The following is a 57,069-nucleotide window of genomic DNA, read 5'->3' as shown; positions in this document are numbered from 1 at the left end:
GAAAAGCACGCTCAGCATGTGACAAGCTCTTGTAGGCGCGCACCACAGTTGTTGTCCCCATCGCCTCGGCCGGCACACTGGTACGGATCATATAGACCCCGTCAAGAGCCTGTTCGCGGGCGATCTTCTCTTCGTCTCTTCGATAGGAGAACGAGTCTTCTTCGATCTCCAAAAGGAAGTGCTTGGCCATCTTGTAGCGGCCCAGCACGCGTCCGACCCGAAGCCCAATCTCGCTCTGACCCCTCAGGGGTTTTCGTGCGCGTCGTGTCGCGACCACAATCTTGTCCAGGTCGGATTCGGTGGCCTGCAACAGCTCTTCACGCTTGCGTTCACGCTCGTCGGCCAGCAAGGGATTGCGGCAGGCAATCAATCGCTCGCCTGGGTACTCTGGGCTTGTGACCTCGCCCAGATCGAATTCATCAAAGAGCGAGAGTTGCAGGCTTCCCTGCTGGACAAGGCGCTGAATCTGCTTGGCTCGCAAGGCAGTGATCCATGAAACGTCCTGTTGGTTTTCAAGATCCTCGCGGATGCGAGCGCTCGTGATCATTCCGCGATCTCCGACAAAGACAACACGCTTCAAACCAAAGCGCTCACGAACCTTGATCACTTGAGCGGAGAAGGTCGTCGGATCTGCTGTGTTGCCCTCAAACACCTCGACCGCCACAGGGCATCCGCGCGCATCGCAGATCAGGCCAATGGTGATCTGGGCCTTGCCCTTTTTCTTGTCGCGCGAATGCCCCAATTTCGCCAACGGACACGTGCGGCCTTCAAAGCAGGATGAGGTGAGATCGTACAAAGCCAGAGATCCCTCGCGGAGGTGGCGCCGAGCAAGCCGGGTCTCGATCGCGTCTTGACGGGGCAAGAGCCAGTCCATCGCCTTGTACAGGTCGTCCTCATTGACATCCTCGAGTTCCAGCTCATCGGCCAAGGTGCCGAAAGTGGCATGCTCGAGTCCATTCGCCGTCGCCAGTTTCGAAGCGGGTGCGACGATCCGGGCAACGATCAGCGCTACGATGAGGTCGCGCTGCCGTGACCGCCGAGAGTGGAGAATACGATCCAGGCCCAGGCGGCGGAGGGAGCCGAGCACAGCTCTCACGTGGCCATGAGGGAGGCTGCGCTCGATCTCGCATGCCTCCGAGAGATTCTCCACGGCCGTGGCTCCCCGCAAGACGGCGCGGAGCGCTTCCACGCGGTCGTAGGGCCAGGAACTCAGGTTTGCCAGCGCTCACGGCCCCTCGGGCGAGCTGGTTTCCGGGGTGGCGTCGGCCTCGGCGGAGGCGTTGTTTTCGGCCAGGGCCGCGATCACGTGGAGCGGCACGACCAGGCGGAAGTCCAGCCGCCCATGGTCGATCAGGACGCCGCCGAGGATGCGGCCGCTCGGTAGAGGGGGGAGTTTTACGGCCATCGCCGGCGGTGGTCCCTTCGACTCCGCCCGTTGGAGGTCGTCACTCAGGGCCCGCAGATCGACCCGGGCGAAGGAGCCGGGCCCTGTTTCGAGGGGGGCGAAGTCTGCCGGGACCACACCGGGGCCCTTCTGGGACTCGATGCGATCGGCCAGGGCTTTCAGGGCCTGGGCAGCGTCGTCGCCCAGGACGGTCAGCAACAGGTCGTCCAGCAGGCCCGCGGCCATGGGGACTTCCCCGCTGGGGGCCGTCCCCCCTTGCCGATCCGGCGCTCCCGGCCCCGCCAGGCTCAGGGGGAAGCTGTTTTGCCAGGCCTCGAGATGGCCGTGGGTGAAGCTTTCGGCGCTCGGGCCGAAGGCCCTGGCCAGGGCGGCGGGAAGATCCCGGCACTTTTCGCTGTCGAGCAGACCCTGGACCCCGGCGACTCGGGGCACGCGCGACCCATCGAGGTGTATGGAAGCCGCCCCGTCACCCCGGCTGCACTGGGTACCAAGCCTGGAGAAGGACTGGAAAAGCGCCATCGGTGAGGGTGCCGGGTTGTCGCCGTCAGCTTGTTGGGTCGGGCGCATCCGGCCCCGGGTCTGGGTTGCGGTCCACCGGATGAAGGCCGCCCGCGCCGCGTCGGTGAGGGTGACGCTGCTGACGATCACCACGGGTGCCGAGGGGTCCGCGAAACGGGCGATCTTGGGCCAGGTCGCCCGCTGGGCGGAGATGAAGGCCTCGAGGCTGCTGCCGGTTTTCGGTACGACCCAATGATGGAAAAGAACATCGTCGCCGTTCAGTTCGAGAGAAAGCTTGATCGTCGCCACGTTGGCCAGGGCGTCGCTGATCAGGCCGCCGTAAGTCGCAAGGGAGGGGATCGTCGCCTGGGTTCCGGCCGCGTCGTCACCCTGCGTTTCACGCCTGGACGGCTCCTCGGCCATCGCCTGAACCTGCATCAGCCCCATCTGGACCATGGGAGCGATGGGGGCGATCTGGATCGTCGCGGAGATGTTTCCCGGCGGCGACAGGCCGTCGTCGAGCAGATCCTCGACCCTGGCGTCTTCGGCGATCCGGCGGTTGAACGCAGCCATCAGGTAACCCTTGGCGGGCTGGACGTAGACGGTCTTCTCTTCGGTGACGGGCAATGCCGTGATCGCCCCCTGGGTCGTGGCGCCTTCGACCCCCTCGATCAGCTTCGCCAGGGCGAGATCCGCGTTTCGGACCGGCACCACGGCCACCACGCCCTGGTCTTGCAGCAGCATCCCCTCGATGGGCATCACGAAGACCAGGGGACGATCGAAGTCCACCTGGTCGAGGAGCACCGCGGGGGAGAGCTTGGCGAGGCTGTCCAGGACCTCGTCGCGGTCGAAGGGCCGGCCGAGGGCGCGGGCCGCCACTTCCAGGTCGTCGAGCATGGCTCCGAGGCCGGCGATCCGCACCGTGAGCAGGGCCTGGCCGGCCAGGGAGGGGCCGACAGCCAGGGTGAGGATCAGCAGGACCAGGAGCGGCATCGACAAGCGGCAGGAATCGGGGCGCATGGGACCTCCGGCAGGGCACGGCGCGGGTGGGAGCCCGGCCCACCTTCACCGAGCGTCAGACGGCTTCCTTCATCTTCCATGGAGGGGTCCATCTTCCATGGAGGGGTCCATCCTAACGCAGGGACCAGGCCGCGGAGGGCCCGTGACCGGTGGCCGCGCGGCGCGCCGTGGGGGTCGGGAAGACTTTTGTCCGCAGGTCGCTAGAGACCCCGAGGCCCCTGGATCAGGGGGCGGGTCAGGTCGCGGGCGCCCTCCGGGGTGCACAGCACGTCGTCTTCGATGCGCACGCCGCCATGGCCGGAGAGGCGCTCGACCAGCTTCCACTCGACTCTCTTGCCCTCGGGCCGCTCCCGCAGCTCGTCGAGGAGAACGTCGCAGAAGTAGATCCCGGGTTCGATGGTCACCACGTGGCCGGGCTCGAGGGTGCGGGTGTTGCGCAGGAAAGGGTGCTCGGCGGGGGGCGGAGCGGTGCCCCCGTCGGGGCCGGCCTGGTGTCCGCCCAGGTCGTGGACCTGCAGACCCAGGTGGTGCCCCACGCCGTGCGGCAGGAAGGCGCGGGTGATGCCCTGCTCCAGGGCCTGCTCGGCGCTGCAGCGAACGATGCCCGTCTCCGCCAGCAGCAAGGCCGTGCGGCGATGGGCTTCGAGGTGGATTTCGGCGTAGGGCCGACCAGGGGTGACCATGGCCACCAGGTCCCGCTGAAGAGCGTCCATGGCGGCGAGCAGAGAGCGGTAGAGATCGTCAGCCTCCGGTCGGGCCCAGGTGCGGGTGATGTCCGAAGCGTAGCCCTCGTGGGAGGCGCCGGCGTCGAGCATGAAGACCTTGCCGGGAGCTGATTCCAGGCCCCGCTTGTTCTGGTAATGGAGGATGGCGATTTTCTCGTCGATCGCGGTGATGGTCGCAAAGGGAAGTTCCGCCTCCAGTTGTCCGGCGGCTTCCAGGTAGGCCCAGTGGATTTCCTTCTCGCTGGCTCCCGACTCGAAGGCCTTGCGGGCGACCCGGTGGCCCTCGGCGGCTTTTTCCGCGGCCCGAAGGATCTGGGCCACCTCGTGGTCGGTCTTGGTTGCGCGGTGCCAGGCCAGGGGGGCCATCAGGGCTTCGGGTTCGACCAGGGTCGTGGGAATACCCAGCTCCTCCGCAGCTTCGGCGGAGTTGCCCACGTAGGCCAGCTTGCCGCTGCCTTGGAGATACTGCCGCGCGTCGGCGAGCCGACATACCTCGACCACTTCCACTGCCGCTTGCCAGTAGGAATCGGCCAGGGGCGTCACCTCGTACCAGAAATCCCGGGGGGCCACCCGGATCACCAGGGGCCGGTGGCCGGGGCGGGCCAGCACGCAGTGCTCGGGGCCGGCCAGGGGAACCCAGCGCAGGAAGTGCGGCGTGCCGCGGAAGGGGACCGGCTGATCGTCAGCGTGGTAGTAGGTCTCGCGGCCCGCGTGGAAGAGCACGCCATCGAGGGCCAGGCCTTTTTGGGAGGCGCGGGTCAGGGCGTCTTCGAGCATGCCTCCGAGCGCCTCGAGGTGGGCCCGGTAGAGTTTGGCGGAAGTCATGAATCGTCTCCGGGGTCCCGGCCCCGACTGGGGGCCGCGGGACCGGCTCGGCCCCGCTTTCGAGGGCCGGCCCCTGAGAATAGCAGGCTCCGGCGGGTGAGCCCCACGGCGATCGTGAGGGCGACCGGGATAACCGACTGGGCCTGCGGAGTTTCGATCGTTCCCGGGTGGGCGGACGACGGGGAGGGGCCGGCGCGGGGTGGCGGCCGCCTGGTGGCCAGGGCTTTTCGTAGGGAGGGGCGAGTCGTGTCATGCTGTTTGACCGGCGGACGTTTCGGTCTTAAGAACCAGTCGCGCCGCAGTCCGCGGCCCGGGAGATGATGGCGATGTACTTCTACTTCGATCCGCTCTACTGGCTGGTGATCGGCGCGGGATTGCTGCTGAGCCTGTGGGCCCAGGCCAAGGTGAAGGGGGCGTACCTGCGGTACAGCCGGCTTCCGGTGCGCAGCGGCATGAGCGGGGCCCAGGTAGCGGCCGCGATCCTGCGGGAAAATGGTATCGACGACGTGCGGATCGTGGCGATCCCCGGTCAGATGACCGACCACTACGATCCACGCAGCCGGACCCTGCGCCTGAGTGAGCCGGTCTACCGGGGCACCAACATGGCGGCCCTGGGCATCGCGGCCCACGAGGTGGGGCACGCGATTCAGCACGCCCACGACTATGCGCCGCTCAAGTTCCGGTCAGCCTGGGTGCCGGTGGCCAACCTGGGTGGCGGGTTGTCGATGGTGGTGCTTTTGCTGGCCTTCTTCATGGGGGGCGTGGCCACGGCCTTCGGCTCCACGATGGCTCTGCTGGGGGTGGGACTGTTCGCCACGACCACCCTGTTCACCCTGATCACCCTGCCGGTGGAGTTCGACGCCAGCCGGCGGGCCCTGCTGGCCCTGGAGAAGGGCGGCTACGTGGCGGCCGACGAGCTTGCCGGTGCGCGCAAGATGCTGTCGGCGGCGGCGATGACCTACGTGGCGGCGGCGGTTTCGTCCATTTTGACCCTGTTGTACTGGGCCATGCGCCTGGGTCTGCTCGGCGGTGGCCGGCGCTGAGGGGGGCGCCTTCCCCACCGTGGAGCGAAGCCTGTTCCTCCAGGCGTGGTGATCGGAGGGCGCATGTCTCCCCGGCGTGCGGCCGGGTTCCGCGAGCGGCGCCCAGATGTCGGCCTGGCGGAAGACGCGATGGGAGGGGGAGTGGGGCGGCGCGACCCCGCTCCGGGTGACCGGTGGTCGCCGGTGGAAAACCGTCGCGGGTCTGAAGATCGGGATGCCTGATGTCAACCGGTCACGGCGCGTCCCCAGTGAGCGCGAGTGGCGGATCCCGGTGAGCTGTCACCATCTCCGGCCCCCGGGCCGGGCAAGTCGGCCTCCATGGCCCCCCGACCCCCGCGGGAGTGGCAACTGGTCTTCTCGTGCTGACTCATCACTCCGAGTCGTGTGCTGGCCGAAACCTGCGCACTGGCGTGCACGGAGGTGGTGCAGGGCAGTCTCCGTTCCCGGACCTGGCGGATGCAATCGAGACGGCGGGGGCTGCCGACGGCGCACAGGCCCCGGCACCCGGCCGGAAGCTGGTCGATCTCATCGGGCCAGGGCACGGGAATGCCGTGCAAACGCAGGCTGCGACGACTGCGATCGAGGCTTTCGATGCAAGCCACGACGTGGTAGCGCGCATCTTCGCCGAAGCTGCTCGTGCCGACAATGGCCAGGGGTTGCCTGCCGGGATGGTTCAGCGTGGGGCCGATCACCTCGCGAGTTTTGGAAGGGAGAAGTGCGAAGGGAGAAGTGCGCTTGTGCTTCTGGCACAACGCCGTCTCCGGCAGGTGTCTGGGCCGTCTCGGGCAGGCGCCTGGCGGATTTATAGAATGTCGCTTTCTTCGGGTTCGAGGGGATGCTCGTGGCTCTCTCCGGCCCGCCGCAGTGAGCGGACGAGGAGTACGGGGCCGACGATCTGGTTGATGGCGATCGCGGCGATCAGGGGCGCGACCACCGTCGCTCCCCATTGCGGGAAGCGGCGCCCCAGCTCGGCGGCCAGGCCGAGGCTGACTCCCGCCTGGCTGATGGCGGTCCAGCCGGCCAGCGAGCGCCAAATCCGCGGATCACCGGCCGCGGCGCTGCCTCCCCAGGCGCCGACGAAGAGCCCCGCCATGCGCAGCAGCACGAGGGAGACGGCCAGCAGCCATGACGTGGTCAGGGCATCGAGATCGAGCCCGGCCCCCGTCAGGGCGAAGAACGCGACATAGATCGGCGGAGCGATGCGCTCGAGATTCTCGGTGAAGACGTGGCCCCGGCGGGAGAGGTTCTGAACGACGATGCCGGCGGTCAGGCCCATCAGCAGGGGTTCGAGGTGGAGGTGGGTATCGAAGTTGTCGGCGAGCCACAGCGAGGCCTCGCGGGAGAGCCGCGTGATCAGGTAGGCGATGCCGGCGAGAAGAATGGGCAGGTCGATGCGGAAGGTCCGCATCACCAGCAGAACCCCGCACCCCACCGCGCCGCCGAGGAGAATGGAAAGCAACAGGTCGGCGCTCAGGCTGGTGAGTACGGAAAGATCGAAACCCGCGCCCGGGGTGGTCAGCTTTTCGGCCACGGCGACGGCCACGGCGAAGATCAGCACCACCAGGGTGTCGAGGGTGATGGTGGTGGCCATCACGGTTTCGGTGAAGGGTCCCTTGGCCTCGGCCTCGTTGATCACCGCCACCGTGGCCGCCGGTGAGCGGGCCAGGCTGATGGCGGACAGCACGATCGCCAGCGCCGCCAGCTCCAGCCCCCCCATCTCGCCGGGGAGCCAGGGGGCGATCAGAAACAGGCCCCCGCCGACCACCAGGGGGGTGAGCAGGAGCTGTCCTCCGATCCAGCCGGCAATCGAGCGCCACAAGCGGCGCACCATCGGAAAGTGAAGTTCGCCACCGGCCACCAGGGCGATGAAGGTCAGGGCCAGGTCGTTGATCGGTTGGAGGGCAACGAGTTTTTCGGCGGATATCAACCCGGTCAGAGCCGGACCCGCCGCGAGGCCGGCGAGGATGTATCCGGTGAGCTTGGGCAGACGCAGCTTTTCCACCAGCAGTCCAGCGCACCATGCGGAGAGCAGGAGGAAGCCGAGGGCCAGGGGGGTCGTCCCCGCCTGGCCCGCGTTCTGGGGCAGCGAGCGAAGGTAGGCCATCAACAGGCCGATCATCAGCAGGACCGCCAGGGCCCAGGCCGTGGGGGCGACCCGGGCCTGTTCGTCACCCGGGGTGTTACCGGGACCCTTCATGGCGAGTTTTCCTGTTTGCCGGCGGCCGGGCCGGTCTCTTCTCCCGCGGCAGCCAGAACGCGGAGGGTAATCCATGGCGCCAGCATTTCCGTCAGGATCAACGAAAGCAGGATCGCCGTCACCACCACGGGGGTCAGGGCGCTCTGGCCCGCGTCCATGTAGTCCAAAGCCAGGGCCGCCGAGATGCCGCCCTGGGCGACGAGTCCGAAACCGAATCCGGCGGGCGGGTTGCGGGGCGCGTGGGTCGTTCGGGCGAGAAGCCAGCCGGCGGCTCCCTTGCCCAGCAGGCGCAGGGCGATCATGCCCAGGGAGAGCGCAACCAGGGCCAGGGACCCGAAGGGTCCGGCCTGGTCCAGCCGCCAACTGGCTCCCGCCAGCAGCAGCAGGAAGAGGGAGAGCGGCTGCTCCGTGTTCGCCACCAGGCGCCTGAGGCGATCGATGGGACCTGGAACGTTGGCCACCAGGATCCCGGCAAAGAGGCTGACCAGCAGCGGTGAGAGCTGGAGATAGCGTGCCGCACCGGCGAAGAAGAGAGTGGCGCCGAGTCCTCCTACGACCAGGCGGCCGGTCCCCCCCTTCCCCACCCTCGGGAGTATTTCGAGAAGGCCGCCGAAGACGACCCCCAGCAGCAGGGCGAGAAAAAACCACTGTAGGGGCACGGCGAGGTCGAGCCCGGGAATCACGCTGGCTTCCGGCCGCAGGCAGACGGCGATGCCGAAGATGGCCAGGGCCGGCAACTCTCCCATCTCCGCAAGATGGCGCAGCATCATCAGCAGGGGTGACGCGGCCCAGCGACGATCTTCGGAGAGCAGGTCGAGGGGAGCGACCGTCGAACAGGCGCCGGCGGCCGCCACGACCAGGGAGGCGACCAGGGACTCTCTTCCGGGACCATAGGCGGCATGGAAGAGAACCCCGGCGGGCACGCCCACTGCCACGGCTCCGCCGAGGGCCTGGACCAGGGGCGCCACGTTGTAGAACAGGGGGACCTGCCGCAGGATCCGCGCCTCGAGCTGGAGTCCGTAGTGCAGGCCGACGAAGCCCATGGCGATGGCCGCCAGGGGGCGGAGGGTGTCGAGAATCTGCTGATCGAGGAAATCGAGGCCCAGGGGCCCGAGAAGTACCCCCACCAGGAGAAACTCCGAGCCTGTCACGAAGAGCAGGCGGAGGCCCGCGGGCAGCCGCAAGCGCTCCGGCCGACGCCGGGCGCCGGCGATGACGATCAGCATCAGGCCTGCAAGAGCGAGGACCTTGGTCACTACGGGGTCGGGGCTAGGGAGCGCTGGGAGAGACCGGGCGCTCGGGAGCAGGGTCGCTGCTGTCCACGGCCTGGTAGACGGCGAAGGCACCGACGGCGACGACGCCGACCTTGGCTGCCAGGGGGAAGCCCTTCCACCACTGGACCAGGTGGCGTCCGGCCCCGCCGGCGGGAGCGGTGCTCGAAGAGGCCGCGCGTCCGGGGGGAGCGCTGGTGCCGGAGATGCGAATTTCGAGGCGCTCGACGGTTCCGGGTTTCAGGGTGATCTCTTCGGAAAGCACGGGGAACTCGGCTCCCTTCTCATCGAAGGCCACCAGGCGATAGCGGCCGGCCGGCAGGTCGCTGATGTTGAAATGGCCGTCGATGGTGGCGGGGGCGGAGAGAAAGAGGTCGCCTTCGGCGCTACGCAGGCCCACCTGGTAGGCCACCGCCGGCAAGCCCTCGGCATCGAGCAGGACGCCCCTGAGGGCGGCCGTCGCGGGCTGGGCGAAGAGGGGGGCGAAGATGCCCGCCACCAGGATGGTGACGAGGATCCAGGCGACGGGTGGGCGGGAAGGCATGGGCTGTCTCCAGAATCGGAGCCTAAGAGTACACGAATCTGTCCCGGATCCACCGGCCCGCTCCCCCGCGACTTTGCCGGCGATCCGTTGCGGGTATCCTGCCACCATGACGGCGAGAGAATCGAGGGGCGCTGAGCCCGGTGCCCGGGGACGCACCATCGTCGCGCGGGCAACCCCGCCGGGTCGCAGCGCCGTGGCCATCGTGCGGGTTTCCGGGCCGGCTACGAGCGCGGTGCTCGAGGCGGTGCTCGGGAGGCGGGCCTTGCGACGCCTGCGCCCTCGGAAGCCCCTGCTCCTGCCGGTGCGGGATCGTCTTGGCCGTGACGTCGATCGGGCCCTGGTCACCCTCTTCCGGGCGCCCGCGAGTTATACCGGCGAGGATCTGGCCGAAATCTCGCTGCATGGCGCGCCGGTGGTGGTGGAGGAGGTGCTGCGGGTTTGCCTCGAGGCGGGGGCCTGTCCCGCGGAGCGGGGGGAATTCACCTTGAAGGCCCTGCGGTCCGGCAAGATCGACCTGGCCCAGGCGGAGGCGGTGGCCGACCTGGTGGAGGCGGTCAGCGTCGAGCAGGCTCACGTAGCCAGCCGACAGCTCCAGGGAGAGGTTTCAGGGGCGCTTCTGCCGCTTGCCGAAGATGTGATGGATCTTGTGGCCGACGTGGAAGCGGGTCTCGATTTCGCCGAGGAGGAGGCTGCGCTCGCCGATCCCGTCGCTGGACTGGCGGGCCGGTGTCGAGGGTTGGCGACTCGACTCGAGCAGGTGGCCCGTCGCTCCGAATCGGCGCGGCGCATCCGGGAGGGTGCGCGGGTGGTCCTGGTGGGGCCGCCCAACGCGGGAAAATCTTCTCTGTTCAACAGGTTGCTGGGCGAGGAAAGAGTGCTCGTCACGTCGGAGCCGGGAACCACAAGGGATCTGATCGAGGAAGTCGTGGTCATCGAAGGGCTGCCGGTGGTGCTGGTGGACGCCGCCGGGATCGGCCCGAGCCACTCCCAGGCGGAGAAGGCCGGGATGGAGCGCGCCCTGGGGGCGGCGCGGGTCGCGGCCCTGGTGCTGCGGGTCTGCAATCCCGCGATTCGTGAGGCCTGCCAGCCGGCCCCGGCGCCGGAAGGCGTGCCCGCGCTGGTGGTCGCGACCCATGCGGACCGTCCCTGGAGCTTTCCGCCTTCCGAGCCCGCGCTGGCGATCAGTTCGCTCACCGGTGAGGGGATCGACGCCCTGCGGCGGGAGCTCGCCCGGCGCCTGCAAGCCCCGGGAGTGGGCAGCCCGGAGAGTGTGGCCCTGGCGACCGAGCGTCATCGTCGCCGCGCCGAAGCGGCCCGGCAGCGCCTGCTGGCGGCCGCGGCACTGCTCGACCCGCCGGCCTCTCCGGAATTGGCCGCCGCCGAACTTCGCGGGGCCCTCGGCGCCTTCGAGGAGATTCTGGGGGCCGTAGGGCCGGAAGAGCTGCTGGGGCGCATCTTTTCGCGCTTTTGCATCGGGAAATAGCGCCCGCAGGCGCCTCCACCCTTTCCCTGACCCCGGGTGGTCCCGCCTGACCCCTGTGCAGGGGCGTTTCGGCTATCCCCAGAAGCAGGGGCCGTTCCGCGGGGTCGCCAAAGTTTGACCGATAGTAAATTAAGCGGTTCCGGGGAGAATTTTCGCCATGTCTGCACGCTGACACTTCGCCTTTTATTCGTCATTCGCCTTGTGGGTGGGAAGTTTCCGGGATGCGAAAAACAGCCTCTCAGGGTGTCGTTGACCGGGAGCTTCCCCGGCCAAGGAGCAGCGCCCCCTCCCGGTGGGAGCGCAGCGGCAGGATGTGAGGGGTCCCTCCCGCGTCCTGGAGGAGAGCGCCGATGCGCCGGGCGTCCTGTGCGGCGAGCCAGGCGAGCAGGGTTGCGGAGGGTCGCGTCCCGAGGATTTCGACGGACCACTGGTCGGGTCGCGGAAAGGCCCGGAAGGAGAAGACGTCGGCGGTCGGGAGTTGCGCTGCCTGTTGGACCCGTTCCTGGCGGACCTCCACCCTGTCGGTCCAGCCGAGGCGCTGAATCGTAGACCGAAGAAAATCTGTTTTTCGGCCGACGGATTCGTAGAGGACTCCGCGCCAGGTGGGAAACCCGGCCAGGATCCCGAGCGCCGGATAGCCGTTTCCGCTGCCCAGATCCACGAGCAGGCCTCCCTCCCCTACCCCTGCCTCCCGCAGGGCCAGAACTCCCTCCCAGGATTCGACCAGGTGTCGTCGCACGCCGACACGGGGATCCCGGATGGCCGTCAGGTTGATCCTGGCGTTCCAGCGGTAAAGTTCGGCCAGGTGGCGTGTCAGGGCTTCGAGGGCGATGGGATCGGGCAGTGCCAGGCCGGTTTCCCGGAAGGCTCGACGAGCGAATGCGGCGATTTCTTCCCGGCTCGGGGGGGGATGTGGGGATCCCATCAGCTGGCGGCCTCCTCGGGTCGGCCCAGGGCCGACGCCAGCAGGGCGAGAGCGGCAGGCGTGACGCCGGGGATGCGGGCTGCCTGCCCCAGGCGGGCGGGACGGACTTCCTCCAGTCGCTGGCGGACCTCGTGGGAAAGACCGGGGACCTGCTGGAAGGCGAAGTCTCCTGGAATCCGCACCTTCTCGAGTCGTTCCAGGCGCTTGGCTTCGCGCCTTTCGATCTCCAGGTAACCCCGGTAACGCATCAGGGCCACCAGGGAGTGACGGTCGGCCCGGGGCCACTCCGCAAGGTGGGGCGCTTCCTGTTCGAGGACCGTGACGGGGTCCTCGCCCCGGCGAATGCGATGGCCGGGAGTGTTCTTCGAGGACGCATCCGGATCCAGGGTTTCGAGGGCCTGCCGGATTCGAGTCCAGCGGGTCGTCATCCGCTGTTGTCCGCTCGCGCTCACCAGACCCAACCGGTGGCCCAGGTCGCCCAAACGGCGATCCGCCGTGTCGGGAGCGAGCGAAAGCCTCATTTCGGCCCGGGAAGTGAACATGCGGTAGGGTTCGAGAACGCCGCGAACCGTCAGGTCGTCCACCATCACGCCGAGGTAGCTTTGCAGGCGGGAGGGGTGCCAGGGTTCGGCGCCTCGCGCGGCGAGCACGGCATTGGCCCCAGCCACCAGGCCCAGGGCGGCGGCCTCTTCGTATCCGGTCGTCCCGCAGATCTGGCCGGCCAGGAACAGTCCCGGCAAAGATCGGACTTCGAGGGAAGCCGAGAGCTGGGTCGGAGGCACGTAGTCGTACTCCACCGCGTAGCCGTAGCGGGCGATCTTCGCTTCTTCGAGTCCGGGAACCGAGTGGACGACCTGCTCCTGCACCTCTTCCGGGAGGCTGGTGGACATCCCGTTGACATAGATCCAGGGATGCCCGAGGCCCATGGGTTCGAGGTGAAGCAAGTGGTGCTCCCGGTCCGAGAACCTGACGACCTTGTCTTCGAAGGAGGGGCAATAGCGGGGGCCCTGGCTGCGGATCTTCCCCGTGTAGAGGGGAGACCGGTCCAGGTTGGCCCGGACCAGATCGTGGGTCCGCGGATTGGAATGGGCGATATGGGTGTGGACCTGTGGCAGGTCGGGGCGGAAGTCACGCCGTGCCAGGTTTTCGAAGGCCAGGGGCACGGGGTTTTCGTCTCCTGGCTGGACCTCGAGGGCGTGGTAGTCGATGGAGTCGGCCAGAATCCTCGGGGGTGTCCCCGTCTTGAAGCGTTCCAGCCGCAGGCCCGCCCGCCGCAAGGCGGCGCTCAGTCCGTTGGAGGCCGCCTCCCCTGCCCTCCCGCCTTCAACGACCTCGTCTCCCCGGAAGAGGCGGCCCCCGAGGAAGGTACCGGAGGTCAGGACCACCGCGGAAGCCGCGATGACCTCCCCCTCGCGGGTCACCACGCCGCAGACACGCCCGCCGCGGAGTTGCAGATCCATGGCCTCAGCCTGACGGATCGTGATGTCCGTCTCTTCGAGCCAGCTTCCGATGGCCCGGGGGTAGGCCTCCAGGTCTTGCTGGATGCGGGGGCCCTGGACGGCGGGGCCCCGACTGGCGTTGAGCACACGGAAGTGGATGCCGGCGGCGTCCGCGGCCCGGGCCATCAGGCCCCCGAGGGCGTCGATCTCCCGAACGAGGTGGGACTTGCCGATACCGCCGATGGCGGGGTTGCACGACAGGCGCGCCAGGGAATCCCGGTGCAGGGTCAGCAGAACCACCGGCATGCCCATGCGAAAGGCCGCGTGAGCTGCCTCCAGGCCGGCATGGCCGCCTCCAATGACGACGATAGGATCCGTAGCTCTCATGGGCGTGGGCGCACTCTTCTTCCCGGGTCCAAGTGAAGTGTTCATGGTACCTGCTGAGAGGGTTGTCCGCCCCGGTGAGCGGGCCGATGTTCCACGTGGAACATCGGTCGGGGCGGCGAGCCTTCGGTGCGGCGTGGGCAGATGGTTCCACGTGGAACATCGGCCCGGGACGGGGTCGCGCCGGGTACGGGAACGCATCGGAGCGAGCGGCGCGTTTTCACATGGCGGGACCCCTGGGATCCCTCCCGGCCCGGGCTTCGCCTGTTCGGGTTCAGCCGCTCCCGGGGTGAAAACGCCCGCGGGCCCCTGCGCTGTCCCCGGGGGCGCCTCTGCTCCTTCCGGGGGGGGGGGCTCCATGCCCCTCGCCATGGTGTCTTCCCGGGGATTCCGGCCTTCGTACGCCCCCCCTTCCCCGCCCCGGGGTCCTCGCTGGCCCTCTGCGTGGGTGCCCCGGCGTGGGATCGTCGGCCCTGTTCCACGTGGAACAATCGGGCCAGACTCACCGGGGATGTCTCTATGTTGTTGTTATGATTGGACTTGTCTTCCTGCTTGCCGTACGTCTGTCTTGTGTTTTCGGGGGCGAGGATAAAGATCCCAGCCGTCTTTCGGGGAGGCGGCGAGACCGCCGTGCTATCCTTCGGCGTTTTCTCAGGACGGGTTCACGATGCCGAAGGCGATTGCCGTTGCCAATCAGAAGGGGGGCGTGGGAAAGACCACTACGGCGGTCAATCTCGGCGCCGGCCTCGCCCTGGCGGGGCGCAAGACCCTGCTGGTGGATCTCGACCCCCAGGCCAACAGTACCCGCGCCCTGGGCTACGAGCGCGATCCTCAGCGCTACTCGATCTACGACTGCCTGATCGAGGGTACGCCGATCGATCAAACTCTTCTGACGACAGACCTGGAAAATCTTTTTCTCTGTCCCTCGGACAACGAGCTGACGGGCGCGGAGGTGGAACTGGCCGGTATGCCCCGCCGGGAATACCGCCTCAACGAGATCTTCTCCCGGATCCGTGGCGATTTCGATTTCCTGCTGATGGATTGCCCTCCCAGCCTCGGTTTTCTCACGGTCAACGCGCTGACAGCGGCGACTTCGGTGTTGATTCCGATCCAGTGTGAGTACCTGGCTCTCGAGGGCGTCACCCAGCTCATCGAGACCCTGCGCAGGGTCAAGCAGGCGCTGAATCCCCAGCTCAAGGTCGAAGGTGTCTTGCTCACCATGTACGACGACAGGACCAATCTCTCCCGGCAGGTGGCCGAAGAGGTCTACCAGTTCTTCAAGGGTTCGGTTTACAGCACGGTGATCCCCCGGAACATCCGCCTCGGTGAAGCGCCTTCGTTCGGGAAGCCCGTGTTTCTCTATGATTCCAGATCGAAGGGGGCAGCCGCCTATCTCGATCTTGCCAGGGAGGTTCTGAGCCGTGAAGGGTCAGCCGAAGCGCAGGGCGCTGGGTAAGGGTCTCGGTAGTCTGATTCCCGAGGCGCGGGGTGGAGATCCCCTCGGCGCTGTCGTCGGTTCCCGGGCCGCCGGCGGGGAAGGGGGGGTGACCGAACTGCCCCTGGACCGGATTCGCCCCAATCCCCACCAGCCCCGCCGCGAATTCGATGCCGAGGAACTCGATTCCCTGGCGGCTTCGATTCGGGCCAGCGGTATTCTGCAGCCCCTGCTGGTTTGTCCCGAGAAGGACGGTGGTTACACGCTGGTTGCCGGCGAGCGCCGCTTGCGTGCGGCGGCCCTGGCGGGCCTCGAAACCGTACCTGCCGTGATTCGGGATCTGCCCGACAGCCGCCTGCTCGAGTTCGCGCTGGTGGAGAACCTGCAACGGGACGACCTGGGGCCGATGGAGACCGCCCTGGCGTTTCGCGAACTGGTACGTGGCTTCGGTCTGACCCAGGCGGAAGTCGCTTCGCGGGTCGGCAAGCCGCGCAGCACGGTGGCCAACTATCTGCGGTTACTCGACCTGCCGCGGGAGGTGCAGGAGCTGCTCGAGCGGGGTGTGCTGACCATGGGGCATGGTCGCGCTCTGGCGGGTCTGCCCCGGCCCGAACAGCAGCAGCGCCTGGCCGAGCGGGCCGCCCGGCGGGGCTGGTCGGTGCGCGAGACCGAGCAGCAGGTTCAGCAACTCGTGGCCCCGGCGGGCGAGGGAGCGGTGAAGAAGGCGCGGCGCAAGGATCCCAACGTCGCGGCCGCCGAAGAGGATCTCAGCCGGGCTCTCGAGGCCCGGGTGCGCATCGTGCAGTCCGCCCGGGGTCGTGGCCGCCTCGAAATTCTCTTTGCCGACGGCGAAGATCTCGATCGTCTCTACCGCCTTCTTCTTTCGGCTTCCACTCACTCCCGTTCCGCCTGATCGATGCCCCGCTCCGGTGTGAAAGGAGAGGCGATCAACGCCTGGCTGGGCGAGGAAGTGCGCCTCGCCGGCGGGGTCTTGCGTTTCGCGGGTTGTTTGCGAGTCGACGGCCGGCTCAACGGCGTCACCCTCGAGGGAGGGGTGTTGGTGGTCGGTGAGGGCGCGTCCGTCAGTGGTCGCCTGGAAGTCGACGAGTTGATCGTCTTCGGCACCGTGGACGCGACGGCTCTCGTTCGCAAATCGGTGCGCATCGCCGCCGGCGGGCAGTTTCGCGGTGAAATGCAGTTGCAGCGCCCCGCGCTACAGGTGGAGGAGGGAGGGCGCTTTCAGGCCCGCGTCGGCACCGGGGCCGAAGCGTCGTCGCGGTCACCGGCGTCACTACCGGCCGCCGCCGAACCGGCGGGAGAGGTCCACCGTCCTGGGGGCGAGGCCGAGCCCTGAAGCGGTCGGGTGAGGGCTTCCCCTCCGGCTGTTTTCCTCCTTTTGAGCGTCTCAGCCCCGATGGACACGCTTCGCCCCGCGGTGGAAGGTGCCGAGAGCGCTGCCGGTGGCCCCTGTCAGCGCCAGGCGGCCTGCCTGGGCGGGGGGGAGCCAGCGCCAGCCCCGCCGGGAACGGGGCGCGGGCCCCGCCGGCCGTGCCCGGTGCAGGCGGAGTTGGATGCGATGCCGGGTGATGACGTGGCGGATCTCCGCCACCGGCCCCGTGATACCGGTCAGGGGGAAACCCACCGCGTCTTCCAGCCGGCGCCGGAGAGGTGCGGATATCCCTGGATGGGGAGCCTCCACTGGGATCCAGGGAAGTTCCCAGAGCCCCGCGTTGTGTTCGCCCGCGGGAACGCGGCGCAGCAGCAGCCGGCCCTGGAAGTCCTCGACGATCACGCCCAGCCGGCAGACCTCCACCATGGGCGAACGCGTCGGCGGGGGAGGGTAGGTTTCCGGATTCCCCCCCGCTCGCCCCGCGCAGCCGGGTGCCAGCGGGCAGGCGGAACAGCGGGGGCTGCGCGGGCGGCAGACCATGGCACCGACTTCCATCAGGGCCTGGTTGGAGTCTCCCGGCCGGGCGGGGTCCAGGATTTCCCGTGCCGCGGCCTCGATGCGTCGGCGCCCGGTTCCCCGTCGGGGGTCTTCCTCGAGGGCCAGGCAACGGCCGAGTACCCGGATCACGTTGCCGTCCACGACGGGTTCGCGAACATCGAAGCAAATCGACGCGATGGCTGCCGCCGTGTAGGTTCCGATGCCCGGTAAGGCGCGCAAGCCTTCGACCGTCCGGGGAAAGCGGCCTCCGTGGACGTCGACGATATGCCGGGCGGCGGCCCGCAGGAAGCGGGCCCGGCGGTAGTAGCCGAGTCCTGCCCAGAGGGTCAGCACCCGGTCCTCGGTGGCGGCGGCCAGGGCCTCGACGTCGGGAAGCCTCTCGATGAAGCGCTTCCAGTAGGGAATCACCGTCTCGACGGTGGTCTGCTGGAGCATGATTTCGGAGATCCAGACGGGGTAGGGGGAGCGGGTCTCCCGCCAGGGCAGGCGCCGGTGGTGTTGGTCGTACCAGGTGAGCAGGGTTCGACCCAGCGAGGCGATGGGCTGCGGCTTGCGGAACACCTGGGTTGTCTCCTCGCGATCTTCTGTGGCAGCTGGACTCCGGCCAGGCGTCATGGAACGGAAGCCCCGCCTTCCCGAGTCCTTCGGCCGCGACGCCCCACGAGCACGCCGGTCGTCCTTGGGATCCTCTCCCCTGCGTCTCCGGCATTTCCGCTCGAAGGTTCAGGCATCATGCGGGATAATGCCGCGAACCTCGATTCCATCCCACCCGAGGAGCCGGTCCATCTTGCCCATTTGTCTCGTGCTGTCCGGAGGCGTCGCGGGGCCACGCGGGTGGCGGCGGTCATGAGTGCGCCCGTCACGCCCGGTTCCGGACACGTCGTTCTGGTCGAAGAGGATCCCGCGGCCAGCAAGGCGATGTGCCGCTGCCTCGAGGAGGCGGGCTTTCGGGTCACGACTGTCGATGAGGCAAGCCGTGTTCTGCGGGATATCGACGAACTCTCCCCGGACGTGATTGTCACCAGCTACGACCTGCCCGGCTATCTCAACGGGCTCGAGTTGCTGCGTTACGTCAACCGTCGCTATCCCGGGCTTCCGGTCCTACTGGTCTCTTCCCACGGCAACGAGAAGACCGCCGTCGAGGCGATGCAGATCGGTGCCTTCAGTTATCTGCCACGCCCTCTCGACTATTGTGAGCTGGTCGGCGAGGTGCACCGTGCCGCGGGAACCGCGGCTGGTGCCGGTCGGCGTACCCTGGCCCCGGCCCAACACGGCCTGGTCGGGCAATCCGCCCCCATGGTCGAGGTGCGCCGGTTGATCGAGGACGTGGCCGGCACCCGTGCGACCGTGCTGATCCTCGGGGAGACCGGGACGGGCAAGGAGGTCGTCGCTCGTGCGATACACCGCCTGTCGCCGCGGCGGGAGGGGCCCTTTGTCCCCGTCAATTGCGCGGCGATTCCCGACACCCTGCTCGAGGCCGAACTCTTCGGCTACGTTCGGGGGGCCTTCACCGGCGCCGAGCAGAACCGTGACGGCAAGCTGCTCAGTGCCGACCGGGGCACCCTGTTTCTCGATGAAATCGGTGAGATGCCGCTGGTGATCCAGCCCAAGCTGCTGCGCTTTCTCGAGGAAGGGGTGGTCACACCGCTCGGGTCCGACGAGTGTCGTTCCGTCGATCTGCGCTTCATCGCCGCGACCCACCGGGACTTGCGGCAGGAGGTCGACGCCGGCCGGTTCCGGGAGGATCTCTACTATCGGCTGAACGTGGTTCCGATCCGCTTGCCGCCCCTGCGGGAGCGCAAAGAAGACATTCCTTTGCTCGTGGCCCACTTCCTTCCCGCCTTGGCGCGGCGCCATGGCCGCACGGTCAGGCGGGTCGACCCCGAGGTGACTCGCTGGCTCGAGTCGCGGCCTTGGCGGGGCAACGTCCGGGAACTGGAGAACGAGCTCGAGCGCCTGGTGGTCTTCTGCCGGGACGGCATTCTCCGCCTGGCTCCCGACCAGGTTCCCGATCGACTGATCATGCCCTACCACGACGAGAAGCGGCGGGTGCTCGACGCCTTCGAAAGGGAATACCTGGCCAATGCCCTGCTGGCGACCCGGGGCAGGGTGGGGGAGATCGCGCGGGCCAGCGGCCTTTCGCCACGGCAGGTTTACAACTTGCTGCGCAAGCACCGGCTGAAGGGCGAGGGCATGCCCCGAGTCGTGGGCGAAGAAGATAACACTTCCGGCAGTGGGGGCTAGTCGAGTCGGCACTTCATTGCATTTCCCGCCGACTCAAGAAAAACCTGAACTCCTTTAACTTAGCCATGATCCTGGCGGATGGTCGGCAATTAGTTGCCGGAACGCCGCCTGCCGTCCCGGGCGCCGAACCGGCAAGTCCTCGCCGCGTCAATTACTTATAAGTTTCTAAAAATCTCCGGTATGGCTCTTGCTCCCGGTCTTTCCGCCGCGGGTCGTGTCCCGCCTGAGGTGAGGCCCATGTCGACAGCAGCTTCCAAGGACCGTCGAGACTTTCTTGCCAACCTGGCACTGGCGGTGACGGTCGTGCCGGGCCTGGGGATCCTGGCCAGCCAGATTCTCCAGTACCTGGTGCCCTACGAACCCCAGAAGACCTCCGAGGTCCTGCTGACCCGGCTCAGTCAACTGCCGGTGGGTTCGAGCAAGCCCTTCAAGGACGTCCTGGGCAACGAGTTGATCGCCATCCGCCTGGGAGAAGAGGACGTCCGGGTCTTTTCTTCCATCTGCACCCACCTGGGTTGCCGGGTCGAATGGAGGCAGACCGAGGGCGATTTCTTCTGCCCCTGCCACCTCGGCCGATTCGACACGAGCGGCAAGGTGGTATCCGGCCCCCCCCCCACGCCCCTGCCTTCCTACGAGGTGCGCCTGGAGGGCGACAACATCTTCGTCACGGTTCCGGAGAAGGAGGCCTGAGATGGCGCAGATGAATCCCAGCGTTCCCGGTTGGGTGCGTTTTATCAGGGCCCGGATTCCCGTCAACATCGAGGTCTTCGAAGAACTCTCCAAAGAGCCCATCCCGAACCACATGAAGAACTGGTGGTACGCGCTGGGGGGAACCCCGCTGATGCTCCTGATGATCCAGGCGGCCACCGGGATCCTTCTGACCTTCTACTACCGGCCGTCACCGGAGGGCGCCTGGGAGACGGTGCACAAGATCACCACCGAGGTTCCCTTCGGCTGGTTCATCCGCTCGGTGCACCACTGGGCGGCCAACCTGATGATCGTCGCTGTCGCCCTGCACCTGGTCCGGGTTTTCTTCACCGGCGCCTTTCGCAAGCCACGGGAGCTGAACTGGATGGTCGGGTCAGGACTGCTGATGGCCACCCTCGGCTTCGGTTTTACGGGATACGCCCTGGTCAACGACCAACTCTCCTTCTGGGCGGCGACGGTGGGCACCAACGTGGCGGCCCAGACACCGTTGATCGGCGAATGGATCCTTCACCTGCTGCGTGGAGGGGCCGAAGTGGGGCCGACGACCCTCACCCGATTCTTCGTCTTCCACATCGGCGCGCTGCCCTCGATCGTGATGGTCCTGGTGGGAGCCCACATCTTTCTGATCCGCATTCACGGAGTGATGGAGCTCGACGCTCCTGAAGAAGTCCAGCAGACCCCGTTGACCGTGGAAGAAGACCGCGAGGGCAAGAAACGATTCGATCCCAACCGTTACTTCGCTTTCTTCCCCGACCATATCACTACCGAGCTGATGGTCGGTCTGTTCCTGGTGACCGTGCTCGCCGTGCTGGCCATCAGCTTCCCGGCCCATCTCGGTGAGCCTGCCAACCCCAATGAAACCCCCCTGCACATCAAGCCGGAGTGGTACTTCTTCCCGGCCTTCCGCTGGCTCAAGCTGACGCCGTTGTGGCTCGGCATGGCGGGCATGATGGCGGCAGGGGCGGCCTTCGTCTTCTGGCCCTTCATCGACCAACTCTTCCGCCGGCGCAACCCGCGCAGCGAAGTGGGAACGGTGATCGGAGCCGCTGCACTGATCGTGGTGCTCATCTTCACCATCTGGGAGGCCCTCGCATGAGGCAGGAAGCCGCCCGGAAGAGCCGCAATTCCGTCTGCAACCCGAAGGGACGCAAGGGTCCCGAGATCACCAACCCGATGGGGGAGAGGTCATGAGCCTCCAGTTCAAGAAGTTCATCGTCGCAGTTTTCGCCCTCGCTTTTCTCGCCGCGGTGATCACCGTCGGGATGATCGAGAAGAACAGGCACAAGCCGGAAGTGGCCGCCAGGGTCTATGCCGACGAGGTCACCCGGGCCTGCATCGACTGCCACGACGAGAAGCACATCTCGGTCAACTGGAACCGCCAGTGGGAGAAGTCGCGGCATGCCGAGAAAGGTATCGGCTGCATCGCCTGCCACCAGGCCAAGGAAGGAGAGCCCGACGCCTGGGAGCACGAGGGATACCTGGTGACGCATATTCCCACTCCGGGCGACTGCAAACAGTGCCACGAGCAGGAGTTCAAAGAATTCACCGAGTCGCACCACGCCAAGGCGACCCAGTTCATCGGTTCGCTGGACAATATCCTCGGCGAAATCGTGGAGGGGACCCCCGCGGCCAACATGGGTTGCCGCCAGTGCCATGGTTCCCAGGTCGAGGTCGACGAAAAGGGGGTTCCCGTGGCCGGCACGTGGCCCAACACCGGCATCGGACGCGTCAATCCCGATGGCACCCAGGGGACCTGCACGGCTTGCCATCTGCGCCATGACTTCTCGCTCAAGCAGGTGCGGGAGCCCGCCACCTGTGGTCGTTGCCACATGGGCCCCGATCATCCCCAGATCGAAATCTACGAAGAATCCAAGCACGGCATCGCCTTCGTGGCCCACCGCGAAGAGATGAATATGGACGAGAAGGAGTGGATCGTCGGCGAGACCTATACCGCCGCTCCCACCTGCGCGACATGCCACATGTCGGCGACGCCGACGATGGAACGCACCCACGACGTGGGCGACAGAATCTCCTGGACTTTGCGTCCGCCGGTTTCGAAGAAGCTGGAAAACTGGGAAGAGCGGCGCACGAAGATGCAGAAGGTCTGCCTCGAATGCCACTCCAAGACCTGGGTCAACAACTTCTACGTGATGTATGACGGCGCTGTCAATCACTACAACAACAAGTTCGGCATCCCGGCGGCGGCGATCATGGAAGAGTTGAAGAAGGCGGGCAAGATCACCGCCACACCCTTTGACGATCCGATCGAGTGGATCTACTTCGAACTCTGGCATCACGAGGGTCGCCGCGCGCGCATGGGCGCCTCGATGATGGGGCCCGACTACACCCAGTGGCACGGCTTCTACGAGGTGGCCAAGCACTTCTACAACAAGTTCATCCCGGCGGCTGAAAAGCTCAAGCGAGGTGTGACGGCCGAGGTGATGTCGATGGAAGAGCACCGCTGGAAGAAGGGCATGACGAAGGAGCAGATCCAGAAGATGCTCGACTTCTACAAGGGGCGCTACAACCAGGAGATCCACTGACCTGGGACACCACGACGGGGCCGGCGCTCACGCCGGCTCCGCCTTCCTTTCCACCAGATGAGGTGGCGCCCATGATCGGGTGTGGGGGCAAGAAGATGAGAAAAGTCGCATTAGCCTTGATGTGGATCGCCGCCATGGGGCTCCTGGCCCCGGCGGCACTGGCGGGAGACGAAGGGAAGCCAAAGCCCTACTTCAAGATTTCGGGCTTCTACGCTTTCAACGCCTACAGTCAGAACAACTTTTTCTTCGGAGCGAAGACCGACAGCGAGGGCAGCGTGGGAGGCGTTTCCGACAAGGATGAGTACGCGATTCAGCTCGTTCGTCTGCTCGCTGAATTCGGCATGGGTGACAATGTGAAAATGGTCGTTCGCGCCGACCTGGCCCAGAGTATCTGGGGCATCGACAACAACCAGCGCGAGGTCGACCGGGGCGGGTTCTCCAACCTCTTCAACCGCAAGGGCACCAACTTTCTGACCCACTTCGACTGGGCCTACGTGGACTTCAACAAGAATGACTGGAACGTCAAGCTCGGTCGCATGAAGTACGCTCTCGGTAACCTGCTGGTTCTCGACCAGGACTCTGACGGCGTGCAGTTCACGCGGAAGGTGGGTGACGGAAGCCTGACCCTCGGTTGGGCGAAGATGTCCGAGGGAGCCGACTCCCTTTCGGACTACGATGCCATCGGCCCGAACGCCACGAGTGCCGAAGACGCCACGCTCTACACCGTGAGCTACAAGCAAAAGTCCGGTGCCTGGAACTTCAACCCCTTCCTGGCCTTCTACAAGGACGATGGAGACAAGGACGGATTCGCCTACATTCCCGACAATCTGCAGTACTTCCGTGCCCGTTTCACCCCCCAGATCACCCAGGCTACGGTGCTGGGGTTGGCTTTCAGCGGAAAGTCCGGATCCTGGGAGTTCAAGGGAGAGGTGGACTACCTCACCGGTGACGACGACATCGCCAACGACTACACCGGGGACAAGCAGCAGGTCGACATCAACAATGGCGATCTCGACGGCTACAACCTCTATCTCGACGCCAAGGTTCCTGCAGGACCGGGCAAGCTGGGCTTCGTCTTCGGTATGGGTTCGGGTGACGACGATCCGCTGCGTGGGAGCGGCAACATCAACAAGATCCGTACCAACGGTTTCTTCTACGTGACCGAGGTTTGGGAAGACTCCGTGATGCCCGACGAGGAGGGCATCACGCCCCAGGGTCTGGGCTCGCCCGCTTCCCGCGGATACCGGGAGTTCGAAAACACGACCCTCTTCCAGGTCAACTACAACTGGAAGATCAGCGACACCCTGAGCTACTTCATTTCGGGGACCTGGATGCAGGCCACCGAGCCGATCTTCGCCTGGAGCGAGATTCCAACCGACAAAACCTTGCCTTCCTACTCTTACGGCCTGCAGACCGGCGATCTCGATAACGTGCCTTCATCCGACGACCTGGGCACGGAACTCGATATGCGCCTGACCTGGAAGCTCCAGCCGGGCCTCGTGTGGATTCTCCGTGGCGGCGTTTTCTGGCCTGGAGATGGCGCCGGCTACCTGATCAACGGCACCAACCTGTACGACGACAAAGCCTACGAGCTTCGCACCATCGTCAAGTACACCTTTGGCGGCATCAAGGTTGGCGGCTGAGTCCAGTTTCCGGATGCCGGCCGCTCTGAACGGGGGGCGGCCGGCTTTCCAGGGCCGAGGAGGAGAGAAATGAGCCGAAAAGCAACGGCCGCCGCAGCCATCCTGCTCGCAGGAGCGCTGCTGGCTGGACTGTCTCTGACCATCGGTGCCGAGCCGAGCGGACACCCCGATGTGGGCACGAGCGGGGATTGTGTCGCTTGCCACGAGGCGGTGACCCCCGAGGTGACGAAAGAGTGGTTTGCCGGTCCCCACGGGCTGAACAACGTCAAGTGCTTCGTGTGTCACGGCTCGACCGGCACGAATTTCACCAAGGTACCCGACACCACCCGCTGCGTGAGTTGTCACGCCGACCAGGTAGTCAGCATGTCCAGCCCGATGATGAAGGGGAAGACCTGCTTCTCCTGTCATCCGAATCACCTTCTGAAGCCTCACGGCGCAGGAATGTAAGGGAGGAGAGATCATGGCTGTTAGCCGCAGAAAATTCCTCTTCACCACCGCTGCCGCCTCGGCGCTGGCCGCGCTGGGCAAGGGCGGCCAGACGTTGGCCGAGACCGGTGGATCGGGCATCACCTGGACCAAGGGCGTGTGCCGCTACTGCGGCACGGGTTGCGGCGTCTACAAGGGGGTGATGGGCGGCAAGCTGGTGGCCGTCAAGGGTGACAAGTACAACCACAACCAGGGTTTTCTTTGCCTGAAAGGCTTCCTGCTGGCCCAGGTGCCCAATCACCCCGACCGGCTCAAGAAGCCCATGGTTCGCAAGAACGGCAAGCTGGTGGAGACGAGCTGGGACGAGGCGCTGAGCCTGGTGGCCAAGCGTTTCAAGGACTCCGTCAAGAAGCACGGGTCCGACTCGGTGGCCTTCTACGGTTCCGGACAGGGTTACACCGAGGAGTCCTACGCGGCGAACAAGCTGTTCCGCGCCGGCTTTCGCACCAACAACATCGAGGGCAATCCGCGGCTGTGCATGGCGTCGGCCGTCGGCGGTTATGTGACCACCTTCGGCAAGGACGAGCCGATGGGGTGTTACGAGGACATCGATCACGCGGATGTCTTCTTCCTCATCGGATCCAACACCGCCGAGGCTCATCCGATCATCTTCCGCCGCATCGCCAAGCGGAAGGAGACGGGGGGCGCGGTGAAGGTCATCGTCGCCGACCCGCGGCGAACGCCGACCGCTCGGATCGCTGATCTGCACCTGCGCTTCAAGCCCGGGACCGACCTGGCCATCCTCAACGCCATGGCCCACGTGATGGTCAAGGAAAACCTGGTGGATCCGAAGTTCATCAAGAACTCCGTCGGCTTCGGTGCCGGCAAGGCCGCCGACAAGAGCTGGGAAGACTACAAGGCCTTCCTCGAAACCTACACGCCCGAGTACGCCGAGAAAGTCTCCGGTTGTCCGAAAGACGACATCATCGCCGCGGCACGGATCTTCGGAGCCAAGGGCAAGCGCACCCTGTCGTTCTGGACCATGGGGCTCAATCAGCGCACCCGCGGCGTTTGGGCCAACAACCTCGTGCACAACCTGCACCTGATCACGGGCAAGATCGGCATGCCCGGAAGCACCTCGTTTTCGCTGACCGGTCAGCCCAATGCCTGCGGCGGTGTCCGCGATCAGGGCGGCCTCTCGCACCTGCTGCCCTACGGCCGGCTGTCCGGCAAGCCCGAGCACCGCGCCTTGATGGAAAAGCTCTGGGGACTCGAGCCGGGCACCCTGCCTGACCGACCGGGCAAGCACGCGATCGCCATGTTCCAGGGGCTCGAGAGCGGGGACATCAAGTGCATTTACATCATGTGCACCAATCCCGGCCAGTCCCTGCCCAACGTCAACCGCTATCGCAAGGCGATGCAGAGCAAGGATACCTTCGTCGTCGTCTCCGATATCTTCCCCACCCGCACCACCGAACTGGCCGACGTGGTGCTGCCGGCGGCGGCCTGGGGTGAGAAGGAGGGTGTCTACGGCTGCTCGGAACGGCGCTATCAGCTCGACTCCAAGGTCGTCGATCCGGTGGGCGAGGCGCGGCCCGATTTCGACATTCTCGTCGACCTGGCCCACCGTTGCGGCTTCAAGGATCTCTTGCCCTGGAAACATCCGGCCGAGGCCTGGGATGAAATCCGGCGCATCGCCAAGGACACGCCCTACGCTTTCTGGGGCATCACCCGTGATCGGCTGCACAAGGATCACGGCGTTCTCTGGCCCTGTCCGAGCGAGGGACACCCCGGCACCAAGCGGCGGTATGTCAAGGGCGAGGATCCGCTGGTTCCCGCGGACTGGCCCCACCGGATGATGTTCTACGGTAAGCCCGACAAGAAGGCGGTGGTCTGGTTCCGTCCCCAGAAGGATCCCCAGGAAGTCCCGGACAAGGAATATCCCTTCTATTTCACCACCGGTCGGGTCATCGAGCACTGGCATACGGGCACGATGACCGGCCGTTGCAAGGAACTGGCTCACGCGCGGCGGGAGGCCGAGGTGGAGATCCATCCCGACGACGCCAAGAAGATCGGCGTGCGTGCGGGAGGCAAGGTCAAGGTCAGCTCGCGCAGGGGCAGCGTGGTCTTCCCCGTCAACGTTACCGACACCTCTCCGCGGGGCATGGTGTTCGTCAACATGCATGACGCCGACCGCATGTGTAACGAGATCACCGTCGATGCCTACGACCCGGGTTCCAAGCAGCCCGAGTTCAAGATTTGCGCCGTGAAGCTGGAGAAGGCGTGATGGACACCTCCTCCGGATCTCCTCGCCACTGGGCCGGCGCGTTGCCCGCCGACGGGGTGGAGATCGTGGCCGGCCTGGTCATCGAAACCATGCCCGGCCGCGCTCCGGCGGTGGCGATTCGCCTGGCGCGCCAGGAGGGTCTCGAACTGGTCGGAGGCGATGGCAGCCAGCGCATCGCCGCCGTCTGGACAGCCGAAAGTGGCAAGAGCCTGGTCAAGAAGGCCGAGGATCTCCTCGCGGAAGACGACGAGATTCTCGGCTTGTTTCCCACCTTCATGGGAAGAGCCGACGAGGCGGGGGCCTGACAGGTCCCCGCCTTTCTCCCTCTCCTGGATCCACGCCCGACGATGCAACGCAGCCGCAGAGGGTTTCTCGCCTGGTTCAACGATTCCGACTTGCGTCCCCCCGGAGCCCGCCGGGAGGAGGAGTTTCTGCGCCTGTGCATCCAGTGCCAGCGTTGCACCGAATCGTGTCCCTACCGGGCGATCCGGCCTGCGGGTTGGACTTTCGGCGCCGGCATGGGGACCCCGGTGATCCGGCCGGAGCAAACCCCCTGCTACCTGTGCATGATCTGTCCGCCCCTCTGTCCCACCGGCGCCCTCCAGCCCGTGGCCAAGGAAGACGTGGACATGGGCGAGGCGGTGGTGGACGAAGATCTCTGCTATGCCTTCCAGGGCATCCTTTGCCGGGCTTGCGTCGATGCCTGCCCTTTCCAGGACAAGGCTCTGCGTCAGAACTTCGCCCTCGAGCCGGTGGTGGACCGGGAGTTCTGTGTGGGGTGTGGCCTTTGTGTGCCACCGTGTCCGGCCCGTCCCATCGCGATTCGCGTCAAGCGGCGGGAATTCCTCTGAGATGGGACGGGGCGACGGATCGACGCCGGCCCGTCCCTGCGGTGAGGCCGTGGGCGTCCGGTTACGCTGGACCCGCTGGAGGCGGGCCAGCCAGTTCTTCTTCGCGCTCTTCTTCACGCTGCTGCCCCTGTCGGCCAGGTGGTGGGGGCAGACGGCGGTCTTGGGAACGCTGGCCTCCTTGCACCTCGGTCCCGTGGCGCTGGTGGATCCCGCCGCGGGCCTGGCCTCGATGCTCGCGTCGCGCTCGGCGCAGCTCTCGCTGCTGGGGGGGATGATCCTTCCGGTTCTGCTGGCCCTGGTCCTGGGCCCCGTCTTTTGCTCGTGGATCTGTCCCTGGGGGCTGATCAGCGAGGTGTTGGACAAGTTGCCGGGGCGACGGCCGCGGGCGGGAACTCGGCCGGCGGGCCGCTTGCGATGGCTTTGGCTGGCAGGTGTGCTGGCCGCTTCCGCCGGGCTCGGCCTGCCCCTGGCGGCGTTGATTTCCGCCCCCCGTCTGATCACCCAGCTTCCGCTGGAGATCCTGTATCTCGGCGGAGCCACCGTGGGCACCGTTGTCCTGCTCGTCGTGTTGCTGGTGCTCGAAATCGTGCTCCCGCGGCGGACCTGGTGCCGGCTCCTCTGCCCGGTGGGCTCGGTGCTGGTGTTGATCCGGTTGCCCTGGACGCTGACCGTGGGCTGGCAGGCGCAGACTTGCCGGCCGGGACTGCAGGGCACCAACTGCGTGAAAGCCTGCTCCTGGCGCCTCGATCCGCGTCACCTGCGCCCCTACGACGGCTGCACCAACTGCGGCGCCTGCATCGAGGGTTGCCCCACCAGTCCCGGATCCCTCCGCTTCCGCTCCCACCGAAGCTGACCCCCGACGAGCGCGGGTGTCAGAGGGTGGGTCTTCCACAACCCGGCGGCGTGCCCGGGTCTTGGTTCGTGGTGCCGGATCGTTCAGCGGCGCCCGTCCGCCGCGGGTCGTGGAGCAGAGCCCTCGGGGGCGACGACGAGTTCCCGGGGCGGGCTTTCCGCAATCACGCGGCCCGAGGCGTCGATCGCCTGCACCCGCCAGACATAGCGCTCTCCCGGAGCCAGGTGGGCGCGGGTGATCTCCGACAGGACCAGCTCTCGGCGCTCGGCGTCCACGATCGCACCGGTGACGGCCCGGGTGCTGTCCGTGGGCTCGAGGATCTGCAACCGGTAGGCTCGCGTGCCCGGTACGGGGCTCCATGCAAACCGGGTGCTCTTGTCGAGTGTCGTTCCAGCGCGGGGCCCGAGAGGGGCCATCACAGCCGGCCGGAACGGAGCCGCCGCGCGGACGAAGTAGCGTAGTTCCGGTGGGGTGAAGCCGGGTGTTGGTGCGACGAGCCTCAACCGCACCCGGTACATGCCCCCGAGGTGGACCGGAAGGGCCGGGCTCTTCAGCGAGGGTGAACGACGGCCGGCCACATACCGGCGGACGATCGCCAGCGGACGGAACGCGGCGTTCTCCACGGCATCCCCGGGCTCGGCCACCTCCCAGACAGCCCGCAGCAGGCCGCTGCCCGAAAAAGTCAGACGCGCTTCGGCGCGCAGGTCCGCTCCCGGCTCGACCACGTCGATGACGCTTCCGCCCTCGAACGTCAAGGCCAGCCGCTCGACCCCGAAACTCCCGCCAGCGCCGCCTGTGATCTTGAGTTCGACGGCACCGCCGGCCGCGGCCGTGCCGTCATCGAAGGTGCGCAGGTAGAACAGGCGTCCGGCGCCGAGCTCGTGGGCCCTGAACACCACTTGCGCGGGCACGAGCACCGACTCGCGGAACGAGAGCACGGTCAGCGGGGCTGGTGGCTTGGTCTGCGACAGGCCGCGCGCGTTCGTGCCGAGTATCGGACCGTCTGTGCTTCCCGCGCGAAAGGTGCCTCCCGAAGAGAAGACAGTGGTGCCGCCACTGGCGCCGGTGATCACCCGGGTGACGTTCCAGACCACGGCGACCGAAGTGGCGCGGGCGATGGGGACGCTGCGCGAGGCGGGAGTGGCGGTGACGGTCGTGACCGCCGCGCGGGTCGGTTGTAGGGCGCCCAGCGCCAGCAGCGCGGCGATGAGCATGCTTTTCGAGGTTCCGTCGTGCATGGTCTTGTACCTCATCGGTCTGTGGACCAGCTCACAGCCAGTCGCAGGTAGACCCGGTAGACCCTGGCGGAACCGGAAAGGTCGGCGGGGTCCCGGCGCCGGTGGTGCTGTCCTTCGAGCGAGAGCAGGATGGCGGGTCGACCGCCTCCCCCTTCCTGCACGACCCACTGGAGCATGCCGGTCAGGTCCAGCGTGCGCGGCGATGCCGCGCCGTTGGAACTTCGATCTCGATTCCACGACGCTCCCAGGCTGGCGTGCAGGCCCGCTTTCAGGGTATGGCCCAGGTCGATCACGACGGTATCGGTGGTCCAGGCCGCCCCGGCGTCCCGGTCCCTGGTCAGACTTCGCTGCATGGAAATCCCCACGCTCGCCCCGGACCCGGGTGTGATTTGCACGCCGAGTTCCGTGATCCGATTCTCCGTGTTGGCGCTCGTTTCCGCATAGTCGGTCTCGCTCCCGACCGTGTGTCCGGCGCTCCAGTGCCACGCCGGGTAGGAAAAGGCGGCCGACAGCGAGAGCGTGTCGGTCTCACGAAAATCACCCACGGGCAGCTCGATCCCCGGGCGGACGACGTTCTGGCCCAGCCGGATCCAGTTCACCGTCAGTGACGGCTGTCCGTACCAGGGGGCTGGATCCTCGTCGTCGGGTGGCGGCGCCATCCACCCGATGGAGAGCGTGCCCTGGGTCGTGCGCAGGCGTGGAAGCAACGGAAGGCCGTTGACGTTGTCGAACTCTCTCGAGAGTTCCGCCTGGGCGTCCCATCCCGCCCAGGAAAACGCACCGGTGGCCCGCAGGAGATCCCGGTCGGCGACCACGGTCGGGTCGGCGATGCTGCGGAAAAACGTGCCGATACGGCGATGTTCGAGGCCCAGGTCGAGAGTCGCTGTCCGATTCCGGATCTGGTGATCCCTGAGAGCCGCCCAGCCCATCCGCGCAGAGAGGGCCCGATCGCGCCTGGCCTCCGCACTGCCGTCGCCGTCGAAGTCGAAACGCGTTCGTGCGAGTTCCGCGTCGATCTGCAGGCGATCGTCGAGCAGGCGACTCGCCAGCGACACGGACGCCGCCCGTCCCCTGGCCCGGGTGATCGTGTCGCCGCCGACGCCTTCCCCGGTCTGCCCGGGGTCGCGTCCACTGAGCCAGGTCGCAGAGAGCACCAGCGCTTCCGGCCGGCCGTCGAGTGGACGGCCCCGGACCGTCAGACCTTCCACGCGGTCTCCTGTGTCGCCCACGCCGAATCCGCCGGTCAAACCGGTGACCTGTTGCGAACGCACGAGGAACGCCGCCGCGTACAGATTCCCCTCGAGGTCACCATAGCCCGTCGAGACACCGCGGCGCCGCAGCTCCTGGAGGACCAGCGAGGGGGCCGCGGGATCCTGGTGTCCCGCGGCGAGCCACCAGGATCCGAACTCTCCGCGCAGCAGGAAATCACCGAGATCGACGGACCCCCGCTCGCGAGGAAGCTGCAGGGGATCGCTGTCGTAGAGCAGTTCTCCTGCGGCCGATAGCCGCCAGCCGTCGTCGGACACCGCCCCCGAGAAGCGGGCGCCGCCATCGGCCCCCGACCTCTTTCCCGTGTCTTCGGGGTCGCGGGCCAGCACCCGGCGGAATCCGCTCGCGCTCGCCTCCGCCGTCATGCCGACTTCGCGCAGATGGCGGGAGTGGCGTATTTCGAAGCTCCAGGCCCCGCGTTCGAGGAACTCGCCGTCAGGGCCGCGCACGGTGAGCCGCAGCCTGTGCTCACCCCACTCCAGCGCTTCGACCGGCCGGATCGAGAGGATCTCACTGCCGGTGTCGACGTGAGCGATGTCGGTCACGTCGAAATCATCGATTTCCAGCATGATGCGGTCGGGCTCGAGCGTGGCGAGTCCCGGCACCCGGATGCGGATCGGATCGGTCGGTCGGCGGACCGGATGGTCGGGCTCGAGCAGGGTCGGTACGGCGGGTGTCTCCAGGGCGGGAGCCGAGGGCAGACTTGCGAGCAGGCCCGCGAGACACAGCAGGAGGACCTTGCCGGTCCGTCCCGGCGTCCAGCGCCTTCTTCCCGCCCCGCATGCATGTCGACGAACCATGATCGCCTCCGTGCCGGGAGAGCCGGTCGACAACCGGCCCTCCCGGGGGACTCACAGGTTCAGCGATGGATCCTGATGGCGGCCGTCTTCATGCATTGACGACTGAAGGTCACCGGCTTCGACCGGATCGTGTGCGTTCTGCCTTTGAGGTCTTTCCAACCGACGACCAGGCGGGTCCTGCCCTCGACCCACTTCCCCGCCGGGGACTCCCACGGCTGTTCTATCGTGGAGGTCGCCTGCCCGGCTCCCCTGATCGTCCAGTTGTGCTTTTTTCCGACCTGCCGGGGACGTCCCGCTTTCGGCATGGATTCCAGCCAGGCCTGGCCGGAAAGCTTTTCCCGGCTGCCGATCCTGGCCTTGAAGGTGACCTTGCCGGGGCACCGGAGGGCGGATTTCTTCTTGTCGACGGAAAAGCTCTTGATCTCGACCGTGCTGCTGTTGATTTGCGGAGCCAGGGCGAGGCCTCCACCCGAGGCAGGGGAACAGCGACGATCGAACGTGACGGGAGCCGAGCGGGTCGTCCAGGTCTTGCCGCTGGAGTCTTTCCAGCTCAGGACGAGGCGCGTCTTGCCGCGGGTCCACTTGCCGGCGGCCCCATCCCAGGGTTGTTCGAGCGTGGAGGTCGCCTGCCCGGGCTTGCTCATCGACCATTTCGTTTTCTTGCCTTTTCCCGCGGGAGGAGATCCCGGACCCGCGGGCATGGATTCGAGCCATGCCTCCCCGGAGACCTTGGCCTTGCTCGCGATGGTGGCCCTGAAGCGGACCTTGCCGGGGCAGGCCACCGCATCTTTCTTCGGAGGAGTCGTGAAGCTCTTGATCTCGACGGTATCGCCGTCGACCAGCTTTTCCTTGGCGGCTTTCGAGGGCAGGCACTCGATTTTCAGATCGAAGCGCTTGGTCTTGTCATGGAAGTCGGAGAATCCGGCCTTGGGAAGGAGAGGATTGCAGGTGAGCGAGACCTTCAGTTCGCCACCATCGGGAACCATGACATGGAAGCCCCGGGCCAGGAAGTACTCGCGCGTCTTGTCCGGGGATTTGAAGACGAGTCGCGCCAGTTCGTCATTGCAGGCCTCGACCGCATCGGCCATTCTGCTGCTCGGTGTTCGGTTCCAGCGGGTCCGCAGGATGACCTTCTCGCCCAACAGTGGCGTTTTGATCCAGTACCGGCCCCAACTGTGACTCGACCGCCAGGCCGGTGCTCGCAACTCCCCGCCCAGGCCGGAGGGGTTGATGGTCAGTTCGTTGAGATCGTGCTCCTGGAACCCGGGCTTCTTGTCGAAGCGGCAGTCGGCGGAGACGGAGAATTCGAGTTCATCGGTCGAGACGACCTTGTCATAGCTGACTCCCTGGCTCGATGCGACTTTCACCGACAGGGGGGCGACGGGCCCCAGGGTCAATCGAGTGACCTTGTTGGCCCAGGTCACCGGAGCCGGGCTTACCAGGATCAACAGGGCAAGAACCTTCCTTCGCCAATGCATCGCCTTCTCCTCCTGTGTCGTGCCGCAAGCAAGCGGACTCTCCAGCGCATCCGGGAAGGGCCAGCGACCCCGCGGGGCGGGAGTCGGGCCACCTTCCGGCTGGCGGGCGTGCCGGCCCGTCCACAAGAGGAGGTCGCGGTGGGAGGGGAAGCGTTACACGGCAAAATGGGCATGCGGCCGGACGGCGCCGCGCCCCCGGCCGGGGGCCGGATGGACGGGCGCCGGCCGGGGGGCCGGGTTCAGCGCAGCCGGTATTTCAGTCCGTATGCCGAGCCGCCGCCGCGGTGGCGGGAACGCCGGCGCTGGAGTTCGACGATCACCCGGCAAGTCTCGCCCTCGACGATTTCGCAGGTGGCTCCCGGGTTGGCTCCCCATGCGGGCAGGGGCGTGGTGCGGCGCTCGGCCCGGACGCCGCGGGAGGTATAGCGCTCCCGCGAGTACTCGCTCCACTCGTCGTCCGGGTTGCTCTCCACGCTGGTGACGGCGAAACCGGCGAGGATTTCATGGGAACCGGCGGGTAGCAGTTCCTCGTAGATCACCTCGCCCTTTTTGATGGACAGGCGGGCGGGGCGGGCGAGGAACTGGCCGGGATCCGACGCTCCTTCCAGCATTTCGCCGCGAGTGGCCACGGACTTGCCGTCCACCACCACCTCGAGGAAAGAGACGGGAAACGGCGAGCGGAACTCCACGACCAGCCGGCCCATGCCCTCGGGGAAAGGCTCGGGAGCCTGGGCCTCCGGGCGCGCCGCGGTGGCAGGCGTCTGCCGGGGCCCGGGCGCCGGGTCCGACGAGGGCGCGTGCCCGCCGCGGCGGACGAGCGCCAGGAGTACACCGTCGGAAAGCCCGGCTTTTTTCAGCGCCGCCAGGTCTTGGCCGGAGAGCTCCGGCAGCTCGAGTCGGGCGATTCGTTCCAGGATGACCGCGTCGTCGATGCCGGCTTCGGCCATGGCGAGGACTTCCGCGACCGAGGGGTGGTCGAGGGCCGTGTCCGTTTCACTCCACCCGAGGCTCACCACGCCCAGAGCGATCAGCACGGCCAGGATGCCTGTTGCAGCGCGTCGAACCATCACCGGTCTCCTCGTCCCCTGGGTGGAATCCAGACCCCGGCATCATAACTCGTTCGCGGGAGTCGCGGCAGAACTGCAAACGTGGGGACCGGAAGGGGCGGTGAAGCGTCGGCAGGCGTCGGGTCGAAAAAGCCCGGGGGTGGACCGAAAGGCCCACCCCCGGGCGCCGTTACCCACCGCCGGCACTTACGCGGAACACTAATCGCTGATGGGCGTCCTGGTAAAGGCCTCGGCTCGTAAAAGATCTGTCACCAGGAGGGGGCGGTCGATTCAGGGGTGCGGCCGCAGCAGGCCCCGGTCCGGAGCGCCCAGGGCCGAGGGAGCGAAGCTCAGTCCCGGCGGCAGCAGGGGATCGGTGGCGCTCACCTCGCAGAGGTCCACCATCGGCAGGGCCGTCTGGAAGGTGTCGTTGATGGCCGCGATGAACTCGTTGGCCACCACGGCGTAGCCGGTGCGAGTCGGGTGGACACCGTCGAGGGAGAAGACTCCGCCGAGGAAGTGGGTGGCCAGCCGCTTGCCGCAGGCCATGACGCCGCCCGCGTCGGCGCGTTCGAGCAGGCCGTGGATGTCGACCAGGGCCGCCGCGTGTTCCTCGGCCTTGGCCGCGATGAAGGTGTTGAACAACTCGGTGCGCCGGCGAATTTGCCCGGTCTCTTCGGCGTCGAGGACGGCTGTGTCGGGAAGGGGACCCGGCATGGTGCCGCCCAGGATCTTGCCCACCAGGTCCAGGCCGGGCAGGGTGACGTAGTCGTCGGCGCCGACTCCCAGGACCTGGGAGAGGATCTCGATCGGCACGCCGAGCGTCCAGGAGAGTTCCGACACCGGGGTCAGGTAACCGATCACGGTGGTGTCGGGGATGTTGGCCACCACGATCGGCGCGCCGGTAGCCGCCAGGCGGTCGAAGATCTCTCCGAAGGCGGCTTCGAAGACCTCCGGGTCGGTCATCAGTTCGGGTGAGCCGGAGGTCGCGGCTCCAAGGATGTCGTTGTTGCCGATCCAGAGCAGGATCACGCCGGGCTCGAGGGCCTCGGCCCACTCCACCTGGCTCATGGAAACCCCTTCGAGCAGTCCCGGCAGGCCCAGGACCAGGTCTGTCAGGCTGTCGATGGGGAAGTCGGGGCGGGCTTCGAGGGCGTCGAGCACGTCATGCCCAGGGACGGCCAGGTCGGTGGCCTGGGTGAAGGGGTCGATACGCCCGGAGGACTGGCCGGCGACCGCGCCGAAGACCGGCGGCGGGCCCCAGGTCTCCAGCTCCATGATGTTGGGCACCCCGGGGTAGGCGATCAGGGGCAGGGAGAGCGGCGCTGCCGCCTGTCGGGCCACCAGGGCGGCGTAGCCCGCCAGTTGGCCTTCCTCCTCGAGGCCTCCGCTCATGTAGCCGGCGGAGAGCGAGTCGCCGACTACTACCATCCGGGAGAAGTCCGGGGCGTCGGCCGCCAAGACCGATGCTCCCAGAAGAGCAAATGACAAGAACATGACGATCCCCACGCGTCGTACCGACATCGGCCTCCTCCTTGGCTGTTTCTGTCCGTTTCGTTCGAATACTCCGTGACGTGCAGGGGATGTACGGGCAAGAACGCAAGAGTCAAGTCGCAAAGCGCTCGGAGGCGGGTCCTGGCCGCGTGCTTACCGCCCGGGGAGAGGAGGAAAGCCCAGCGGTGGGTTTCCGCCGCCCCCTGGAGTCCCCGCTCCCGGGCGGCGCCGGCCGAAGCCCCGGGGGAATGGGTGCGGGAGGCGCCCGGTTCGTGCTACTGATAGGCGCCCGTGGAGGTGGTTCCCGGAAGAGGCAGGCATTATTCCTCTACGGGAGGGCGGCCACTTCGCGGGCGGAGCCGCGAGCCGGCCCCGAGATAGGGTGGAGACACGATCGATGACCGAGGAAGCGAAGATCAGGCAGTTTCTGCTGGATAGCTACTTGATGTCCGAGGACGAGAAGGTGGAAGACACCGACTCGTTCATCGAAAAAGGCGTGCTCGATTCCACGGGTGTGCTGGAACTCGTCGCGTTTCTCGAGGAAGAGTTCTCGGTCAAGGTGCTCGACGACGAGTTGACACCGGAAAATCTCGACTCGATCCGGCTGGTGGCGGACTTCGTGCGCCGCAAGCGGGCGGAGAGCGCCGCCTGAAGAACGTGGCTTCGGCTTCCGGGGGAACCTAGATTCTCGAGCGAGGGGAAAGGGCGTCCGGGAGATACCAGGATGACCACCACAATCGCCTGTCGGCGTGCTGATACTCGCCACCGCATCGAGCCCGGCGCCAACGGGCGAGTGGAGTTCGGCTACCCCTTTCCCGGCGGGGAGCCTTGCACGATGCCCCTGAGGGACATCAGTGCCTCGGGCGTCTCCTTTCTCATTTCCCGGGAACTGCCGGGGCTCGAAGAAGGGCGCAGCCTGGACAGGGTCGCCATCCGCTTGCGGGGCCGGACGGTCCACGCCGACCTGCTGGTGATGCACCTGACGCCGGATCCCGGGCCTGGATCGGTTTGCGGGGCGCTGATCTATCCCCTCGAAGACGAGGACATCCGCGAACTTCACGCGCTGCTGGCGGGCCTCGAGGCGGAGAAGGGACTCTCCTGAGCCAGGGTCGGTCGCCCGGCCCTCAATCCAGCAGCGTTTCGATGGCCTCCGGCGGCCGCCCCAGCACGGCTCGCTTCCCTCGGATCACGATGGGGCGTTCCATGACCTTCGGGTGCCGGGCCATCAAGGCGTAGAGCGCGTCTGCGTCGGCTTCGGGACCGAGGCCGGAAGCCTTGAAGGCGTCTTCCTTGCGCCGCAACCATTCGATGGGCGGGCGTCCGAGGCGGCGGCCGATCTCCCGCAGTTCGTCGAGGGTGGGCGGCTGTTCGAGGTAGCGCCACTGCTGGTGCGGCACCGAGGCCCGCACGAGCAGCTCCAGGCCCTGGCGGCTCTTCGAGCAGCGCGGGTTGTGCAGGATCACGATCTGGTCGTCGGAATCGGGCAAGCGCATGGTGAGTCTCCGGAGTCCGCCCGCGGGAGCGGGCAACGAAAGGTATCATGACTCGACTGGGAGGTAAGCCGATGCGATGGTTCGTTGTTCCCCTCGCCTTGATGGTGCTGCCGGTGGCCCCGGCCGCGGACGCCGACCGTGGCCAGGACAAGAGGGCCTGGACCATCGAAGACCTCTACCGGGTGGAGTACCCGGGCCAGATCCAGGTCTCCCCGGACGGCCGGACGGTACTCTACAGGCTCGTTCGTCGAGACTTGCGTGCCGGGAAGAGCAACGCCGACATCTACAGGATTCCCCTCGATGGAGGCGCGCCCCGGCGTTTGACCACCACCGACGAGGTGAGTGAGTCCTTCCCCGTATGGTCCCCCGACGGCAAGACCATCGCCTTCGTCGCCGACCGGGGAGGCGGTGAGCAGGTCTGGTTGCTGCCCGCCGACGGCGGAGAGGCCCGCGCCCTGACCGATCTGTCGACGGGTGCGGCCCATCTGCGCTGGTCCCCCGACGGCAAGACGCTGGTCTTCACCAGCACCGTCGACCCCCGCTGCGGCGCCGATGATGCCTGCCATCGTCGCCGAGACGAGTTGCGCGAGGCGATCCCCCTCGAGGTGCACATTGCCGACGATCTGCTTTTTCGCCACTGGGACAGTTGGTCCGATGGCCGGGTCACCCACCTGCTCGCGGTGGACGTGAACTCGGGCGACGTGAGGGATCTGACGCCGGGTGAGAAGGAAGCTCCCACCTTCTTCGGCGGGCCCGCCTTCGACTTGTCTCCCGACGGCGCACAGCTGGTCTACACTCGTAACCCCGACCCCTACGAGGAGTTGGCTTGGTCCACCAACTCGGACATCTGGGAAGCGCCCCTGGCGGCGCGTGCCTCTCCGGCCGACGGGGCGCGGAACCTGAGTGCCGACAACCCGGCTTTCGATGGACATCCCCATTACTCTCCGGATGGGCGCTGGCTGGCCTACCTCCGGCACCGGATCCCCGGCTACGAGTCGGACCTGCCGCGCCTGATCCTGCTCGATCGCCAAAGCGGTGAGCGTCGCGTCCTGGCCGGGGGGTTCGACTTCCAGATCCAGGCGATGGCCTGGAAACCCGACAGCAGCGGGCTGGTTTTCACCGCCGCCGTGGGTGGGCGGACGCCGCTCTACGTCGTCGACCTGGAGTCGGGCGCGCCACGCCTCGTGGCGGATTTCGCCCACATCGACGAGTTGCAGCTCACGCCCGACGGCCGCCGGGCGGTGGTCGTGCGGCGGGCGGTGGCGGCCCCCCCGGAGATCTGGGTGCTCGCGCTCGACGCGGCGGCACCGCCCCGGCGGTTGACCCACCACAACCAGGACCTCGAGCAGGAGGTGGACATCCGCCCCGCCGAGCGGATCTGGGTCGAGGGGCCGGAGGGGCGGCGGATCGAGGTCTTCGTGATCAAGCCCCACGGTTTCGATCCCGCCAGGAAATACCCGTTGATCTTCAACGTGCACGGTGGGCCCCAGTACCAGTGGTCCGATGCGTTCCGCGGCGACTGGCAGGTCTACCCGGGAGCGGGCTACGTGGTGGCTTTCGCCAATCCCACCGGCTCCCTGGGCTATGGACAGGAGTTCACCGCGGCGATCTCCGGAGATTGGGGAGGGCGGGTCTACCACGATCTGATGGCCGTGGTCGATCATCTCGAGCGCCTGCCCTGGATCGACGGGGAGCGGGTCGGGGCGATGGGATGGTCCTTCGGCGGCTACATGATGAACTGGCTGCTGGGGCACACCGATCGCTTCGAAGCCGTCGCTTCGATGATGGGCATCTATGACCTGGCGTCGTTCTATGGTGGAACGGAGGAGCTTTGGTTCCCCGAGTGGGATCTCAAGGGCGTCCCCTGGAACTCGGGGGACTACCGGCGCTGGAACCCGGCGGCCTTCGCCAGGGAGATGGGGCGGTTCGCCACTCCGACCCTGATCATCACCGGCGAGAAGGACTTCCGCATTCCCTACACCCAGTCCGTGCAGCTTTTCACCACCTTGCGCCGCCAGGGAGTGCCCGCGCGGCTCGTGGTCTTCCCCCAATCCGGTCACTGGCCGGGATGGTACGAGATGGCCCTGTACTACACCGCCCACCTGGAATGGTTCCACGACTACCTCGGCGGAGAAGCTCCTCCCTGGAGCACGCGGGAGTTTGCCGAGGGCCGCGCGTTCGTCGAACAGGACGAGACCGGCGACTAGCGGTCCGGTTCGTAGCCGAAAGCGCGTAGCTCCGGGCCGGCGGCCACCTCGAATTGCTCGAGGGTTTCCGGCTGGAGAGCTTGCCGCCCCTCGCCGGCCAGGCCCTTGCGGAAGTGAGAGCGCCGGTCCTCCTCCCCCGGTCGCCGGCCGCCGGTCAGGGTCTCGAAGGACGCCGCCTTCAGGCAGCGGTCGATGATCCGGCCGTCGCTGTCGACGCCGAGGAAGTCGAGCGTCCGGGCCAGGTTCCGCGCCGGTTCCGCGAGCAGGTCCTCGTAACGCACGGTGACGACCTTTTCGGGGTGGGTGGCGGCAAAGCGCCGGGCCAGGCGAAGTTCCGCCGTCCACTCGGGCAGGTTGGCCAGGGCGTACTGGTCGAGGTCTTCGAAGTTCTCCCGGGTCCACTGGGGGCTGACGCGTTGGTTGTGGAACCAGGCCGAAACTGCCACGTCCCGCAGGTCGCGCACTACGTGGACGAAGCGGGCGCGGGGAAAGAGCGCGGCGAGAATGTCGAGCCCACGAATGTTGTTGGGGCACTTCTCGCCCACGAGCGTCACCTCTTCGTCGGCGGGCAGTTCAGCCAGCAGCAGGGCCACGGTGGTGCGCAACAGGTGCAGCAGGTGTTCCTTTTTCAGCAGAGGGAAGTCGGGCAGGTCGGTGAAGATGTCCTGGTTCTTGCCGGCGATGATCTGGTTGTATTCACCGAGAGCCTGCTGGAGGCGTGGCGCGAGGTAGCTGGTGAAGTGCCCCTCGCCCCGGCAGCAGATGGCGGGATGGGCGTCGAGCAGCAACTGCAGCCAGGTGGTGCCCGACTTCATCGTGCCCAGCACGAAGAAGAGCCCACGTCGATCGAAGGCGGCCAGTTTCCTCTCGAGGGATTCGAGCTGTCGCGCGGTGGTGTTCATTCGCGGTGCAGACTACTGCAGAGGGAGCCGGGTGTCGTGGGGGGCTGGCCGGGACGGCGTTTGACAGGGGCGAGCGGGGGGGGTACCGTCTGCTGTGTTGAGAATCGATCGCAAGTAAGGCGACATGGGCGAGCGCGGAAGCTGCGTTCCTTTTTTTGGGGCCTGCAATGCGAATAGTTCGCATTATAGTTATAACCTGCGTTGCCTTAGTATTTTGCGCCGTACCTTCTCCGTCTGCGGGGAGCCCCCCCGCTTCATCCTGGACGGTCAGAGCCCGTTACCTGATGGGCACGTATTGTGAGGTGCGCGCCTGGGGACCTCCGGGGAAGGTGGCTCCGGCTCTCGATCGGGCGCTCGACCGCATCGCCCAGCTGGAAAGAGTGCTGACCACCTGGTCGGCCGACGGGGAACTCGCGGCCCTCAACGCCCGTCTCGCCGGGGCCTCGCGGGCCGCGGTTTACCCCGTCTCTTCCGACCTGGCACGGGCTCTTGCAGTCGCACGCCGATGGGCCGAGCGCAGTGGCGGCCGCTTCGACCCCACGGTTGGCGTCCTCTCCCGGGCTTGGGGCCTGGGGGAGGGAGGTCGTGAGCCGACCGCCGGTGAATTGGCGGCCGCCGCCGCCCGGACGGGGTGGCGGCATTACACCGTGGACCCCGGACGGGGACGGCTTCGTACCCTGCGCACCGGCCTGCAATTCGACCTGGGGGGTATCGGCAAGGGATTCGCTCTCGACGAGGCCGCCAGAGTGCTCGCCGCCCGGGGCCTCGACGGCGCCCTGTTCAATTTCGGCGGCCAGGTCTTGGCCACGGGCCCGCCCCCCGGGGAGCGGGGATGGGTGGTGGCCCTCGCCGATCCTCGCCGGCGCGACCGGGTGATGGCGACGGTGTTCGTCGAACGCGGGAGCGTCGCCACCTCGGGCGCGTCCGAACGCTACCTGACCGTGGGATCGGCCCGTCACGCCGAGATCATCGACCCGCTCAGCGGCCGACCGCTTCCCGCCACCGGCGCGGTGAGCGTGATCACCCCCTCCGCCACCGATGCCGACGCGCTGTCCACAGCCCTGTTCGGTTATCGGGATCCAAGAGCACCGGGCTTTCTTCCGCCCGGCACACGGGTCCTGTGGCTCACCCCCAACCCCGCCGCCGGGCAGGCGGCATCGAGGAGTTTCCGGCAATGACGCGAAATCCGAAGACCTCGGGAATCGGCAGGGTTGTCCGTCCCACCCGCGCCATTCCCCTGGTCCTGGCGCTGACGATGGCCCTGGTTCCTCCGGCGAGCCGGGCCGCCGCCGAACCCGATGAAGATCGGCGCGAAGACCGCATCGAAGAACTGGAGGCCATGGTGGAGGTGCTGGCCGAAGTATTGGCCGACCTGCGCCACGGGGCCGGCGGCCGAGAACAAAACCTGGAGCATCCCGATACGGGCCTGGCGCCTTCCGCGGAACGGATCTACCGCACCGACACGGGATTCGCCCTGGGGGGATACGGGGAGTGGCTCTACCAGAACTACGCCGCCCGTACCGACGCGGGCGGGCCCGCCGGGCGCACGGACACCACGGACTTCCTGCGCCTGGTGCTCTACACCGGTTACAAATTCAGCGACCGCATCCTCTTCAACGCCGAGCTGGAGTGGGAGCACGCCAGCACCGCCAAGTCGGGGAGCGCGTCGGTGGAATTCGCCTATCTCGATTTCCTCCTCGCGCCACGGTTCGGCGTTCGAGCCGGCATGATGCTCGTGCCCGTGGGCTTGACCAACGAGCTGCACGAGCCTCCCGTCTTCTTGTCGGCCCGCCGGCCGGATCTCGAGACCGTCATCCTGCCCACAACCTGGTCGGAGACCGGGGTGGGGGTCTGGGGTGACCTGGGGGCCTGGGAATACCGGGTCTACCTGGTCAGCAGCCTCGACGCGGCGGGTTTCTCCTCCATGAGCGGGATTCGCGGAGGCCGGCAGAAGGGCTCGAAAGCCCGGGCGGAGGACTGGGCCCTGACCGGCCGGCTGGACTACCGCGGGAAGGCCGGCCTGCTCGCCGGCGTCTCGTTCTTCTCCGGCGATACGGCCCAGGGGCGGCAGGTGGCCGGCCAGACTTTCGACGGAAGAGTGACCACCGTGGATTTCCACGCCCTCTACACCTGGCGCGGGCTGGAGCTGAGGGGGGTCTGGGCGCGGGTCGAGATGGAGGATGCGGAGCGGATTTCCCTCCTGGTGGGGGAGCCGGTGGGGGCCCGCATGGGCGGCTACTACCTGCAGGCCGGCTGGGACCTGCTCGCCGCCTCCGGCGCGAGACGTTCCCAAATGATCGTCTTTGCCAAGTACGAGAGCTTCGACACGCTCGAACGGGTCGGCGGCAGTCCCCCGCCCGCCCCCACCGGAGCGGATAGAAGCAGTTGGACCTGGGGCGTGGTCTACAAGCCCCACCCTTCGGTGGCCCTCAAGCTCGACTACCAGGACTCCAGCAACGACACCGCCGACGCGGTGGATCAGATCCATGTGGCGTTGGGCTTCTCTTTCTAGCCTTCTGCTGGCCCTGCTGGCACCTCCCCCCGGGGCGCGGGCGGGGGAGGGGGCTCCTGTCGACGCCGCTCTCGACCGCGCTGTGCCGCAGGCCGTGGTCCGGCAGAAGGACACCCTGGTGTTGTCCGGGCAGCAGGCACGGCGGGTCCAACGGGTGGCGGGTTCGCCCCTGCCGACCCGGCTGGTGACTCGTTACCGGCTGTATTCCGGGGCCGGGCGGCTGCTGGCCGTGGCCTACGTCGACACCCACCTGGTTCGCTCGCTGGCCGAGACCCTGCTGATCGTCGTGGATGACGGCGGGAAGGTGCGACGGGTGGAAGTGCTCGCCTTCAAGGAGCCGCCGGAGTATCGACCGAGGGCGACCTGGTACGGTCAGTTCGAGGGCCGGGGTCTGGATGGAGAATTGCAGGTGCGACGGGGCATCCGGGTCCTGGCGGGCGCGACCCTCTCGTCCCACGCCGCCACGGACGCCGTACGCCGCGTCCTGGCGGTTCACCAGATCCTGCCGCCCGCGCTTCAGCTTGGGGAGCGGCCGTGAGCCGGCCCTGGCCAGCCCTGGTCGGCCTAACCCTGGTGGCCCTGGTCACGGGCCTGGTCTACGCCTGGATGCGCTACCTGCTCGAACCGCCGGATCCCTTCACGGCGTTCGGGCATCCCTGGCAGCCGTGGATGCTGGATCTGCACGTTCTGGCCGCACCGGCGCTGCTTTTCGCCCTGGGCTGGGCCTGGGGAGCGCATCGCCCCGCCTCCCGGCGCTCCGGCCCGCGTCGCGGAGGCTGGTGGCTGCTGGGCCTGGTGGTCGTGATGGCGGGATCGGCCTACTTGCGCCAGGTCGTCACCGACGACGCCCTGCGCCCGGTTCTTTCCTGGATACACGGCCTGTCGGGCGCAGGGTTCTGCCTGCTCCTCGTGTTTCACGGCTACCGGCCCCGCGCAGCCGCCGGAGAGCGGCGCCGGAGTCCCGCCGATTCGATCATGGAGAGTTAACCTGCCGACATTTCTTGGTTTGGGTTGACGCTCCGGGGGGCCATTGTTACCATCCGCCCCTCTTGCGCCGTCCTCGGCGCAGGAGTGGCGAGTGTGCCCACTGCCGGTGGGCAGGGTTCCTCGGGTACCCCTCATGATTTGGGAGCCTCGGCGATGTGGGCCGGGGTGCACAGGCTCCGGCGGCTGGACCATCGCCAGGGCCGGGAGGCGGAACGCAGATGCAGGACGCCGGTCTCGTAGCCAAGCGCTATGCCCAGGCCCTGTCCGACGCGGTGGCGGACGACGCTGTCTTCGCCGAGGTGCGTCGCCAGGTTCGGGCCATGGCCGATCTGGTGCGTGACAGCGAAGAACTTCGCCACGCTTTCGCAAACCCGGTGATTCCCACAGAGGCCAAGGCGCGGGTGGCCCGGACCCTTGCCGAGCGCCTGGGGGGGCGGCCGGAAACCCTCCGTTTTCTGGACGTTGTGGCCAGGAACGAGCGGCTGGTGCTGCTGGTGGACATGGCCGACGCGGTCGATGGGGTGGGCGACCGCCGGGAGGGCGTCCACGAGGTGGAGATTTCTTCCGCGGCGCCCCTGCCGGACGAGCTTCGCAGCCGTCTCGCGGGTGCCCTGGGCAAGGTGGCGGGAGGCAAGATCCGGATCACCGAGCGGGTCGACCCCGCCCTGCTCGGCGGGATCGTCGCCCGGGTCGGAGCCACGGTTTTCGACGGCAGCCTGCGGACTCGCCTGACGGCGCTGCGTTCGCGGTTGACCGGCACGAGTCAAGCGGCCGGCTGAAGGCCGAGCCGGCTACAGGCCGCCGGTGCAGGCGGCCAGGAGCGAATCGATGGAATTCAAGATCGGCGAGATCAGCGAGATCCTCCGCAGGCAGATCGAGGGTTACGAGGAGACGATCGACGTTGCCGAGGTGGGGACGGTAACCCAGGTCGGTGACGGCATCGCCCGCATCTATGGCCTGGAGAAGGCCGCCTACCTGGAGATGCTCTCCCTGCCGCACGACGTCTACGGCATCGCCTTGAATCTCGAAGAGGACAGTGTCGGCGCCGTGCTCTTCGGCGAGGTGAGCAGGATCAAGGAAGGCGATCAGGTGCGGCGGACCCGCCGCATCATGTCGGTGCCCGTCGGTGAAGCCCTGCTCGGTCGCGTGGTCGATCCCCTCGGTCGACCGGTCGACGGCCGGGGGCCGCTGGACACCGACGAGACCAGCCCCGTCGAGCGCCTGGCTCCGGGCGTGATCTATCGCCAGCCGGTCAACGAGCCGCTGCAGACGGGGATCAAGGCGATCGACGCGATGATCCCCATCGGCCGCGGTCAGCGGGAGCTGATCATCGGTGACCGCCAGACCGGCAAGACCGCCGTGGCCATCGACACGATCATCAACCAGAAGGACTCGGGGGTGATCTGCATCTACGTGGCGATCGGTCAGAAGCAATCCACCATCGCCAACGTGGTCAAGACCCTCGAAGAGTACGGCGCGATGGAGTACACCATCGTGGTGGCGGCCGGTGCTTCCGAACCCGCGGCCATGCAGTACCTCTCGCCCTACTCCGGTTGCGCGATGGGAGAGTACTTCCGCGATCGGGGCCGCCACGTGCTGACGATTTACGACGATCTCTCCAAGCAGGCCGCAGCCTACCGCGAAATCTCCCTGCTGCTGCGGCGGCCGCCGGGGCGCGAGGCCTTCCCCGGAGACGTCTTCTACCTCCACTCCCGCCTGCTCGAGCGTGCGGCCAAGCTTCGCGAGTCGTACGTGATCGTCAAGAAGGATGCGCCGGAGGGGGCGACCGAGAGCTTCGACGGCGAGGTCTATCACGGCGTGCCGGGCAAGGAAGCCGCCGAGCACCGGCTCGGCGAACTGGGTGGGGATTACGAGATCCGGGTCGTGCCGGGTACCGGAGGATCGCTGACCTCGCTGCCGGTGATCGAGACCCAGGCCGGTGATATTTCGGCCTACATCCCGACCAATGTGATTTCCATCACCGACGGTCAGATCTTCCTCGAGGCCGACCTCTTCCACAGCGGTATCCGCCCGGCGATCAACGCGGGGCTGTCGGTTTCGCGAGTGGGAGGATCGGCCCAGATTCCGGCGATGAAGAAGGTGGCCGGGACTCTGCGTCTGGAGCTGGCCCAGTACCGTGAGCTGGCGGCCTTCGCCCAGTTCGGCTCCGACCTGGACAAGGCGACCCAGGCCCAACTCGCCCGCGGCCAGCGCCTGCAGGAGTTGCTCAAGCAGCCCCAGTACGCGCCGCTGTCGGTGGAAAAGCAGGTCGTGACGATCTACGCCGGAACCCATGGTTATCTCGATGGAATTCCGGTTTCCCAGGTCGGCGAGTTCGAGCGGCGCCTGAACGACGAGTTGAGCGCCAGTCACGGCGATCTGCTCGAGCAGATTCGCACCGAGGGCAAGCTCAGCGACGAGATCCAGGAGAAGATCAAGAGCGTCCTGGATGCCTTCCGGGAGAAATTCAAGGCAACGATGCCGGAGGCCTGAAGCGGTGGCCAACAACGCACGGGATCTCAAACGCCGGATCCGCTCCGTCAAGAACACCGCCCAGCTCACCGGGGCGATGAAGATGGTCTCGGCCGCCAAGCTGCGGCGGGCCCAGGAGCAGATGATGAGTTCGCGGCCCTACGCCGCGGCTCTCGAGCGCGTGATCGGGGACGTGGCGCGCCGGGTCTCCCCCGAACTGCACCCGCTGCTCAGCGGGCGCGAGCTGAAGGCCGTCGACCTGGTGCTGATCGCGGGGGACAAGGGGCTGTGCGGCGCCTTCAACGCCAACGTGATCAAGGCCGCCGAGGCTGCACGACGGGAACACGAAGGCGCTGGACGCCGTGTCGTGATGACCTTGATCGGCAAGAAAGCCGGCGAGTATTACCGGCGCCGCCCCCAGATTCCTGTGCGGGAGACCTTTGCCGATGTCTTCCGCAAGATCGAGTACACCTTTGCGGCGGATCTGGCGGGTAGCCTGACCGACCGTTTCCTGGCCGGGGAGACCGACGGCGTCTTCCTGGTCTACAACCGTTTTCGTACCACGATCTCCCAGGTCGTGACCGTCGCTCCCATCATTCCCCTGCAGAGCCTCGTCGCTGACGGGGGGGGAGACGAGGGGGCGGCGGAGTACCTTTACGAGCCGGAGGCCGCGGAATTGATGCGGGGGTTGGTCCCCCGTTTCGTCAGCTTCCAGCTCTATCAGGCGATGCTCGAGTCGGTGGCTGCCGAGCATGGGGCCCGGATGGCGGCGATGGACAACGCCACCCGCAGCGCGGAGGAAATGATTTCCAGCCTCACGCTGCAGATGAACCGGGCCCGCCAGGCGGCCATCACCACGGAACTGATCGAGGTGGTCAGCGGCGCGGAGGCGCTCTGACCGGTCGGAGCGGGGACAGCCGGTTCCCACGGCGCCGGCGCAGGCAAGAGGACATCGAGATGGCGAGTGCAGGCAAGATTATTCAGGTGATCGGTCCCGTGGTGGACGTGCAGTTCCCCGAGGGGCAGCTGCCCGAGATCTACACGGCGCTGCACGTCAAGGACGACGGCGGTGAGACCGGCGTGCCCCTGGACGTGACCCTCGAGGTGCAGCAGCATCTGGGCGAGGGGCGGGTCCGCACCGTGGCTCTCGAGCCCACCGACGGTATGACCCGGGGCCTCGAGGTGACCAACACCGGCGCTCCGATTTCCGTGCCCGTGGGCAAGCAGACCCTCGGTCGTGTGCTCAACGTGCTGGGCAAGCCCGTCGACGAAATGGGACCGGTGGAGGCTGCCGAGCTGTGGCCGATCCACCGGGAGCCGCCCAGCTTCGAAGAACAGGCCACAGAGATCGAGATGTTCGAGACCGGGATCAAGGTCATCGATCTGCTCGAGCCCTACATGAAAGGCGGCAAGACCGGCCTGTTCGGTGGTGCCGGTGTGGGCAAGACGGTGCTGATCATGGAGCTGATCCACAACGTGGCGATGAAGCACGGTGGATACTCCGTGTTCACCGGGGTCGGTGAGCGGACCCGTGAGGGCAATGACCTGTGGCTCGAGATGCAGGAAGGCGGCGTGATCAAGGCCGGCGATCCGGATGCCTCCAAGGCCGCCCTGATCTACGGCCAGATGACCGAGCCTCCCGGCGCCCGTCTGCGGGTGGGCCTGACGGGGCTGACGGTGGCCGAGTATTTCCGCGACACCGAGGGGCAGGACGTGCTGCTCTTCATCGACAACATTTTCCGTTTCACCCAGGCTGGTTCGGAGGTTTCGGCGTTGCTCGGCCGGATGCCCTCGGCGGTGGGATATCAGCCGACCCTGGCCAGCGAGATGGGTGAGCTGCAGGAGCGCATCACATCGACCCGCAAGGGCTCGATCACCTCCGTCCAGGCGATCTACGTTCCCGCGGACGACTACACCGACCCGGCTCCGGCGACGACCTTCGCCCACCTCGACGCCTCCACGGCCCTGAGCCGACAGATCGCCGAGTTGGGTATCTACCCCGCCGTCGATCCCCTGACCTCCACCAGCCGCATTCTGGATCCGCGTATTCTCGGAGAAGACCACTACCAGACGGCGCGTGACGTGCAGCAGGTGCTGCAGCGCTACAAGGAATTGCAGGACATCATCGCGATCCTGGGCATGGAAGAGCTGAGCGAGGAGGACCGGCTGTCGGTCTCCCGCGCACGCAAACTCCAGCGTTTCATGAGTCAACCTTTCTTCGTCGCCGAGCAGTTCACGGGCATGCAGGGACGTTACGTCGAACTGGCCGACACGATCCGGGGTTTCCGCGAAATCGTCGACGGCAAGCACGACGAGCTGCCCGAGCAGGCCTTCCTCTACGTGGGCACCATCGAAGAGGCCCAGGAGAAGGCCGAGAAACTCAAGCAGGAAGGCGCTGCGGCCTGACCGCCGCCGGGAGAGGCCAGAGATGCTTCCCGAGAAGATCCACCTTGAGATCGTCACTCCCCAAAGGCGGGTGATCGACAAGGACGTGGACGAGGTGATCCTGCCCGGTGCGGCGGGTTCCTTCGGTGTGCGTCCCGGTCATGCCCCGCTCCTGGCGGGGCTCTCCCCCGGTGTCGCCGTCAGTCGCAGCGCCGGCCAGGAAGAGGTGATGGCCATCTCTTCGGGCTACGTGGAAGTTCAGCCCGGCCGCGTGGTGGTTCTCGCGGAAACCTGCGAGAAGGCCGACGAGATCGATGTCGAGCGTGCTCGGAGCCGCCTTCGGGAGATCGAAAGCGAGGTCAACCAGACCGCCGAGGCCGATCCCGACCTGATGCGCTTCCGCATGATGAAGCATCTGGCCCGGCTCCAGGCCTCGGGGCAGGGTCGCTGAGCGACCGGCGTGTGGTAGATTGAAGCCAGGCTCTCGGGGTTTCGTTCGGGAGGTCTCCCGCAGAGCAGAGCCGATCGTGAGGCGCCATGCCGAGGACGAGTTTTTTCCCGTTCTGGGTTGCCGCTGCCATCCTCCTGTCACCGGGATCGTGTTTCGCGCAGGTTCCGGCCAAGGAGCCCGGGGCGGCAGCTCGGGTCCGCCCGCAAAGCCAGTCGGCTCCACCCAACATCCTGGTCTTCATGGTCGACACCCTGCGGGCTGACGCACTGGGCTGCTACGGCAACGAGAAGATCCGCACCCCACACATCGACGCGTTCGCGGCCGAGTCGACTGTCTTTAGGCAGGCCTGCACCACCGTGCCCGCGACGCGCCCGGCGATTGCGTCGCTGATGACCGGAGTTTCCGCGGACGTCCACGGCATCTTCGGTCACTCGGATTATCTGGACGGGACGGTCGCCGGCCTGCCGCGCCTGGCGGAACGACTCAAGGCTCGCGGCTACCATACCGCGGCCCTGGTGGCCAACCCCAACGTGGATCGCGTCTTCGGTTTCGCCCGCGGCTTCGACAGCTACGTGGGACTCTACGCGGCGCGTCACGGAACGCGCCCGGCGGCTTCCCAGGACCTCGTCTCCGACGCGGCGGCCGTCGTTTCCCGGACCATGGCCGACCTCGACGACCTTTCCGGCAGGGAGCCGTGGTTTCTTTTCGTGCTCGCCATCGACCCTCATGCCCCCTACACCCCGCCGGCGCCTTTCGACCGCATCTACAACCCCGCCCTGGCGGGAGCCCGGCTGGGCCGCATGTCGCCGCTGTTGGACTTCGATCGGCGTCTGGCCGCGGGGGAGCACCCTTCTCCCCGCGCGATTCGAACCCTCTACGATGGCGAGGTCAGCTACCTGGACCGGGAATTCGGGCGCCTTTTGGCCTGGATGCGCCGTACCGGACGCCTGCGGAACACCCTCGTGGTCCTGACCGCCGACCACGGCGAGGAATTTGCCGAGCACGGCAGCAGGGGGCACGGCAAGACGGTCTACGAGGAGACCACGCGGGTGCCGCTGATTCTCCGTCACCCGAAGTTTTTCGGCCCGGCCGTGCGTGGCGAAGCCGTCGATCTCCTTGACCTGGGTGCGACCCTGCTGGCGGTGGCCGGAGCCACGAGGCCCGATCATTGGGTGGGCAGGGACCTGCGTGCTCCCCTGCGCCCCCGGCCGGTCATCTCCTCCAATCATCTGCCCAAGTATGCGCTGACTGCGATTCGGAGCGGCCATCTGAAGGGAATCGAGAACGGTCGAACAGGATCGTTCGAGATCTTCGACCTGCAAAGGGATCCCGGAGAAAAGGTCCCCCTGGAGGGGGCTGCACGGAAGCGGGCCCTGGCGCTTCTGCGACCGCTCCTTGCCGGTTACCGGGCGCAGGTGGACCGGTTCCGGGCGATGATGGCCAGGGGAGCCCGTCCGGTCGAAAAAGAGGCTGTTCCTGAAGCGATCGAGAAAACCCTCGAGAGCCTCGGCTACGTCGGCGGAAAACAATAACCTGTCTTTCTGCCCAGTCCCCGGTCGCGGATCGCCAAGGGCCGATGAGGGGTACGGCGGGTGCCCTCGCCGTGTTTGAAGCTGTTCCCGGCCACCCGCGTCACCCGTCGATAAGTCACCAGGGGCATCCCCGGTTCGTCGAGAGTTGACCACCGGTTGGTCCGGACGTGCCGAAGCCGGCCACGACCTCCGGACTCACACCTCGTTCTGATCGAACAATTTCGAAACCTTGATTACAGGACAGAAGTCGTCCTTGTTACTTAATTGGTGCTTGCGAGGTGTATCACACACCGCAATAGTTGATCTAGTTGGTGAAGGGGTCCTGCTATGACGACAATGAGAATGCCGTCCGCTGCTTCCGCAGGCGAGAGCCTGACCCCGGAGGCACAGTCGGACCGGAAGGGGGCCGTATCCCGTGGTTTACCCGTGGGTTTTTCACTCATCCTGACCTTTTTTTGTGCCACAGGGTTGCTGGGAATGCCCTATTACGTGTTGTCGCCGATGGAGCGAGTGCGGCATCCGTGGCATTCGTGGTTCAAGCCGTCGGGCCTGATCGGTCAGAGTGCGGGAATCTTCGCTTTTCTGCTCTTCGCCTTTCTCTGGCTCTACCCCTTGCGAAAACGAGTGCGGTGGAAGTTCCTCGGACCGGTGCCCCGGTGGCTCGACTACCACATCGCCGCCGGCCTGCTGGTTCCCCTGGTCGGGGCGATCCATGCCGGCTGGCGATTCGGCGGGTTGATCGGCCTCGGCTACGGCGCGATGCTCGTGGTCTGCATCAGCGGTATTGCCGGAAAGTATGTCTACGTCCGTATTCCCCGGTCCAACAGCGGCATTGAACTCACGCTCGCGGAAATCGAGAGTCGTCGGCAGGCGATGCTGGATCAATGGGTTCGGCTCAGTGGCATGGAACGAGCCGTCCTCGAAGCCGCCCTGGCCGCGCCGAGCCGGGCCCAGGCTCCGCGGGGACGCCTGGCGACGGTCACGCAGATGGTGCGTGACGACCTCGAGCGCCGTCGGCGGGCCCGGGCCCTCTGCCGCCGGTGGAAGCAAACCCTTGGCGCCCAAGCCGCTCCTTCGCGCAAGGCGATAAGGCTCTTTCTCAACCTGGCCCGGCGGGAAATGGCGCTCCGGCAGCAGGCTCGCCTGTTGGAAGCCACGCGCCGGGTTTTCGAGTTCTGGCATGCCGCACATCTGCCCGTCGCCGTGACCGCTTTCGCGGCCGTTCTTCTGCACGTGGCCGTGGTGCTTTTCCTCGGCGCGACCTGGTTCTGGTGATGGAAGGAAAGGACTGTTCGCCATGGAGATGATGCTCACCACCCTGAGTTTTTTCGCGGTGACGGGGTTGTGTGTCTACGTCTATCTCCAGCGGAGCGGGGGGACCGCGACGGCCGGCGATGCCGCGCCGAAGGGGCCGGCCTGTCTTCGTTGCGGGGCCCCTCAGCCCCGGTCGGCCGCCTTCTGTCCCTCCTGTGGTGTTCCCCGGCAAATCTACGAGGTCGTGCAGGCCCGGGAGGCATCCGGCGAGGCCGAGGGCGCCGCCGAGGGTCCGCTGCACGCGGTGGTCCGCGCCGATATTTGTGTGGGATGCGGCACCTGTGTTCCGGCCTGTCCCGAGCCCGGCGCGATCTACATGGAAGGCAAGTTGGCGGTGGTCGATCTCGCGCTTTGCAAAGGCCATGGAGATTGCGCCGAGGCCTGCCCGGTGGGCGGGATCCTGATGACGCGGGGTGAAGCCGTGCAGCGGGTCGTCGTGCCCGACACGCGGCCGACCTTCGAGAGCAACGTCCCGGGTATCTACATCGTCGGCGAACTCGGCGGTCGGGGGCTGATCAAAAACGCGATCAACGAGGGGAAGATCGCCGTCGAAGCGATTGGCCAGGAACTCTCCCGGGCCGAATCGTCCGCCGGGAATGTGGGTGAAGTTCTCGACCTTGTGATCGTCGGATCCGGTCCGGCGGGCCTTTCGGCCGCCCTCGAGGCCGCGCGTTCCAAATTGCAATACGTGGTCCTCGAGCAGGGAACCCTGGCCGATACCATCCGCAAATATCCACGGAGAAAACTACTGCTGGGCGAACCGGTCAAGGTTCCCCTTTATGGCGACCTCTGGATCGCCGATACCACGAAGGAAACCCTGCTCAGCGTGTGGGAATCCATCATTGAGAGCACCCGTATCGACCTGCGCACGCACCACCGCGTGGAGACGATCACGCGCCAGGACGGCTGCTTCGTCGTGCACGCGGCGGGCCGGGACTTTCAGGCTCGGCGGGTAGTGCTGGCGCTCGGCCGCCGGGGGACACCGAGGCGCCTGGGCGTGCCCGGCGAGGAAGGCGAGAACGTCTTCTACGACATCGTCGAAATGGAGACGTTTCGCGGCAGGCGGGTTGTGGTCGTGGGAGGCGGTGACAGCGCCATCGAATCCGCTCTCGGCCTGGCCAACCAGGAAGGTACGACGGTGGCGCTTTCCTATCGCGGCCGGCAATTCACCAAGGCGCGCCAACGCAACCAGGATCGTATCGCCGAGGCCGCCGCGGCCGGCAGGGTGGAAGTTCTGCTGGGAAGCCAGGTCAAGGAAATCCACACCGACAGCGTGGTGATCGAGCAAGACGGCAAGCTCACCCGCCGACCGAACGATGATGTCGTCATCCGTATCGGAGGCAGCCCGCCCTTCGACGTGCTCGAGAGGATCGGAGTCCGGATGATCACCAAGGACGTGCCGATCGCGGGAGTCGAAGATGCCGTGGGCGCTTAAGTTCCTCCTCGTGACCGGATTCCTGTCGGGAGTGACTCCGACCCCGGCCCAGATCTCCCCCGGCCCCCTCTCGCAGGCACACCACGAATTGGATACCGCCAAAGGCTGCCTGGAGTGTCACGGTCGCGGCGACGAGACGCTCAAGAGCCGATGCCTGAACTGCCACGGCGCGATTGCCGAGATGGTCGTCTCGGGAGAAGGACTGCACGGGAGGGAGGCTGGAGCGGGATGCGCAAGCTGCCATCCCGAGCACGTGGGAAGAGAATTCGACCTGATCGCCTGGCAGGAAGGGTCACCCCGCCTGTTCCGGCACGAGCGCAGTGGCTGGGCCCTGGCCGGTAAGCATGCCGCGCTGGACTGCCGCGAGTGCCACAAGCCTGAACGCCAGAATCCGAGACGGCTCGAAAAGATGAAAAACCTTCATCCGGAGGCAAGCTGGCTCGGTCTCGACTCCACCTGTACGTCCTGCCACGAGGATCCGCACGGGGGTGAGCTGGGCGGTGATTGCCTGGAGTGCCATGGGCAACAAGCCTGGAAACCGGCTTCCGCCTTCGATCACGCCACGACCGCTTTTGCGCTCAAGGGCCGCCACGGCAAACTGGCCTGCAACGACTGCCACCTGGCCGACAAGGGGCCGGTCAAGTTGAACGCGGCGGGTCAGCGCGTGCCGCTCTACAAACCTCTGCCTCACGACGAGTGCTCCGACTGTCACCGCGATGTACACGAGGGACGACTGGGGGCCGACTGCAGCCGATGCCACGTGGAGGAGGGTTTTCGCCGGGTCGACCGCCGACTCTTCGATCATTCGCGAACCCGGTACCCGCTCGAGGGAGCGCACCTCGAGGTCTCTTGCGAGACATGCCACGATCGGCAGAAGGCGTGGGGCCCGCGGCCCTCCTTCGCCAGTTGCAGCGATTGTCACCGCGATCCCCACAACGGACTGGCTACGATTCGGGGAGCGCGAGCGGATTGCTCGCTCTGCCATTCCGTCCGCGCTTTCAAGCCGTCGATCTACACGGTGCGGGAGCATCAGCGCTCGCCCTGGCCCCTCGAGGGCAAGCACGCCAGGGTCGAATGTTCGGCCTGCCACAAGCACCGGAGGGATGCCGCTTCGTTGCGTCGTTTGGGTTCGGCGGGAGTGGAACTGAGACGAGCCCACGACCGCTGCCGTGACTGCCACGAGGACGCCCACGGGGGGCAGCTCTCCCCGCGCCGGGAAAGCCTGGATTGTAGCGCCTGCCACGACCTCCAGGGCTTCAAGCCCAGCCTGTTGAAAGCCGCCGACCATGGTCGATTCGGCCTTGCCCTCGAGGGCCGCCACTCCACAGCGGAGTGTCGTTCATGTCATGATCCGAGACGGCATCGTTTTCTCGCCACGTTGGTGGACGGCGACCTGGGAAGCGCGGGTTTGGCCCTGGCTCTCGGCCCCCAGCCTTGCAGCGCCTGCCACGCGGATCCGCACCAGCGCCATTTCGACGGTCGGCGCACCTGCCAGGACTGTCACGACACCTCGAGTTTCAGGCATTCGGAAATCGACCCGGCCTCCCACGGAAAGCTTGGATTCGAACTGCGGGGCGCGCACCGGGCGCTCCCCTGTTTCGAGTGTCACCGTGGTCTGAAAGAAAAAGCCGCCGAGGGGCCGGCTCTGCTCGATGCCGCCCTGGATTTGAGACGCCTGCCTTTCGGCGAGCGTCGTTCCCAGTGCTCCGATTGTCACGACGATCCTCATGGGGGCCAGTTTGCGGCAAGCCGGGGTGGCGCGGCCTGCGATCGCTGCCACTCGTCGGATTCCTTCCGACCCGCCGGTGGATTCGACCACGAACGGGACTCGGATTTTCGTCTCGGCGGTGCGCACCGGGGCCTCGCTTGCGAAAAGTGTCACCGGCCCGCTCTCGAGCGAGAGGGGAAGCGAATCGTCCTCTACCGGCCGTTGCCCAGTGCGTGCCGTGACTGTCACGGGTCCAAGCAAGGAGAAGGAAGACCATGAAACGTCGACCCTCGGTCCGACTCTACCTGTTCCCGCCTCGCCGGTCACCGCGCGTCCTGGCGGCGGCGCTTTTGGGCGTGGTCCTTCTCGCCGGTGCGGGAGCGCGGTTGGTGGCGCAGAACGAACCGGATTACCCCCACGGTGATCTGGCCGAGGACTGCTCCCTGTGCCACACGGATTCGGGTTGGACCCCGGCGCGCATCCGTCCTGAATTCCACCACGAGGACCTGGCCGGGTTTGCCCTGCAGGGCGCCCATGCTTCCCTCGAGTGTCGGGCGTGCCACCAGGTCCTCGATTTCGCCCAGGCCGATGCGTCCTGCTCCTCCTGCCACACGGACGTGCACCGGGGAGAGATGGGCATCGATTGCTCGCGCTGCCACGGCACGCAGACCTTCATCGATCGCGGGGACCAGCTCCGCCTGCATCGGGGGACCCGTTTTCCTCTTTCAGGTGCCCATCTGACCCTGGACTGCCGGCAGTGTCACGAAGCGACCCCTGTGGATGATCTGGTCTTTGTCGGCACTCCGGCATCTTGTGAGCAGTGTCATCTCGATCTCTACCAAGCGACGGCGAATCCGGACCATCAGAAGTCGGGCTTCTCCACTCGCTGCGTGTCCTGTCACTCCACGAATCACTGGTCCGGTGCGCGCTTCGACCACAGTGCAACCGGTTTCCCGCTCAAGGGAGCCCACCAGGCCCTCGACTGTTCCGACTGTCATGGATCGTCGGGGCTCGGAGGCGGCGGTCCGGTGAACTGCTATGACTGCCACAGAGCGGAGTACGAGGCGACCACCAGTCCCGCGCACCTGGCCTCCGGATTTCCCGTCAACTGCGAACAGTGCCACAACGGAACCGCCTGGAAGCCCGCTGATTTCGACCATGGGCTCAGCGGCTTCCCCCTGACCGGCGCGCATCGCGGGTTGAGCTGCGACGCCTGCCACGCGGACGGGGCGTACGACGGCAAGCCGACGGACTGTTACTCGTGCCACCGCCAGGACTACGAGGGGACGACGGATCCGAACCACCAGGCGGCCGGCTATTCCACCGACTGCATGCAGTGCCACGACACGAATGACTGGAGCCATGGGAACTTCGACCACCAGGCGACGGACTTCCCCCTGACCGGCGCGCACCGCGGGTTGAGCTGCGACGCTTGCCATGCGGACGGGGTGTACGGCGGCAAGCCGACGGACTGTTACTCGTGCCACCGTCAGGACTACGAGGGGACGACGGATCCGAACCACCAGGCGGCCGGCTATACCACCGACTGCATGCAGTGCCACGACACGAAAGACTGGAGCCATGGGAACTTCGACCACCAGGCGACGGACTTCCCCCTGACCGGCGCGCACCGCGGGTTGAGCTGCGAC

General features: G+C 66.8%; 49 protein-coding genes (1 of these 49 only partly in view). 32 read left to right on the top strand and 17 right to left on the bottom strand.

Annotated features, from left to right (window positions below; all coding sequences use genetic code 11):
- From Q9Q40_09635 to pepQ, 3 genes are all read right to left on the bottom strand, one after another.
- On the bottom strand, positions 1-1,150 hold the 5' portion of the coding sequence (locus Q9Q40_09635; GenBank protein ID MDQ7007483.1) for an IS1634 family transposase. 437 nt of this gene lie to the left of the window's left edge; 1,150 of the gene's 1,587 nt are visible here — the first part of the coding sequence; it begins with the start codon at positions 1,148-1,150; the stop codon falls past the left edge of the window.
- Between the two features lie 75 nt (positions 1,151-1,225).
- Positions 1,226-2,923 carry a hypothetical protein gene (locus Q9Q40_09630; GenBank protein ID MDQ7007482.1) on the bottom strand — a complete coding sequence of 566 codons (1,698 nt, stop codon included), beginning with the start codon at positions 2,921-2,923 and terminating at the stop codon, positions 1,226-1,228.
- A gap of 200 nt (positions 2,924-3,123) precedes the next feature.
- Positions 3,124-4,473 (bottom strand): Xaa-Pro dipeptidase, encoded by a 1,350-nt coding sequence (pepQ, locus tag Q9Q40_09625; GenBank protein ID MDQ7007481.1) that lies wholly within the window; start codon positions 4,471-4,473, stop codon positions 3,124-3,126.
- 326 nt (positions 4,474-4,799) lie between these two features.
- Between pepQ and Q9Q40_09620 the strand changes: the two genes are divergently transcribed.
- A complete protein-coding gene (locus tag Q9Q40_09620; protein MDQ7007480.1) occupies positions 4,800-5,516 on the top strand; it encodes a zinc metallopeptidase in 717 nt (238 codons plus the stop codon).
- Positions 5,517-5,740: 224 nt separating this feature from the next.
- Here Q9Q40_09620 and Q9Q40_09615 read toward each other — a convergent pair whose 3' ends face one another.
- From Q9Q40_09615 to Q9Q40_09600, 4 genes are read right to left on the bottom strand one after another with little or no spacing between them, the layout of a single operon-like run.
- A complete protein-coding gene (locus Q9Q40_09615; GenBank protein MDQ7007479.1) occupies positions 5,741-6,268 on the bottom strand; it encodes a hypothetical protein in 528 nt (175 codons plus the stop codon).
- A 50-nt stretch (positions 6,269-6,318) separates the two neighbouring features.
- Positions 6,319-7,713 (bottom strand): cation:proton antiporter, encoded by a 1,395-nt coding sequence (locus Q9Q40_09610; GenBank protein ID MDQ7007478.1) that lies wholly within the window; start codon positions 7,711-7,713, stop codon positions 6,319-6,321.
- On the bottom strand, positions 7,710-8,969 hold the full coding sequence (locus Q9Q40_09605; GenBank protein MDQ7007477.1) for a cation:proton antiporter: 1,260 nt from the start codon (positions 8,967-8,969) through the stop codon (positions 7,710-7,712). The genes Q9Q40_09610 and Q9Q40_09605 overlap by 4 nt, the downstream gene beginning before the upstream one ends.
- Before the next feature lie 13 nt (positions 8,970-8,982).
- Positions 8,983-9,528: a carboxypeptidase-like regulatory domain-containing protein gene (locus Q9Q40_09600; protein ID MDQ7007476.1), complete on the bottom strand. Its 546-nt coding sequence runs from the start codon at positions 9,526-9,528 to the stop codon at positions 8,983-8,985.
- A 106-nt stretch (positions 9,529-9,634) separates the two neighbouring features.
- Here Q9Q40_09600 and mnmE point away from each other — a divergent pair, with 106 nt between their 5' ends.
- Positions 9,635-11,011 carry a tRNA uridine-5-carboxymethylaminomethyl(34) synthesis GTPase MnmE gene (mnmE, locus tag Q9Q40_09595; GenBank protein ID MDQ7007475.1) on the top strand — a complete coding sequence of 459 codons (1,377 nt, stop codon included), beginning with the start codon at positions 9,635-9,637 and terminating at the stop codon, positions 11,009-11,011.
- 238 nt (positions 11,012-11,249) lie between these two features.
- Here mnmE and Q9Q40_09590 read toward each other — a convergent pair whose 3' ends face one another.
- Complete coding sequence (locus Q9Q40_09590; GenBank protein ID MDQ7007474.1) at positions 11,250-11,936, bottom strand: class I SAM-dependent methyltransferase; 687 nt, start codon at positions 11,934-11,936, stop codon at positions 11,250-11,252.
- The gene (mnmG, locus tag Q9Q40_09585; GenBank protein ID MDQ7007473.1) at positions 11,936-13,762 is read right to left on the bottom strand and encodes a tRNA uridine-5-carboxymethylaminomethyl(34) synthesis enzyme MnmG; all 1,827 of its coding nucleotides are present in this window, start codon (positions 13,760-13,762) and stop codon (positions 11,936-11,938) included. The genes Q9Q40_09590 and mnmG overlap by 1 nt, the downstream gene beginning before the upstream one ends.
- 664 nt (positions 13,763-14,426) lie before the next feature.
- Here mnmG and Q9Q40_09580 point away from each other — a divergent pair.
- From Q9Q40_09580 to Q9Q40_09570, 3 genes are read left to right on the top strand one after another with little or no spacing between them, the layout of a single operon-like run.
- Positions 14,427-15,215: a ParA family protein gene (locus Q9Q40_09580; protein ID MDQ7007472.1), complete on the top strand. Its 789-nt coding sequence runs from the start codon at positions 14,427-14,429 to the stop codon at positions 15,213-15,215.
- Positions 15,181-16,107 carry a ParB/RepB/Spo0J family partition protein gene (locus Q9Q40_09575; protein ID MDQ7007471.1) on the top strand — a complete coding sequence of 309 codons (927 nt, stop codon included), beginning with the start codon at positions 15,181-15,183 and terminating at the stop codon, positions 16,105-16,107. Before Q9Q40_09580 ends, Q9Q40_09575 begins: the two co-directional genes overlap by 35 nt.
- Before the next feature lie 18 nt (positions 16,108-16,125).
- Positions 16,126-16,548 (top strand): polymer-forming cytoskeletal protein, encoded by a 423-nt coding sequence (locus tag Q9Q40_09570; protein MDQ7007470.1) that lies wholly within the window; start codon positions 16,126-16,128, stop codon positions 16,546-16,548.
- 51 nt (positions 16,549-16,599) lie between these two features.
- Here Q9Q40_09570 and mutY read toward each other — a convergent pair whose 3' ends face one another.
- Positions 16,600-17,703 (bottom strand): A/G-specific adenine glycosylase, encoded by a 1,104-nt coding sequence (gene mutY / locus Q9Q40_09565; protein ID MDQ7007469.1) that lies wholly within the window; start codon positions 17,701-17,703, stop codon positions 16,600-16,602.
- A gap of 285 nt (positions 17,704-17,988) precedes the next feature.
- Here mutY and Q9Q40_09560 point away from each other — a divergent pair, with 285 nt between their 5' ends.
- The 10 genes from Q9Q40_09560 to Q9Q40_09515 all read left to right on the top strand — a co-directional run bounded on the left by Q9Q40_09560 (position 17,989) and on the right by Q9Q40_09515 (position 28,697).
- Positions 17,989-19,386 carry a sigma-54 dependent transcriptional regulator gene (locus tag Q9Q40_09560; GenBank protein MDQ7007468.1) on the top strand — a complete coding sequence of 466 codons (1,398 nt, stop codon included), beginning with the start codon at positions 17,989-17,991 and terminating at the stop codon, positions 19,384-19,386.
- A gap of 237 nt (positions 19,387-19,623) precedes the next feature.
- Positions 19,624-20,076 carry a ubiquinol-cytochrome c reductase iron-sulfur subunit gene (locus Q9Q40_09555; GenBank protein ID MDQ7007467.1) on the top strand — a complete coding sequence of 151 codons (453 nt, stop codon included), beginning with the start codon at positions 19,624-19,626 and terminating at the stop codon, positions 20,074-20,076.
- 1 nt (position 20,077) lies between these two features.
- A complete protein-coding gene (locus Q9Q40_09550; GenBank protein ID MDQ7007466.1) occupies positions 20,078-21,190 on the top strand; it encodes a cytochrome bc complex cytochrome b subunit in 1,113 nt (370 codons plus the stop codon).
- 91 nt (positions 21,191-21,281) lie between these two features.
- A complete protein-coding gene (locus Q9Q40_09545) occupies positions 21,282-22,637 on the top strand; it encodes a multiheme c-type cytochrome (GenBank protein ID MDQ7007465.1) in 1,356 nt (451 codons plus the stop codon).
- A 95-nt stretch (positions 22,638-22,732) separates the two neighbouring features.
- Positions 22,733-24,280 carry a hypothetical protein gene (locus Q9Q40_09540; protein MDQ7007464.1) on the top strand — a complete coding sequence of 516 codons (1,548 nt, stop codon included), beginning with the start codon at positions 22,733-22,735 and terminating at the stop codon, positions 24,278-24,280.
- A gap of 69 nt (positions 24,281-24,349) precedes the next feature.
- Positions 24,350-24,727: a cytochrome c3 family protein gene (locus Q9Q40_09535; protein MDQ7007463.1), complete on the top strand. Its 378-nt coding sequence runs from the start codon at positions 24,350-24,352 to the stop codon at positions 24,725-24,727.
- 13 nt (positions 24,728-24,740) lie between these two features.
- On the top strand, positions 24,741-26,993 hold the full coding sequence (locus tag Q9Q40_09530; GenBank protein MDQ7007462.1) for a nitrate reductase: 2,253 nt from the start codon (positions 24,741-24,743) through the stop codon (positions 26,991-26,993).
- Positions 26,993-27,298, top strand: coding sequence for a hypothetical protein (locus tag Q9Q40_09525; GenBank protein MDQ7007461.1), 306 nt, complete (start codon positions 26,993-26,995; stop codon positions 27,296-27,298). The genes Q9Q40_09530 and Q9Q40_09525 overlap by 1 nt, the downstream gene beginning before the upstream one ends.
- A 42-nt stretch (positions 27,299-27,340) precedes the next feature.
- Complete coding sequence (locus tag Q9Q40_09520) at positions 27,341-27,844, top strand: 4Fe-4S dicluster domain-containing protein (GenBank protein MDQ7007460.1); 504 nt, start codon at positions 27,341-27,343, stop codon at positions 27,842-27,844.
- 1 nt (position 27,845) lies between these two features.
- Positions 27,846-28,697 (top strand): 4Fe-4S binding protein, encoded by an 852-nt coding sequence (locus Q9Q40_09515; GenBank protein ID MDQ7007459.1) that lies wholly within the window; start codon positions 27,846-27,848, stop codon positions 28,695-28,697.
- An 83-nt stretch (positions 28,698-28,780) separates the two neighbouring features.
- On the opposite strand, the gene Q9Q40_09510 is transcribed toward Q9Q40_09515, so the two are convergent.
- The 5 genes from Q9Q40_09510 to Q9Q40_09490 all read right to left on the bottom strand — a co-directional run bounded on the left by Q9Q40_09510 (position 28,781) and on the right by Q9Q40_09490 (position 35,959).
- Entirely contained in the window at positions 28,781-29,935 is a 1,155-nt protein-coding gene (locus Q9Q40_09510; GenBank protein ID MDQ7007458.1) for a hypothetical protein, read from the bottom strand.
- 11 nt (positions 29,936-29,946) lie between these two features.
- The gene (locus Q9Q40_09505; GenBank protein ID MDQ7007457.1) at positions 29,947-32,004 is read right to left on the bottom strand and encodes a hypothetical protein; all 2,058 of its coding nucleotides are present in this window, start codon (positions 32,002-32,004) and stop codon (positions 29,947-29,949) included.
- Between the two features lie 59 nt (positions 32,005-32,063).
- Complete coding sequence (locus Q9Q40_09500; GenBank protein ID MDQ7007456.1) at positions 32,064-33,482, bottom strand: hypothetical protein; 1,419 nt, start codon at positions 33,480-33,482, stop codon at positions 32,064-32,066.
- Positions 33,483-33,721: 239 nt separating this feature from the next.
- On the bottom strand, positions 33,722-34,549 hold the full coding sequence (locus tag Q9Q40_09495; GenBank protein ID MDQ7007455.1) for a hypothetical protein: 828 nt from the start codon (positions 34,547-34,549) through the stop codon (positions 33,722-33,724).
- 270 nt (positions 34,550-34,819) lie between these two features.
- On the bottom strand, positions 34,820-35,959 hold the full coding sequence (locus tag Q9Q40_09490) for a GDSL-type esterase/lipase family protein (protein ID MDQ7007454.1): 1,140 nt from the start codon (positions 35,957-35,959) through the stop codon (positions 34,820-34,822).
- A gap of 460 nt (positions 35,960-36,419) precedes the next feature.
- Here Q9Q40_09490 and Q9Q40_09485 point away from each other — a divergent pair, with 460 nt between their 5' ends.
- The gene (locus tag Q9Q40_09485) at positions 36,420-36,674 is read left to right on the top strand and encodes an acyl carrier protein (GenBank protein ID MDQ7007453.1); all 255 of its coding nucleotides are present in this window, start codon (positions 36,420-36,422) and stop codon (positions 36,672-36,674) included.
- 72 nt (positions 36,675-36,746) lie between these two features.
- On the top strand, positions 36,747-37,124 hold the full coding sequence (locus Q9Q40_09480; protein MDQ7007452.1) for a hypothetical protein: 378 nt from the start codon (positions 36,747-36,749) through the stop codon (positions 37,122-37,124).
- Between the two features lie 22 nt (positions 37,125-37,146).
- Here Q9Q40_09480 and Q9Q40_09475 read toward each other — a convergent pair whose 3' ends face one another.
- A complete protein-coding gene (locus Q9Q40_09475) occupies positions 37,147-37,515 on the bottom strand; it encodes an arsenate reductase family protein (GenBank protein MDQ7007451.1) in 369 nt (122 codons plus the stop codon).
- A 71-nt stretch (positions 37,516-37,586) separates the two neighbouring features.
- Here Q9Q40_09475 and Q9Q40_09470 point away from each other — a divergent pair, with 71 nt between their 5' ends.
- On the top strand, positions 37,587-39,722 hold the full coding sequence (locus Q9Q40_09470) for a S9 family peptidase (protein ID MDQ7007450.1): 2,136 nt from the start codon (positions 37,587-37,589) through the stop codon (positions 39,720-39,722).
- Here Q9Q40_09470 and Q9Q40_09465 read toward each other — a convergent pair.
- On the bottom strand, positions 39,719-40,624 hold the full coding sequence (locus tag Q9Q40_09465) for a sulfotransferase (GenBank protein MDQ7007449.1): 906 nt from the start codon (positions 40,622-40,624) through the stop codon (positions 39,719-39,721). The genes Q9Q40_09470 and Q9Q40_09465 overlap by 4 nt on opposite strands.
- Before the next feature lie 284 nt (positions 40,625-40,908).
- Here Q9Q40_09465 and Q9Q40_09460 point away from each other — a divergent pair, with 284 nt between their 5' ends.
- The 14 genes from Q9Q40_09460 to Q9Q40_09395 form a co-directional block, all read left to right on the top strand.
- Entirely contained in the window at positions 40,909-41,802 is an 894-nt protein-coding gene (locus Q9Q40_09460; protein MDQ7007448.1) for an FAD:protein FMN transferase, read from the top strand.
- Positions 41,799-43,136: a hypothetical protein gene (locus Q9Q40_09455; GenBank protein MDQ7007447.1), complete on the top strand. Its 1,338-nt coding sequence runs from the start codon at positions 41,799-41,801 to the stop codon at positions 43,134-43,136. The genes Q9Q40_09460 and Q9Q40_09455 overlap by 4 nt, the downstream gene beginning before the upstream one ends.
- A complete protein-coding gene (locus tag Q9Q40_09450) occupies positions 43,111-43,674 on the top strand; it encodes an FMN-binding protein (protein ID MDQ7007446.1) in 564 nt (187 codons plus the stop codon). The genes Q9Q40_09455 and Q9Q40_09450 overlap by 26 nt, the downstream gene beginning before the upstream one ends.
- Complete coding sequence (locus tag Q9Q40_09445) at positions 43,671-44,123, top strand: hypothetical protein (GenBank protein MDQ7007445.1); 453 nt, start codon at positions 43,671-43,673, stop codon at positions 44,121-44,123. The genes Q9Q40_09450 and Q9Q40_09445 overlap by 4 nt, the downstream gene beginning before the upstream one ends.
- 218 nt (positions 44,124-44,341) lie before the next feature.
- Complete coding sequence (gene atpH / locus Q9Q40_09440) at positions 44,342-44,902, top strand: ATP synthase F1 subunit delta (protein MDQ7007444.1); 561 nt, start codon at positions 44,342-44,344, stop codon at positions 44,900-44,902.
- Positions 44,903-44,951: 49 nt separating this feature from the next.
- The gene (gene atpA, locus Q9Q40_09435) at positions 44,952-46,616 is read left to right on the top strand and encodes a F0F1 ATP synthase subunit alpha (GenBank protein MDQ7007443.1); all 1,665 of its coding nucleotides are present in this window, start codon (positions 44,952-44,954) and stop codon (positions 46,614-46,616) included.
- A 4-nt stretch (positions 46,617-46,620) separates the two neighbouring features.
- The gene (atpG, locus tag Q9Q40_09430; protein MDQ7007442.1) at positions 46,621-47,493 is read left to right on the top strand and encodes an ATP synthase F1 subunit gamma; all 873 of its coding nucleotides are present in this window, start codon (positions 46,621-46,623) and stop codon (positions 47,491-47,493) included.
- A gap of 59 nt (positions 47,494-47,552) precedes the next feature.
- Positions 47,553-49,001, top strand: coding sequence for a F0F1 ATP synthase subunit beta (gene atpD, locus Q9Q40_09425; protein MDQ7007441.1), 1,449 nt, complete (start codon positions 47,553-47,555; stop codon positions 48,999-49,001).
- A 22-nt stretch (positions 49,002-49,023) separates the two neighbouring features.
- Positions 49,024-49,431: a F0F1 ATP synthase subunit epsilon gene (locus Q9Q40_09420; GenBank protein MDQ7007440.1), complete on the top strand. Its 408-nt coding sequence runs from the start codon at positions 49,024-49,026 to the stop codon at positions 49,429-49,431.
- 86 nt (positions 49,432-49,517) lie between these two features.
- Positions 49,518-50,963, top strand: a complete 1,446-nt coding sequence (locus Q9Q40_09415; protein MDQ7007439.1) for a sulfatase — start codon at positions 49,518-49,520, stop codon at positions 50,961-50,963.
- Positions 50,964-51,440: 477 nt separating this feature from the next.
- A complete protein-coding gene (locus tag Q9Q40_09410; GenBank protein ID MDQ7007438.1) occupies positions 51,441-52,238 on the top strand; it encodes a hypothetical protein in 798 nt (265 codons plus the stop codon).
- A gap of 22 nt (positions 52,239-52,260) precedes the next feature.
- Complete coding sequence (locus Q9Q40_09405; protein ID MDQ7007437.1) at positions 52,261-53,712, top strand: NAD(P)-binding domain-containing protein; 1,452 nt, start codon at positions 52,261-52,263, stop codon at positions 53,710-53,712.
- Positions 53,696-55,699, top strand: coding sequence for a cytochrome c3 family protein (locus tag Q9Q40_09400; GenBank protein ID MDQ7007436.1), 2,004 nt, complete (start codon positions 53,696-53,698; stop codon positions 55,697-55,699). The genes Q9Q40_09405 and Q9Q40_09400 overlap by 17 nt, the downstream gene beginning before the upstream one ends.
- A partial coding sequence (locus Q9Q40_09395; protein ID MDQ7007435.1) for a cytochrome c3 family protein occupies positions 55,696-57,069 on the top strand: 1,374 nt, incomplete at its 3' end. The genes Q9Q40_09400 and Q9Q40_09395, both read left to right, overlap by 4 nt.

It is taken from the genome of Acidobacteriota bacterium (assembly GCA_030949985.1).
GTDB lineage: Bacteria > Acidobacteriota > Polarisedimenticolia > J045 > J045 > JALTMS01.
This window is presented reverse-complemented; position numbering and strand designations above follow the sequence as displayed.

What these genes read in the sequence shown, in the direction of transcription:
- Q9Q40_09630 (MDQ7007482.1), bottom strand. Translation starts at nt 2,923, where the DNA reads ATGCGCCCCGATTCCTGCCGCTTGTCGATGCCGCTCCTGGTCCTGCTG.
- pepQ (MDQ7007481.1), bottom strand. Translation starts at nt 4,473, where the DNA reads ATGACTTCCGCCAAACTCTACCGGGCCCACCTCGAGGCGCTCGGAGGC.
- Q9Q40_09620 (MDQ7007480.1), top strand. Translation starts at nt 4,800, where the DNA reads ATGTACTTCTACTTCGATCCGCTCTACTGGCTGGTGATCGGCGCGGGA.
- Q9Q40_09610 (MDQ7007478.1), bottom strand. Translation starts at nt 7,713, where the DNA reads ATGAAGGGTCCCGGTAACACCCCGGGTGACGAACAGGCCCGGGTCGCC.
- Q9Q40_09600 (MDQ7007476.1), bottom strand. Translation starts at nt 9,528, where the DNA reads ATGCCTTCCCGCCCACCCGTCGCCTGGATCCTCGTCACCATCCTGGTG.
- mnmE (MDQ7007475.1), top strand. Translation starts at nt 9,635, where the DNA reads ATGACGGCGAGAGAATCGAGGGGCGCTGAGCCCGGTGCCCGGGGACGC.
- Q9Q40_09590 (MDQ7007474.1), bottom strand. Translation starts at nt 11,936, where the DNA reads ATGGGATCCCCACATCCCCCCCCGAGCCGGGAAGAAATCGCCGCATTC.
- mnmG (MDQ7007473.1), bottom strand. Translation starts at nt 13,762, where the DNA reads ATGAGAGCTACGGATCCTATCGTCGTCATTGGAGGCGGCCATGCCGGC.
- Q9Q40_09580 (MDQ7007472.1), top strand. Translation starts at nt 14,427, where the DNA reads ATGCCGAAGGCGATTGCCGTTGCCAATCAGAAGGGGGGCGTGGGAAAG.
- Q9Q40_09560 (MDQ7007468.1), top strand. Translation starts at nt 17,989, where the DNA reads ATGAGTGCGCCCGTCACGCCCGGTTCCGGACACGTCGTTCTGGTCGAA.
- Q9Q40_09555 (MDQ7007467.1), top strand. Translation starts at nt 19,624, where the DNA reads ATGTCGACAGCAGCTTCCAAGGACCGTCGAGACTTTCTTGCCAACCTG.
- Q9Q40_09550 (MDQ7007466.1), top strand. Translation starts at nt 20,078, where the DNA reads ATGGCGCAGATGAATCCCAGCGTTCCCGGTTGGGTGCGTTTTATCAGG.
- Q9Q40_09545 (MDQ7007465.1), top strand. Translation starts at nt 21,282, where the DNA reads ATGAGCCTCCAGTTCAAGAAGTTCATCGTCGCAGTTTTCGCCCTCGCT.
- Q9Q40_09540 (MDQ7007464.1), top strand. Translation starts at nt 22,733, where the DNA reads ATGAGAAAAGTCGCATTAGCCTTGATGTGGATCGCCGCCATGGGGCTC.
- Q9Q40_09535 (MDQ7007463.1), top strand. Translation starts at nt 24,350, where the DNA reads ATGAGCCGAAAAGCAACGGCCGCCGCAGCCATCCTGCTCGCAGGAGCG.
- Q9Q40_09530 (MDQ7007462.1), top strand. Translation starts at nt 24,741, where the DNA reads ATGGCTGTTAGCCGCAGAAAATTCCTCTTCACCACCGCTGCCGCCTCG.
- Q9Q40_09525 (MDQ7007461.1), top strand. Translation starts at nt 26,993, where the DNA reads ATGGACACCTCCTCCGGATCTCCTCGCCACTGGGCCGGCGCGTTGCCC.
- Q9Q40_09520 (MDQ7007460.1), top strand. Translation starts at nt 27,341, where the DNA reads ATGCAACGCAGCCGCAGAGGGTTTCTCGCCTGGTTCAACGATTCCGAC.
- Q9Q40_09515 (MDQ7007459.1), top strand. Translation starts at nt 27,846, where the DNA reads ATGGGACGGGGCGACGGATCGACGCCGGCCCGTCCCTGCGGTGAGGCC.
- Q9Q40_09510 (MDQ7007458.1), bottom strand. Translation starts at nt 29,935, where the DNA reads ATGCACGACGGAACCTCGAAAAGCATGCTCATCGCCGCGCTGCTGGCG.
- Q9Q40_09505 (MDQ7007457.1), bottom strand. Translation starts at nt 32,004, where the DNA reads ATGGTTCGTCGACATGCATGCGGGGCGGGAAGAAGGCGCTGGACGCCG.
- Q9Q40_09500 (MDQ7007456.1), bottom strand. Translation starts at nt 33,482, where the DNA reads ATGCATTGGCGAAGGAAGGTTCTTGCCCTGTTGATCCTGGTAAGCCCG.
- Q9Q40_09495 (MDQ7007455.1), bottom strand. Translation starts at nt 34,549, where the DNA reads ATGGTTCGACGCGCTGCAACAGGCATCCTGGCCGTGCTGATCGCTCTG.
- Q9Q40_09490 (MDQ7007454.1), bottom strand. Translation starts at nt 35,959, where the DNA reads ATGGTAGTAGTCGGCGACTCGCTCTCCGCCGGCTACATGAGCGGAGGC.
- Q9Q40_09485 (MDQ7007453.1), top strand. Translation starts at nt 36,420, where the DNA reads ATGACCGAGGAAGCGAAGATCAGGCAGTTTCTGCTGGATAGCTACTTG.
- Q9Q40_09480 (MDQ7007452.1), top strand. Translation starts at nt 36,747, where the DNA reads ATGACCACCACAATCGCCTGTCGGCGTGCTGATACTCGCCACCGCATC.
- Q9Q40_09475 (MDQ7007451.1), bottom strand. Translation starts at nt 37,515, where the DNA reads ATGCGCTTGCCCGATTCCGACGACCAGATCGTGATCCTGCACAACCCG.
- Q9Q40_09470 (MDQ7007450.1), top strand. Translation starts at nt 37,587, where the DNA reads ATGCGATGGTTCGTTGTTCCCCTCGCCTTGATGGTGCTGCCGGTGGCC.
- Q9Q40_09465 (MDQ7007449.1), bottom strand. Translation starts at nt 40,624, where the DNA reads ATGAACACCACCGCGCGACAGCTCGAATCCCTCGAGAGGAAACTGGCC.
- Q9Q40_09460 (MDQ7007448.1), top strand. Translation starts at nt 40,909, where the DNA reads ATGGGCACGTATTGTGAGGTGCGCGCCTGGGGACCTCCGGGGAAGGTG.
- Q9Q40_09455 (MDQ7007447.1), top strand. Translation starts at nt 41,799, where the DNA reads ATGACGCGAAATCCGAAGACCTCGGGAATCGGCAGGGTTGTCCGTCCC.
- Q9Q40_09450 (MDQ7007446.1), top strand. Translation starts at nt 43,111, where the DNA reads ATGTGGCGTTGGGCTTCTCTTTCTAGCCTTCTGCTGGCCCTGCTGGCA.
- atpH (MDQ7007444.1), top strand. Translation starts at nt 44,342, where the DNA reads ATGCAGGACGCCGGTCTCGTAGCCAAGCGCTATGCCCAGGCCCTGTCC.
- atpA (MDQ7007443.1), top strand. Translation starts at nt 44,952, where the DNA reads ATGGAATTCAAGATCGGCGAGATCAGCGAGATCCTCCGCAGGCAGATC.
- atpD (MDQ7007441.1), top strand. Translation starts at nt 47,553, where the DNA reads ATGGCGAGTGCAGGCAAGATTATTCAGGTGATCGGTCCCGTGGTGGAC.
- Q9Q40_09420 (MDQ7007440.1), top strand. Translation starts at nt 49,024, where the DNA reads ATGCTTCCCGAGAAGATCCACCTTGAGATCGTCACTCCCCAAAGGCGG.
- Q9Q40_09415 (MDQ7007439.1), top strand. Translation starts at nt 49,518, where the DNA reads ATGCCGAGGACGAGTTTTTTCCCGTTCTGGGTTGCCGCTGCCATCCTC.
- Q9Q40_09410 (MDQ7007438.1), top strand. Translation starts at nt 51,441, where the DNA reads ATGCCCTATTACGTGTTGTCGCCGATGGAGCGAGTGCGGCATCCGTGG.
- Q9Q40_09405 (MDQ7007437.1), top strand. Translation starts at nt 52,261, where the DNA reads ATGGAGATGATGCTCACCACCCTGAGTTTTTTCGCGGTGACGGGGTTG.
- Q9Q40_09400 (MDQ7007436.1), top strand. Translation starts at nt 53,696, where the DNA reads ATGCCGTGGGCGCTTAAGTTCCTCCTCGTGACCGGATTCCTGTCGGGA.